This window comes from Paenibacillus radicis (ex Xue et al. 2023) (assembly GCF_024722015.1).
Classification (GTDB): domain Bacteria; phylum Bacillota; class Bacilli; order Paenibacillales; family NBRC-103111; genus Paenibacillus_S.
In genome coordinates this window covers 173,014-230,684 of the sequence record NZ_JANQBD010000013.1, presented here as the reverse complement: position 1 = coordinate 230,684, position 57,671 = coordinate 173,014, and the positions used below count along the sequence as shown (strand labels likewise).

53 protein-coding genes, 1 pseudogene and 1 riboswitch (2 of these 55 only partly in view) are annotated in these 57,671 nt (G+C 43.9%); of the genes and pseudogenes, 43 read left to right on the top strand and 11 right to left on the bottom strand.

Going from position 1 to position 57,671, the window contains the following annotated elements; all coding sequences use genetic code 11:
• The 6 genes from NV381_RS18830 to glp all read left to right on the top strand — a co-directional run.
• On the top strand, window positions 1-625 hold the 3' portion of the coding sequence (locus NV381_RS18830; protein ID WP_258214827.1) for a pyruvate, water dikinase regulatory protein. It extends 176 nt beyond the left edge of the window; only the last 625 of its 801 coding nucleotides appear in the window; its start codon lies off the left edge, out of view; its stop codon occupies window positions 623-625.
• 345 nt (window positions 626-970) lie between these two features.
• Window positions 971-2,296 (top strand): molybdopterin-dependent oxidoreductase, encoded by a 1,326-nt coding sequence (locus NV381_RS18825; protein ID WP_258214826.1) that lies wholly within the window; start codon window positions 971-973, stop codon window positions 2,294-2,296.
• A gap of 56 nt (window positions 2,297-2,352) precedes the next feature.
• Window positions 2,353-2,991, top strand: a complete 639-nt coding sequence (locus NV381_RS18820) for an MOSC domain-containing protein (protein ID WP_258214825.1) — start codon at window positions 2,353-2,355, stop codon at window positions 2,989-2,991.
• Window positions 2,992-3,062: 71 nt separating this feature from the next.
• The gene (gene mobA, locus NV381_RS18815) at window positions 3,063-3,695 is read left to right on the top strand and encodes a molybdenum cofactor guanylyltransferase (protein WP_258214824.1); all 633 of its coding nucleotides are present in this window, start codon (window positions 3,063-3,065) and stop codon (window positions 3,693-3,695) included.
• A 165-nt stretch (window positions 3,696-3,860) separates the two neighbouring features.
• On the top strand, window positions 3,861-4,865 hold the full coding sequence (moaA, locus tag NV381_RS18810; RefSeq protein WP_258214823.1) for a GTP 3',8-cyclase MoaA: 1,005 nt from the start codon (window positions 3,861-3,863) through the stop codon (window positions 4,863-4,865).
• A 6-nt stretch (window positions 4,866-4,871) separates the two neighbouring features.
• Window positions 4,872-6,119 (top strand): gephyrin-like molybdotransferase Glp, encoded by a 1,248-nt coding sequence (gene glp, locus NV381_RS18805; protein ID WP_258214822.1) that lies wholly within the window; start codon window positions 4,872-4,874, stop codon window positions 6,117-6,119.
• Window positions 6,120-6,260: 141 nt separating this feature from the next.
• Here the strand turns inward: glp and NV381_RS18800 are convergent, their stop codons facing one another.
• From NV381_RS18800 to NV381_RS18785, 4 genes are all read right to left on the bottom strand, one after another.
• Window positions 6,261-6,350, bottom strand: a complete 90-nt coding sequence (locus tag NV381_RS18800) for a YjcZ family sporulation protein (RefSeq protein ID WP_258214821.1) — start codon at window positions 6,348-6,350, stop codon at window positions 6,261-6,263.
• Between the two features lie 421 nt (window positions 6,351-6,771).
• Window positions 6,772-7,986, bottom strand: coding sequence for a C40 family peptidase (locus NV381_RS18795; protein WP_258214820.1), 1,215 nt, complete (start codon window positions 7,984-7,986; stop codon window positions 6,772-6,774).
• Between the two features lie 586 nt (window positions 7,987-8,572).
• Window positions 8,573-8,827: a hypothetical protein gene (locus NV381_RS18790; protein ID WP_258214819.1), complete on the bottom strand. Its 255-nt coding sequence runs from the start codon at window positions 8,825-8,827 to the stop codon at window positions 8,573-8,575.
• Window positions 8,828-8,863: 36 nt separating this feature from the next.
• Complete coding sequence (locus tag NV381_RS18785; protein WP_258214818.1) at window positions 8,864-9,136, bottom strand: hypothetical protein; 273 nt, start codon at window positions 9,134-9,136, stop codon at window positions 8,864-8,866.
• Window positions 9,137-9,210: 74 nt separating this feature from the next.
• Between NV381_RS18785 and NV381_RS18780 the strand changes: the two genes are divergently transcribed.
• The 10 genes from NV381_RS18780 to NV381_RS18735 all read left to right on the top strand — a co-directional run bounded on the left by NV381_RS18780 (window position 9,211) and on the right by NV381_RS18735 (window position 17,632).
• Window positions 9,211-9,792 (top strand): RNA polymerase sigma factor, encoded by a 582-nt coding sequence (locus NV381_RS18780; RefSeq protein ID WP_258214817.1) that lies wholly within the window; start codon window positions 9,211-9,213, stop codon window positions 9,790-9,792.
• The gene (locus NV381_RS18775; protein ID WP_258214816.1) at window positions 9,785-10,726 is read left to right on the top strand and encodes an anti-sigma factor; all 942 of its coding nucleotides are present in this window, start codon (window positions 9,785-9,787) and stop codon (window positions 10,724-10,726) included. Before NV381_RS18780 ends, NV381_RS18775 begins: the two co-directional genes overlap by 8 nt.
• Window positions 10,727-10,977: 251 nt before the next feature.
• Window positions 10,978-12,183 (top strand): GNAT family N-acetyltransferase, encoded by a 1,206-nt coding sequence (locus NV381_RS18770; protein ID WP_258214815.1) that lies wholly within the window; start codon window positions 10,978-10,980, stop codon window positions 12,181-12,183.
• A 330-nt stretch (window positions 12,184-12,513) separates the two neighbouring features.
• Window positions 12,514-12,813 (top strand): LiaF transmembrane domain-containing protein, encoded by a 300-nt coding sequence (locus NV381_RS18765; RefSeq protein ID WP_258214814.1) that lies wholly within the window; start codon window positions 12,514-12,516, stop codon window positions 12,811-12,813.
• Window positions 12,814-12,885: 72 nt separating this feature from the next.
• Window positions 12,886-13,572, top strand: coding sequence for a PspA/IM30 family protein (locus NV381_RS18760; RefSeq protein ID WP_258214813.1), 687 nt, complete (start codon window positions 12,886-12,888; stop codon window positions 13,570-13,572).
• A complete protein-coding gene (locus NV381_RS18755; protein WP_258214812.1) occupies window positions 13,572-14,090 on the top strand; it encodes a PspC domain-containing protein in 519 nt (172 codons plus the stop codon). The genes NV381_RS18760 and NV381_RS18755 overlap by 1 nt, the downstream gene beginning before the upstream one ends.
• A 3-nt stretch (window positions 14,091-14,093) precedes the next feature.
• Window positions 14,094-14,798, top strand: coding sequence for a PspA/IM30 family protein (locus NV381_RS18750; RefSeq protein ID WP_258214811.1), 705 nt, complete (start codon window positions 14,094-14,096; stop codon window positions 14,796-14,798).
• A 401-nt stretch (window positions 14,799-15,199) separates the two neighbouring features.
• A complete protein-coding gene (gene liaF, locus NV381_RS18745; protein WP_258214810.1) occupies window positions 15,200-15,874 on the top strand; it encodes a cell wall-active antibiotics response protein LiaF in 675 nt (224 codons plus the stop codon).
• A 50-nt stretch (window positions 15,875-15,924) separates the two neighbouring features.
• Window positions 15,925-17,004: a sensor histidine kinase gene (locus NV381_RS18740; protein WP_258214809.1), complete on the top strand. Its 1,080-nt coding sequence runs from the start codon at window positions 15,925-15,927 to the stop codon at window positions 17,002-17,004.
• A complete protein-coding gene (locus tag NV381_RS18735; RefSeq protein WP_419182282.1) occupies window positions 16,982-17,632 on the top strand; it encodes a response regulator in 651 nt (216 codons plus the stop codon). The genes NV381_RS18740 and NV381_RS18735 overlap by 23 nt, the downstream gene beginning before the upstream one ends.
• Here NV381_RS18735 and NV381_RS38245 read toward each other — a convergent pair.
• Window positions 17,610-18,218 carry a TetR/AcrR family transcriptional regulator gene (locus NV381_RS38245; protein WP_308862026.1) on the bottom strand — a complete coding sequence of 203 codons (609 nt, stop codon included), beginning with the start codon at window positions 18,216-18,218 and terminating at the stop codon, window positions 17,610-17,612. The genes NV381_RS18735 and NV381_RS38245 overlap by 23 nt on opposite strands.
• Before the next feature lie 177 nt (window positions 18,219-18,395).
• Window positions 18,396-18,497, top strand: a riboswitch (guanidine-I (ykkC/yxkD leader).
• Window positions 18,498-18,553: 56 nt separating this feature from the next.
• On the opposite strand from NV381_RS38245, the gene NV381_RS18725 reads away from it, so the two are divergent.
• From NV381_RS18725 to NV381_RS18710, 4 genes are all read left to right on the top strand, one after another.
• The gene (locus NV381_RS18725; RefSeq protein WP_258214807.1) at window positions 18,554-19,579 is read left to right on the top strand and encodes an ABC transporter substrate-binding protein; all 1,026 of its coding nucleotides are present in this window, start codon (window positions 18,554-18,556) and stop codon (window positions 19,577-19,579) included.
• Window positions 19,580-19,646: 67 nt separating this feature from the next.
• On the top strand, window positions 19,647-20,450 hold the full coding sequence (locus NV381_RS18720) for an ABC transporter permease (protein WP_258214806.1): 804 nt from the start codon (window positions 19,647-19,649) through the stop codon (window positions 20,448-20,450).
• A 3-nt stretch (window positions 20,451-20,453) separates the two neighbouring features.
• Window positions 20,454-21,287, top strand: a complete 834-nt coding sequence (locus NV381_RS18715) for an ABC transporter ATP-binding protein (RefSeq protein WP_258214805.1) — start codon at window positions 20,454-20,456, stop codon at window positions 21,285-21,287.
• A 977-nt stretch (window positions 21,288-22,264) separates the two neighbouring features.
• Window positions 22,265-22,552, top strand: a complete 288-nt coding sequence (locus NV381_RS18710; RefSeq protein ID WP_258214804.1) for a hypothetical protein — start codon at window positions 22,265-22,267, stop codon at window positions 22,550-22,552.
• 76 nt (window positions 22,553-22,628) lie between these two features.
• Here NV381_RS18710 and NV381_RS18705 read toward each other — a convergent pair whose 3' ends face one another.
• Complete coding sequence (locus NV381_RS18705; protein WP_258214803.1) at window positions 22,629-23,447, bottom strand: hypothetical protein; 819 nt, start codon at window positions 23,445-23,447, stop codon at window positions 22,629-22,631.
• Between the two features lie 293 nt (window positions 23,448-23,740).
• Here NV381_RS18705 and NV381_RS18700 point away from each other — a divergent pair, with 293 nt between their 5' ends.
• Complete coding sequence (locus NV381_RS18700; protein WP_258214802.1) at window positions 23,741-24,205, top strand: GNAT family N-acetyltransferase; 465 nt, start codon at window positions 23,741-23,743, stop codon at window positions 24,203-24,205.
• A gap of 133 nt (window positions 24,206-24,338) precedes the next feature.
• Here NV381_RS18700 and NV381_RS18695 read toward each other — a convergent pair whose 3' ends face one another.
• Entirely contained in the window at window positions 24,339-24,653 is a 315-nt protein-coding gene (locus tag NV381_RS18695) for a hypothetical protein (protein WP_258214801.1), read from the bottom strand.
• Between the two features lie 206 nt (window positions 24,654-24,859).
• Here NV381_RS18695 and zwf point away from each other — a divergent pair, with 206 nt between their 5' ends.
• A complete protein-coding gene (gene zwf / locus NV381_RS18690; RefSeq protein ID WP_258214800.1) occupies window positions 24,860-26,380 on the top strand; it encodes a glucose-6-phosphate dehydrogenase in 1,521 nt (506 codons plus the stop codon).
• A 235-nt stretch (window positions 26,381-26,615) separates the two neighbouring features.
• Here the strand turns inward: zwf and NV381_RS38240 are convergent, their stop codons facing one another.
• Complete coding sequence (locus tag NV381_RS38240; protein WP_308862025.1) at window positions 26,616-28,451, bottom strand: glycosyltransferase; 1,836 nt, start codon at window positions 28,449-28,451, stop codon at window positions 26,616-26,618.
• Between the two features lie 327 nt (window positions 28,452-28,778).
• Between NV381_RS38240 and NV381_RS38235 the strand changes: the two genes are divergently transcribed.
• The 10 genes from NV381_RS38235 (at window position 28,779) to NV381_RS18615 (ending at window position 41,921) form a co-directional block, all read left to right on the top strand.
• Window positions 28,779-31,076, top strand: a complete 2,298-nt coding sequence (locus NV381_RS38235) for a BclA C-terminal domain-containing protein (protein WP_308862023.1) — start codon at window positions 28,779-28,781, stop codon at window positions 31,074-31,076.
• A 59-nt stretch (window positions 31,077-31,135) separates the two neighbouring features.
• The gene (locus tag NV381_RS18655; protein WP_258214799.1) at window positions 31,136-32,950 is read left to right on the top strand and encodes a fibronectin type III domain-containing protein; all 1,815 of its coding nucleotides are present in this window, start codon (window positions 31,136-31,138) and stop codon (window positions 32,948-32,950) included.
• A gap of 225 nt (window positions 32,951-33,175) precedes the next feature.
• On the top strand, window positions 33,176-34,243 hold the full coding sequence (locus NV381_RS18650) for a metallophosphoesterase family protein (protein ID WP_258214798.1): 1,068 nt from the start codon (window positions 33,176-33,178) through the stop codon (window positions 34,241-34,243).
• Window positions 34,244-34,270: 27 nt separating this feature from the next.
• Complete coding sequence (locus NV381_RS18645; RefSeq protein ID WP_258214841.1) at window positions 34,271-35,854, top strand: peptide chain release factor 3; 1,584 nt, start codon at window positions 34,271-34,273, stop codon at window positions 35,852-35,854.
• A gap of 108 nt (window positions 35,855-35,962) precedes the next feature.
• Entirely contained in the window at window positions 35,963-36,493 is a 531-nt protein-coding gene (locus tag NV381_RS18640) for a hypothetical protein (protein WP_258214797.1), read from the top strand.
• 176 nt (window positions 36,494-36,669) lie between these two features.
• Entirely contained in the window at window positions 36,670-37,524 is an 855-nt protein-coding gene (locus tag NV381_RS18635) for a YheC/YheD family protein (protein WP_258214796.1), read from the top strand.
• A 183-nt stretch (window positions 37,525-37,707) separates the two neighbouring features.
• On the top strand, window positions 37,708-38,736 hold the full coding sequence (locus NV381_RS18630) for a LacI family DNA-binding transcriptional regulator (protein ID WP_258214840.1): 1,029 nt from the start codon (window positions 37,708-37,710) through the stop codon (window positions 38,734-38,736).
• Window positions 38,737-38,848: 112 nt separating this feature from the next.
• Window positions 38,849-40,009 (top strand): Gfo/Idh/MocA family protein, encoded by a 1,161-nt coding sequence (locus NV381_RS18625; protein WP_258214795.1) that lies wholly within the window; start codon window positions 38,849-38,851, stop codon window positions 40,007-40,009.
• Window positions 40,010-40,022: 13 nt separating this feature from the next.
• The gene (locus tag NV381_RS18620; RefSeq protein ID WP_258214794.1) at window positions 40,023-40,739 is read left to right on the top strand and encodes a ThuA domain-containing protein; all 717 of its coding nucleotides are present in this window, start codon (window positions 40,023-40,025) and stop codon (window positions 40,737-40,739) included.
• A 75-nt stretch (window positions 40,740-40,814) separates the two neighbouring features.
• Entirely contained in the window at window positions 40,815-41,921 is a 1,107-nt protein-coding gene (locus NV381_RS18615) for a Gfo/Idh/MocA family protein (RefSeq protein WP_258214793.1), read from the top strand.
• Between the two features lie 147 nt (window positions 41,922-42,068).
• On the opposite strand, the gene sspI is transcribed toward NV381_RS18615, so the two are convergent.
• On the bottom strand, window positions 42,069-42,290 hold the full coding sequence (sspI, locus tag NV381_RS18610; protein WP_258214792.1) for a small acid-soluble spore protein SspI: 222 nt from the start codon (window positions 42,288-42,290) through the stop codon (window positions 42,069-42,071).
• 193 nt (window positions 42,291-42,483) lie between these two features.
• Between sspI and NV381_RS18605 the strand changes: the two genes are divergently transcribed.
• The 3 genes from NV381_RS18605 (at window position 42,484) to NV381_RS18595 (ending at window position 44,592) form a co-directional block, all read left to right on the top strand.
• Entirely contained in the window at window positions 42,484-43,143 is a 660-nt protein-coding gene (locus NV381_RS18605) for a potassium channel family protein (protein ID WP_258214791.1), read from the top strand.
• Window positions 43,144-43,152: 9 nt separating this feature from the next.
• Window positions 43,153-43,968, top strand: a complete 816-nt coding sequence (locus NV381_RS18600) for a TrmH family RNA methyltransferase (protein WP_258214790.1) — start codon at window positions 43,153-43,155, stop codon at window positions 43,966-43,968.
• 270 nt (window positions 43,969-44,238) lie between these two features.
• Window positions 44,239-44,592 carry a helix-turn-helix domain-containing protein gene (locus NV381_RS18595; protein ID WP_258214789.1) on the top strand — a complete coding sequence of 118 codons (354 nt, stop codon included), beginning with the start codon at window positions 44,239-44,241 and terminating at the stop codon, window positions 44,590-44,592.
• A gap of 92 nt (window positions 44,593-44,684) precedes the next feature.
• On the opposite strand, the pseudogene NV381_RS18590 reads toward NV381_RS18595, so the two are convergent.
• Window positions 44,685-45,233, bottom strand: a pseudogene (locus tag NV381_RS18590) (recombinase family protein); the annotation flags it as partial.
• 542 nt (window positions 45,234-45,775) lie between these two features.
• On the opposite strand from NV381_RS18590, the gene NV381_RS18585 reads away from it, so the two are divergent.
• The 6 genes from NV381_RS18585 (at window position 45,776) to NV381_RS18560 (ending at window position 54,592) form a co-directional block, all read left to right on the top strand.
• A complete protein-coding gene (locus tag NV381_RS18585) occupies window positions 45,776-48,217 on the top strand; it encodes an SEC-C metal-binding domain-containing protein (protein ID WP_258214788.1) in 2,442 nt (813 codons plus the stop codon).
• A 139-nt stretch (window positions 48,218-48,356) separates the two neighbouring features.
• Entirely contained in the window at window positions 48,357-49,706 is a 1,350-nt protein-coding gene (locus NV381_RS18580) for a hypothetical protein (protein WP_258214787.1), read from the top strand.
• On the top strand, window positions 49,703-50,956 hold the full coding sequence (locus tag NV381_RS18575; protein ID WP_258214786.1) for a TOPRIM nucleotidyl transferase/hydrolase domain-containing protein: 1,254 nt from the start codon (window positions 49,703-49,705) through the stop codon (window positions 50,954-50,956). Before NV381_RS18580 ends, NV381_RS18575 begins: the two co-directional genes overlap by 4 nt.
• 406 nt (window positions 50,957-51,362) lie before the next feature.
• A complete protein-coding gene (locus tag NV381_RS18570; protein WP_258214785.1) occupies window positions 51,363-52,064 on the top strand; it encodes a hypothetical protein in 702 nt (233 codons plus the stop codon).
• 298 nt (window positions 52,065-52,362) lie between these two features.
• Window positions 52,363-54,147, top strand: coding sequence for a TniQ family protein (locus NV381_RS18565; RefSeq protein WP_258214784.1), 1,785 nt, complete (start codon window positions 52,363-52,365; stop codon window positions 54,145-54,147).
• A 121-nt stretch (window positions 54,148-54,268) separates the two neighbouring features.
• Window positions 54,269-54,592, top strand: coding sequence for a Mu transposase C-terminal domain-containing protein (locus NV381_RS18560; RefSeq protein WP_258214783.1), 324 nt, complete (start codon window positions 54,269-54,271; stop codon window positions 54,590-54,592).
• A gap of 8 nt (window positions 54,593-54,600) precedes the next feature.
• On the opposite strand, the gene NV381_RS18555 is transcribed toward NV381_RS18560, so the two are convergent.
• Window positions 54,601-55,023, bottom strand: coding sequence for a helix-turn-helix domain-containing protein (locus NV381_RS18555; RefSeq protein ID WP_258214782.1), 423 nt, complete (start codon window positions 55,021-55,023; stop codon window positions 54,601-54,603).
• A gap of 136 nt (window positions 55,024-55,159) precedes the next feature.
• Here NV381_RS18555 and NV381_RS18550 point away from each other — a divergent pair, with 136 nt between their 5' ends.
• Together NV381_RS18550 and NV381_RS18545 are read left to right on the top strand one after the other, a co-directional pair.
• On the top strand, window positions 55,160-55,921 hold the full coding sequence (locus NV381_RS18550) for a TnsA endonuclease C-terminal domain-containing protein (RefSeq protein ID WP_258214781.1): 762 nt from the start codon (window positions 55,160-55,162) through the stop codon (window positions 55,919-55,921).
• Window positions 55,908-57,671, top strand: partial view of a DDE-type integrase/transposase/recombinase gene (locus NV381_RS18545; RefSeq protein WP_258214780.1) — the 5' portion only. It continues 303 nt past the right edge of the window; the window shows 1,764 of its 2,067 coding nt (coding positions 1-1,764); its start codon is at window positions 55,908-55,910; its stop codon lies off the right edge, out of view. The genes NV381_RS18550 and NV381_RS18545 overlap by 14 nt, the downstream gene beginning before the upstream one ends.

Here is a 57,671-nt window from a genome sequence, read left to right as displayed (position 1 = left end):
AGGCGGTTTTGTCGCTTACACACTTGTCCAGCCTGAGCTTCGGGAAATGATGCGCGAGGAAGCGATCCGTTTGGGAGTTCGTGCTGTGGACATCATGGGACCGATGATGCAGGCATTCATCGACACCTTCAATGATTCGCCGAAGCGTAAGCCCGGGCTGCAGCACGAGATGGATGATGACTATTTTAAGCGTGTCGAAGCGATTGAATTTGCAGTCAAATGTGATGATGGTCGTGATACGAGTGCATTGCTGAAGGCCGAAATCGTCCTGATCGGCGTGTCCAGAACATCAAAGACTCCGCTTAGTATTTTTTTGGCTCATAAAGGGTTGAAAGTAACGAATCTGCCGCTTGTTCCTGAGGTGAAACCGCCTAGAGAGCTATTTATGCTGCCGGGTTCGCGGATTGTCGGTCTTACTATGGATCCGGACAAGCTGTTAAAAATAAGAACGGAACGGTTAAAAGCGGTTGGTTTACCATTTGGCGCGAAGTATGCGGCTATGGAACGGATTATGGAGGAGCTCGACTACGCACAAAAGCTGATGAATCAGGTAGGTTGTCCTATTATTAACGTAACAGATAAGGCGATTGAAGAAACTGCCGGTATTATTATGGGTTATTTGTGACCTTAATTTATATAAGATAGAGCATGGGCTGCCGCGAGGGCGAGCCATGCTTTTTTTGCATATATAGAATTTATGTTTGGGGCTCCCCGCAAAGTATCTGAATCAACTTCGAAGCAAGACCCCACTTTGTGGGGATATTTTGTGCTCAAAGAGATAATTAAGGTTTACGTAATATTTGGCAGAATGCAGTATGGTACAATATCAGTCATATAGGCAATTTGCAAAGGTACGAAATCTTTTTGTAGTTAGAGGATTTGAATGCAACCAAACAACTTGATTTATACGTATACTTAAATATAAGAGGGTACGATAGTGAGGCGTTAAACTAGGAGAGGCGGTATGAGGATGGATTCATGGAGAGGCTGGCTGAAGGAATCGTACGGGAAGAAGCTTTCTAAGCTGCATGCATGGAATGCCTGGATTATTGTGCTCCTTGCAGTAACGGGAATCATTCTTTATATCCCTTCGATTCGGGGCGATTTGGGAGCATTTCGTGTATTTATGAAGCAAGCGCATATTGTAATCGGTTTCTTATCCATTCTGGTTATAGCCATGTATGTGCCGCTAATTCCTAAGCATTGGAAACAAATCAGAAACAAGCTGAACCAGCGGTGGAACTTGATCATAGTACTGGGGCTGCTGGTTGGCTGGAGCGTTACAGGACTCATTTTATGGCAGTTCCGCAGCCTCCCACCCATATGGAGCAACCTATCATTAGTGCTGCATGATTTATTTACATGGGTTGGCATTCCTTATGCTGCTTATCATTCGATCTCCCGCAGCCGATGGTTAAAGTCCATGCGTTCCCAGGAGATAAAGGCTGCTTTAGCCCAAGCCGAAGCGTCTATGGAATTGGAAAAAAAGGTCGCAGCAGCATCATCAGGGGCTGAAGTGGAAGGGCGGATGGCTCCTCAAGCTTTTGTAGAGTATTTGAAAAAAACGCCGATTTCTCGAGCAAACTTTTTGCGACTAGTTGCCGGACTTGTGCTAGTATTTGGTGTGGGGCCTGCGTTTTACCGATGGATGAAATCAGTCTCGGATACAGGTGGCGAGGAGCTTGATAAGCTGGTCGACAATGATGGCAATCATATGCTTCCTGCCCCGGTAGCACTTGCAGAATCTAATCCTCCTATTGGCGGTGGGGGGAAGGGTGAGTTTCGGATTTATACCGTAACGGATATTCCTTCATTTTCAAGCGATAACTGGCAGTTCGTCATTTCAGGATTGGTAGATAAGCCGATTTCTTGGAGCTGGGAAGAATTATTGAAGCTTCCCCGTAAGGTCCAGGTAAGCGACTTTCACTGTGTAACTGGTTGGTCAGTCTATAGTTTGACCTGGGAGGGCATTCCGTTATCGGATCTGCTCAAAATAGCGGGTGTAAAGAGTAAGGCCCGTTTTGCTAAAATGTATTCCGGGGATAAGGTATATACGGATTGCTTATCCTTGGAGCAGGCGCGGCTGGAAGATGTGATGGTGGCGATACTGATGGATGGCAAACCACTTCCGCAGCAATTGGGAGGGCCGGTCAGACTTGTCGTTCCAAAAATGTACGCTTATAAATCGGTCAAATGGCTGCAGGCGATCGAATTAATAGAAGAAGAGCATATGGGATATTGGGAAGTACGAGGATATGATAATGATGCATGGGTTCCAGGGAAAAGACACACTTAGGCTCATGAGAAAGTAATAGTAAGAAAAGTGATAATAAAAAAGGAAGGAAGATCGTTTTGCATTTGCTCTCGCTTAACATCAGTAAGCCGGTTACTATAGATTATAAGGGGAAGCCTCTGGAGACCGGTATTTTTAAACAACCCGTAGATAAAAGATTGATGCTGTCCTTCACTCAATTGGAAGGCGACGGGCAAGGGGATATGATCAACCACGGCGGAGAGGATAAAGCGGTCTGCGCCTATTGCGAGGAGCATTACGCATATTGGGAAGATAAGCTGGAGCGCAAACTTTCCTATGGAGCGTTCGGTGAAAATTTTACCGTTACAGGGCTGTTGGAGGCCGACATCCATATTGGAGATATATTTGCGATAGGAGAAGCGGTTGTGCAAGTCAGCCAGCCACGGCAGCCATGCTTCAAGCTGGGATGGAAGTACAAAGTGCCGGAGCTGCCAGAGCAAGTGCAGAATACGGGCTATACAGGCTACTATTTCCGTGTATTGAAGGAAGGGAGTGTCTGGGCAGGGGATGATTTTAGGTTGATTGAGCGTCATTCTTTGGGAATCTCTGCTGCGGAAGCTAACAGGCTGAAGTATCATGATAAGACGAATTTGGCAGGCATTCAGGCATTGCTTGCAGTTGACGCTCTGGCTGATAGCTGGAGGAAATCTTTTGAAAAGAGATTAATAGGCAATTAAAAGGCGACTAAGGGATTAAACTGACTTATCAGTGAAGCAATGAATTTGCTGTGACGAATGGAGGAACTGGGGTGGATTACAGAAGTGAGCCGCCCATTTCAGGCGTTATATTAGCCGGCGGAAATAATCGGCGAATGGGCGGCAGGATGAAAGCAATGCTGAGCTTAAAAGGGGAGCTGTTCATAGAACGGCAGCTAACCGAGATGAGCATCATTTGCAGTGAGGTTCTTATCATCACCAATGAACCGGCTATGTTTGAACAGCAGCTGTCATGGCCAGGGCAGCATGTGAGGCTCGTCTGCGACCAGCAGCCAGGGAAGGGGCCGCTGGCAGGGTTGCAAGCTGCAATGGCAGTGGCGCAATACAACGAGCTATGGGTCGTTGCATGCGATATGCCATTCATCTCCTCCAGAGCCGCCGAAATGCTGCTTACACTGCGGCGAAGTCAGGGAGAGGCAGGCTACGATGCTGCGGTTCCTTTGCTTAATGGCAGATTACAGCCACTGCATGCCATATACCATAGAAGATGCCATAATGTGGTTAATGAACTGCTCGAAGCTGAGCAATACAGGATGATGGGACTTTTGGAGCGGTTGGACTATGCTGAGGCTGAATCGAGTTCTTTTATGGATAAAGGCATATCATTGAACTTTGCTGAAAATGTTAATACACCTGAGGAGCTGCGCAGCTTGGAGAGGTCGTAGGTTTTAATTTGAATAGTAAACGTTCTTGATTATATTGTATGTAAGGAATGTTGACATGCATCTATTTTTTTTGAGTGAAGTATGAAATAATAAAGAGATATCGGATTGTAGCTATCTACTGAAATAAACGGGAATTCACTGGACAGAGGATCGGAGGTGTCGGTTATGTCAGCCATATTAACGGATCGATACGGTAGGGTTCACGATTATTTGAGGATATCCGTCACCGATCGCTGCAACCTGCGTTGTGTTTACTGCATGCCGGAGGAAGGGATGGAGTTCGAGCCTGAGGAGAACATGCTTAGCTTCGATGAAATCTATGAAGTCGTAAGAGTGCTGGCTGGACTTGGTGTTCGCAAGCTGCGTATTACCGGTGGTGAGCCGCTCGTGAGAAAAAACTTGGAACAATTGATAGGTCAATTATCGGCTATTCCTGGTATTGAAGATATAGCTTTGACAACGAACGGTATTTATTTTGCCGGACGGGCTGAAAAACTGCGTGCAGCCGGATTGACTCGCATTAATATTAGCTTGGATTCCCTTCGTGCTGATCGCTTTTCACTCATCACTCGTGGCGGAGACATTAAACGTGTTCTGGATAGTATAGAAGCTGCTTATCGTGTCGGTTTAGATCCGATCAAACTTAATGTTGTGCTGATGAAGGGTGTTAACGACGATGAGATCGACGATTTTTTACAAATGACTATTGACCGTAAGGTTCAGGTGCGGTTTATCGAATATATGCCAATCGGGCATGACGATGCTGGTTGGAAAAGCAAATATGTACCGCTTAGTACTGTAAAGGACCGCTGTGTGGAGCATGGTTGGACAGCAAATCCGTCCGGAGAAGTTTATGGCAACGGCCCATCCCAAAATTTCCGTATAGAAGGAGCTCTCGGATCATTTGGGCTGATTCATCCTGTCAGTGATCATTTTTGCCAAACCTGCAATCGCCTCCGTTTGACAGCGGATGGGAACATCAAGCCGTGCCTCTATTGGTCGGATGAGTTTAACGTGAAGACTTATATCGGAAATGATCAGGCGTTGGCGGATTTGTTTCTTAAAGCGTTGGATATTAAACCGGAGAGCCATGAAATGGCCAAGGCATTGCTCAGCGAGCAGCAAAGCCATATGCCTACGCTGCGGAGAATGTCACAGATCGGAGGATAAAGCTAAGTGTCGGGGTATAGATTTCAGCGTAAGCTGATTAAGGTGGAGGATGCACAGCAAGCGGTCCTTCACCATGTGCGTCTCCAGGAGAGAGAGGAAGTTCTGCTTGAGGAGAGCTTTGGACGAAGACTGGCGGAGTCGGTATGTGCAAGTCATCCAGTCCCGCACTTTCGACGTTCTGGAGTCGATGGCTACGCTGTTCGTGCAGAGGATAGTTATCAAGCGTCACCGGAGAATGCGGTTACTTTGGAAGTAACCGAAACGATACCTTGCGGGGTAATTCCAGTCTCCGGCGTGGAGCGGGGACAAGCAGCGCGAATTATGACTGGAGCGGTTGTTCCCTCTGGCGCTGACGCAGTTATTATGCTTGAAATGACCGAGGCCTCAGCCAGGGAAGTATGTATTCGCAAGCGTATGGACAAGGGAGAGAACATTACACCCATTGGTCATGAGGTGCAGGAGGATGAACTGCTGCTGCAGTTAGGACAGACCATTGGTCCAGGGGAAGCTGCTCTGCTTGCTGCTTTCGGATATGAGAGGGTGTGGGTGTTTCGTAAGCCTCGGGTTGCGATATTTTCTACCGGGTCGGAGCTGTTGGAGGTAGGGCGGCCACTGGAGCATGGAAAAATTCGGAATAGCAACAGCTATATGCTGGCCTGTCAGGTTCAAGAGGCTGGCGGCGTTCCACTCATAATGCCGATACTGCCGGATGATCCTGAGTGTGTAGAGGCAGCACTGCTGAAAATAATGGAGCAGGTTGATTTCATCATAACGACTGGCGGTGTTTCTGTCGGTGACAAGGATGTATTAGTCGATCTGTTTGAGCGGTGGGATGGCAGACTGCTGTTTAACAAAGTGGCTATGCGGCCAGGCAGTCCTACCTCTGTCGGTTTATGGAGAGATAGGCTGCTGTTCGCTTTGTCAGGCAATCCGGGGGCCAGCTATGTTGGATTTGAACTGTTTGTCCGCCCTTATATGCGGGGGCTGCTCGGTTATTCAGCAATGATCCATAATGAAATTACAGGAAGTCTGCAGACGGATTATTCTAAAGGCTCTGCTTATCCCAGATATGTAAGAGGAACTGTATCCGTTAACAATAGTTCGGTTTTCGTTAAGCCAGCCGGAAAAGATAAATCGAGTAATATGGTATCCATAAAGGATGCTGACTGCCTTATCTGTATCCCAGCTGGCGGCAGAGGTGCCGCTAAGGGAGAAACGGTTCGCGTGATTTTACTGAAGGAGCCGGATCTTTAGAGTGAACAATGGAAAAACCCCCCGTTAAGCGATAACGCTTGACCGGGGGTTTTTGTTAGTTGAATCCAAGTATAAGTTTTGTATACTTTGTTTCGCTTAGCCTTGAAACCGTGCTCGTCCATCAAGGAAGGCCCAGATAAATTAAATAAATGCACGAGATACAATAACTAACAAGATAAACAACACAAGGATTACACCTGTAGATGTATGGAATCCGCCGATATCGCCCATTTGTAAATCCCCCTTTCAGAAGACATATTGTACTATATGCTGAGGGGGTTAAAGGTGATTGGACGTTACTTTAAATGGGCGTTAGTTGGGGGGGGAGAGTGGTGATTGATAATAGCCGGGCTGCGGGCTTCAGTAAGTTTCTCCGATCGCTGTTGTCCATTTGTTGTTTTCATTAGTATGAAATCAAGGTAACAACAAATGGACAAAGGCGACCACTCCGTTTCTCCGAAACTTACTGATCCCTCCGCCCGGCTGATCAATCAGCGGGCTAAGATCACTGGCCACTCCCCTTTAAGTTTGGGAGTAGAGGGATGCGAGGCTGTAAAGTATGCCTCGACATCTAGGACCAAGAACCAAGAGCCAAGGACCAAGAGCCAAGGACCAAGAGCCAAGAGCCAAGAGCCAAAAGAGAAAAAATTAATTAATAAGTGGAGCCGCCATGAAGGTAGCGAAGCTCCCACTGAGAATCGGCTATGGAGTCAACTCGGACACCACCGGAATCTTTCGAGTAAGTGTGAAGCATTTTGCCATCCCCCAAATAGATGCCTACGTGGGTAACGGTTTCGGTTGCTTTATTGATCCCATTGTAGCTGGCCACGGAATTTCCTTTATAAGACATAAAGAAAAGCAGGTCCCCCTTCTTTAATTTCTTCCAATCGGAGCTAGTTTTGCCTACGGCTTTTACATAGGCTGACTGGCTGCGGGAGTCTCCAGGCAGCAGCTGCCCTATGCCATCCAGATAGGATTGCCGAACAAAGTCGGAGCAATCGAAGGTCGAGGTGTTGTCGCGGCTGGAGCCGAATTCATAAGGTGTGCCCAAATATTTCATTCCTGCATCAATGACCTTTTGAGCGGCAACAGCAGGAGCCAACAGCTTATAGGGTTCAACATAAGTAGATTTTATATATTTATTGCTTGTGCTGACAAATCCGGACACACCGTTTTTGTCTTGAATGTTGTACCAGTTTTCATTTGGCTTATCCAGTACGAGCACCTCTTCGTCTTTCTGCAGATAACGGATTCGGCTTGCATCCGTATTAGGTCCTGTCCGGAAGGAGACGGAGCTGACGATTGTTGCATTAGGAGGTGACGGAAACAATTCTTCTAGAGGCTCTTCTATAGGTTCTTCTACCTCCTTGAAGGTGGTAGTAATATATTGGGAGCCAGTGCTGACATAGCCGACTACATTATTTTTGTCCCCTACTTTGTACCAATAGCTGTTTACCTTTTCCAATACCCAGACTTGCTCGCCCTTTGGTATATAACGGATACGAGAGGCATCGGTTGAAGGTCCTGTCCGAAAGGAGACTGAGCTTAAAATTTCTCCGTTCGGCTCTGGGGTTACACTTACGGTTGTCAATTGAATGTAGGTGGAAGAAGATGAGACATAACCGACGGTTCCTTTGGAATCTTTCACTTGCAGCCAATTGCTGCTCGGAGTGCTGACAATATCCAGCAGCTCCCCTGGCTGTAAGTAACGTATGCGTTCTCCTGATGTAGAAGGCTCAGTACGGAAGTTGACGGATTGGACAATCTTAACCTTTTGAATATCGACTGTGTAGGCCAAAGCGTGATATGGAACGGCAGATAAAGTGATAGCAGAGCAGATAAGCAGGGTAAGCAGCTTCTTTTTCACTGGGGTAAGACCTCCAAAGCTAGGATGTATGTAAGCTGTCTGACAGAGGTTCAGATCTTTCCTTTTAGTTCACAATCTACCTCTTGATTTGATCATAGCATAGCTATTTTTATAATTTTATAAGAAAAATTTTACAAATCCCAAACATGCCGATTGTTATTCTAGGTATTTTGGATTATAACGTAGAAACTAAACGTCGTTCTTTTATGAAAAATAGAGAAAAAACTACTATATTATCGGTACATCTTAGGTTGGAGACTGAATGAAACTGGTGAAAAAATATTTCGAAAAACAAAAATAATTATAAAGTCACAGACTTAAATATGGAAAAACGAAGCCTACCGCTATAAAACATAAATTTAAAGGAATACGACTTCAACAGCGGCCAGAATCCCACATCCATCCCTCCAAAATGCACAAACGTAAAGGGCAAGCCAAGGACGCCGCAAGGCGCCTTTTTTGTAGCGGGTAATCTGTATTGGGTATGCTTAGTGCCTCATATTGTGATCCATTTGCATGGGCATTGCTTTAGTAAGCAGGATAGAACCGTCTTGTTCATTTCATTTTACATCCCACCCGAGCAGATCTACGGTAAAGTGAAGCGGAACTTGAGTGGAACGTCCTTCAGTATTACTTTTACTTTACTGCCAAGCTGCATCCATACTTTTGGCGATGTTACCATTGCTTCCGAATCATGGAATTTTTCGTTAAACTGGGTTACAATGGCACGAGAGAGGACAGCTCCAGTCATGAACATATGGGAGTAAGCCATATGAAGGCTGGAATAAGCGGAATCGTAATTATTATTTGTATAACTGTCAAAAGCTTTGGTCAAATGCAAAATGATGTCCAAGCTCTGTGACAAGCGCAGCTTTGTTCAAGTTAGGGTTAGCGTTTGACATGAATTCGGCAAATCCAAGGGCATAATCAGAAGCTCCAAGGGTGCTTTGAGTCTTGCTTCATCTTTGGCGGCTGTTGCGTTTACATAATCAACGAAGAATGCAATGTGAGTTTGCCAGCCATTTCGGAAAGCTTCTCCGGCATCTTTACCATATACGGAACCAATGGAGTCAGTCGGCTCATCGCTGTTAGTATTAAGCGCCGCTGCGGCGTCATTGAAGTCTGGAGCTCCATCCATGGCTTTTTGCATAGTATTAATCCAATCCATCATCCATTTTTTTACGAAGATAGAACTGAAGGGAATATAAAGAAAGGAGATCCTTCATGAACGGAACTTTATCTGATCAGAAACTAATGGCACTAATAACGGAACGAGATGAGGAAGCTTTAAAAAAGCTGTACGACCGGTATGAAAGGCCTGTATATGTTTTTGCTTACAGAATGGTAGCAGATGCTATGATGGCTGAGGAAATTATGCAGGAATTATTTCTAATAATATGGACCGCGCCTGAACGGTTTGATGGAAATCAAGGTAAGCTGACCAGCTGGATATTCACGCTGACACGTAATATTTCGATTGATTTACTGAGGAAGAAACGAAGCCGAACTCCAGAGAAAATAGCGGAGTCTGAGGTACTTCAATATGTTGCCGATGAGAGGGTTAACACCGAAGTGGAAGTAGAAAGCAAGTGGGTCGGTGAGCAGGTAAAAACAGCGGTAGATGGATTAAATAAGGATCAAAAGCAGGTTGTGGAATGGATATATTACCAAGGCTATACTCAGCATGAGGTCGTGGAGCGGCATTCCATACCGCTCGGAACGGTGAAAAGCAGGGTGCGATTAGCGATGAAGCAGCTCCAGCAGAGGTTGCGTGATGTGGGAAGGAGGGAGTTTGGAAATGAGTAGCAGTGCTGATGAGGCGATGTGTGAGTGGCTGGAGATGTATGCGCTGGATGGATTGGAAGAGCATGAGAAAGTAGCGTTTGAGTATCATTTGACCCATTGTGCATTATGCCGCAATCAACTGATTGAGCTCAAGCAGGTTGTTAACCTGCTGCCTATGGCTTCCGACCCGGCAACGATCCCTGCGGGAATGCGTGACAGAGTGCTCGGCTCTATATTGGGCAAGGCTGCAGTTGATAAGTCGGGAACTAATGCTAAGGCTGGCGTGGAGAATGAAACACCGGGAAGGCTCGCCTCACAGGGCCGAAGGGCTGCTCCAAGCGCAAGGGAAGCTGTAAAAGAGGTAGCGAACTCGTCAGAGCTTAGCAGGCGCGCCGTACAAACGGAGCGAACCGTCCGCAGATCCGTTTACTGGCGTTGGGTGAGCGTAGGGCTTACCGCTGCGGTAATAGGAATGGGATTATATACCTATCAGCTTAATAATAGGTTGGGCGCATTGCGGATTGAGCTGCTGGCTGCGAATCAAGAGGTCGTCAAAGCAGGAACAGAGCTGGCCCAAGCAAACTCGAATTTAATCTCAATGAACAAACCAACGGAAGCGTTGAAGGTGAACCGGATCGTGAGCCTAAGTCCAGCAGCGGAAAGCTTTGTTTCTAAAGGCTTGGCGACTATTGTTATTGATGGCAAAGGAACGCATTTGATCGTGCAAGCGGAGGATCTTCCACAAATCAAGCAGGATGAAGCTTTCCAGGTATGGTTAATTAAAGACAATCAGCCTGTAAATGCGGGTACATTCTACCCTCGGGATGGAAAAGGTGCTCTCTACTATACATTCGAACCCAAGGAATACGATACAGTAGCCATTACACTTGAACCTGATGCTCATGGTGAGAAGCCTAGAGGTGCAATAGTATTGGCAGCTGGCTTGAAGAGTTAATAAGGGTTCTAAATTGGTAAAGTGATATTAGCAAAGTGATATTTTATTAATCTTAGATAATGGCTTAGGAGCAGCAGAAGCAAACGCTCAAATTAACAAGCGTGCAGCTCTTGATTTTGATATAGAATAGTAGGAGCGGCCTGTGGCAAATATTCAAGTGTACAGCATGAAGTGAATCGAATATAAATGACACTTTGTTTGCTGCTATCCGATCATGATCACATCAAATTATGATTCCGGAGGGAAAAACTATGAAAGAGCTCGATATTCAACGTATTTCAATTGAACACCTGTCTGATAGTCTTGCATTGTCGCAATTTGCATTTCAGTATGAGCTTTCAGCAGAGAAGCTGGAGGAAAGACGGTCGCAATATAATGAAACGGAAAATTGGGGGGCTTATGTGGATGGCAAGCTGGCCGCTCGTATGACGATTCTTGACCTGCACACCTGGTTGTTCGGCAAACGCTGGGCAATGGGGGGGATAGCAGGTGTTGCCACTTGGCCTGAATACCGCCGTGGCGGATTAGTCGCCGGATTGTTACATAACGCACTTCACGTGATGAAAGAGCAAGGGCAGACGTTATCCTTCCTGCATCCTTTTCAATTTGCATTTTACCGTAAGTTTGGTTGGGAGACTTATACGGAAACAAAGAAATATGAGATTCCTACAGCGCTGCTTCCCAAGCTGCCTCCACAACCGGGACATGTAGTTCGGGTTGGTGAGGATATTGAACTGTTGAACCGTATTTATAGCGAATATGCGTCGAGATATAATGGATCATTGGACCGAGATGAGGCTTGGTGGAAACGGCGTATTTTTGCCAACAGGAAAGGTTCTGCCGCTGCATATTATGATGCCGATGGAAGGGCGAGCGGTTACATTCATTACCAAGTGAAAGAGTCGGTGCTTCAAATTCATGAACTCGTTTCATTAAATTGGGGAGCAGCAAAAGGATTATGGCGCTTCATCGCTGATCACGATTCTATGATTGATAAGGTGACTTTAAACGCACCACTTGATGACCAGCTGCCATTTGTGCTTGATAACCCTCGGATCAAACAGGAGATCATTCCTTATTTTATGGCGCGTATTGTGGATGTGAAGCCATTTTTGGAGCAGTTTCCTTTTGCCAAGGGTACGTCAAGGAATGATGGCCGTTTGACAATGTTTGTGACCGATGCGCATGCAAGCTGGAACAATGGTCTGTTTGTCATTGAGGTTGATTCTGATGGGAATGCCCGAATTGAGGCTAAAGAGCTGCCGGCAAAAGAGGGGAACGATGAACCAATCTGTGACTTATCTTGTGATATTTCTACATTGACCGCCATGTTCATGGGCTACCGGCGCCCTTCCTTTATGAATCAGATTGAACGTTTGAAGGGTGAAGAGGCCGCTATAAGTCATCTGGAGGCTCTTATTCCTTATCGTACGACGTATCTACCTGATTTTTTCTAAGCAATAAATTGACCCCAGACTTCTTTGTTCTAAAAAATCCATAGTTATGGGAACCCCTCACTGCTGAGGAATAGCGGATGAGGGCTTTTCTATTTTTCGGCTGCTTTCCGTTTAGTATTGCAATATTAAACCACGTTCATGCATGACTACTGTTGTGAAGGGACATGGTTTTCTTGCAAGGAATGGACAGCAGTCGCCTTAGGTCGGACCTGGGCCCCGACTTTGGTCTAGGTGCAAAAACCGCCGCAGGTCCGTTTTGAAAAAGACTCAAAAACCCTAGAATAAGAACATAAGCAAACGACATTACAACGAAAGGCGGTGAATACATAAATGAAAATGAATCGGCATATTGGCTTGGCGCTGCTGCTCATTTTGCTAGGCGCATTGATACTGTTAAATAAATTTGGCGTTCATACCGGACACTTGATGGGTTATTTATTCCCGGTTGCTATGATCGGCCTTGGTTGGTTGGGATTGAAAAACGGTAAATCCTTTATCGGATTCATCTTAATAGCAATTGGTGGTTTGACCCTGATGGCTAAATTATCTGGCTTAATCGCGATTGCCCTGGCAATTGGGTTGATCATCTACGGATTTTCGCTTCTCAAGAAGAAATCAAACGTTTATTAAGATGAATGTTGAATAGAGCGAAAGAGTGTGGACGAAAGGGTTAGAGGAATTTGGAGAAAAGGTGGTTAGAGCATGAGTTTAGGTAAGAGGTTTAGAGACATTACAGTAGCAAGCTTCAATGAGATGCTGGAGCAATCGGAAGATCCGGTTCGTTTGATAGATAAGTACTTAGGAGCCCAAGCGGATCAAATCCGCGAATCAGAGCGGCTGTTGCAGCAATGCCTGTCACATGCGGCAACGCTGAGACAGACCTACATCTCCGCAACACAGCTCAAGGAGCGCCGCGAGCAGCAAGCGTTGGTTGCGTTGAAGGCTGGCGAGGAGGAGATGGCTCGCATAGCACTTCAAGAGAAGCTGCAGCAAGAAGAGCGCAGCGCTCAGTATAAGACGCTGTACGAGCAGAGCAAGCTCGGCATTGTCGAGCTTGAGCAGCAGCTGCAGCAGTTGAAGGCCGACTTCGATGAAGTCGCATCGAAGCGCAGCTACTACATCGCGCGCCTCGAAAGCTTGCGGCTGCAGCAGCGCATGAATGAGCGGATGCGCGGAATGGGCGTCGGCCCAGGCGGTACTCCGCCGCGGATGTTCGACCGGCTCGAGGAGCGGGTCGCTGATATGGAGCTATCGGCACGCACTCTGCGTGAAGTCCGCTCGTATGGTAAAGAAGCTGTAATGTCTGCGGGTAATGCCGCAGCTCAGATTCTGGATCATGAGATGGCAAAGCTTAAATCGAAACTAGAAAAGGAAGGCTGGATGCGATAATGAAGAAGTTATACCGTTCACGCAGTGACCGTATGATAACCGGCCTAAGTGGCGGCTTGGCCGAGGTGTTTGGCATCGATTCTACTTGGATTCGTTTGCTGCTGGTAATTACGGCATTCTTCTCCGGAGGCGTTGTTATTCCTTTGTACTTCTTGGCAGTAATTGTTATTCCAAAAGAACCTTTTGCAGGAGGTCCCTTTGGTCCGGGCTACGGCTTCGAAGGAGGTCATGGGCAAGGCGGATGGAATGGTGATGCAGCATGGCAGCAATGGGGAAAACAGTGGGGCGGCGGTAAAAAGCGTCACTGTGGCTCTAACAAATACCAATATGGAGATCGCCGCGAATATGAGGCGCAATATAATCCATTTGAAGGACAGCAAGGACAAGGACAAGCCGGAACTGATTTTGACGATAAAATGAAAGACATTGAGAAGAAAGCCATGTGGAGAGAAATAGAAGAGCTGCGCGCAAAAGTGGCTAGTTATGAAAAAAACCAACAAACAAAAGGAGAAGTGTAAACCATGGGCGTATTTTCCAGAATTAAAGATATGACGAAAGCATCTATTCACGAGGTATTGGATAAAGTTGAGGATCCTATCGTAATGCTGAATCAATATTTGCGTGACATGGAGGAAGAAATTGCGCAAGCGGAAGTTACAGTTGCCCGTCAAATTGCTAATGAGCGCAAGGTGAAGGAGCGTCTTGAAGAAGCGATTCGTCTGACTGGACAACGTGAGGAGCAAGCGAAGGAAGCGTTGAAGAATGGACAAGAGGCTACCGCACGTCAAGCATTAGAGCAGAAGCTTTATTACGAAGCCAAAATCTCTGAGTATGCGGAATCGCATGAGCAATCCAAACTGCAAGCTGAAGGATTGGTTCAACAGCTGCATGAGATGAAGGATGCATTCTATCAAATGCGCAATAAGCGCAGCGAGCTTATCTCTCGTGCACAATTGGCAAGAGCAAAGCGCCAAATGGCTGAGGTGACAGCAAGCAATGTTATCGAAGGCGGCAACGCGGCTAAAGGCTTCCGTCGTATGGAGGAAAAAATTGTGACGCTTGAGGTTGAAGCTGAAATTGCCGGTAAACCTTATGTAAGTGGCTATCCGACAGGCGGTTATGCAGGCACAACTACTTACCAAGCAGCTGACGCAGCGAAGCAGCAAAAGGTCGATGATCAATTGCAATTGCTGAAGGAGAAAATGAGTGCTGAGAAATCGCAATAATAAGCAGCTCGCCTAGAATACAGTCTCATTTGGGAGAGGGAAAATCCTCTTTGAGGAAGATTCAAATTGTGATATGCTAGTTAGGGCTTAAAGCCATAGGGCCGATTCTTCGCCGCTATGGCTTTTCTCTCTAATTACTATTTATATAAATTTCCTGGAAAATGTTGTGAAGTTTAATTATTCATCCGGTGGTTATGGAGGGATAAGGGAATGATACGGAAAGTTTACGGCCGCCTTTGAAATCAAGTTGCTACCGCAAGGTCAATTAATAGGCAACTTGGATTTCAACAGCGGTGGAGTGTCATCCCTTTCCCGGAGTAACTTATTGGATGAATAAATGTCCCTTCAAACAATCTTCCAGCATACCAACAAGAATTCGCACAAGAAAGGAGGCAGCACGGATGAAAAATTTTTATGGAAACCGTAACCGTAATCGAAACCACAACCGCAATGTGGCGCTCATTTTGATAGGAGTAGGCGTATTCTTGCTTGCGAACAATCATTGGGGCTTTTTTACCGTGCTGGCTCTTGTGCTCATTTTTGTTGGTATTAATAAACTTCGTTCAGCCTCGCCGCGTAAAGGTTATGTTTTAATTGGCATAGGGGCTGTTATTTTAATGGGCGGTAACATTTCGCTGCTAATTGCTGTCATACTTATATCCCTCGGATTTTTCTATATACGCTCCAAGCAGCTGCATCGCAATGAAAGCTACGTCAAGAAAAGTCTTATTGAAAGCATTAAGTGGGGCAAGGAACCCTGGGTTCTGAGAAACAGCTCAATATGGAATGTCATTGGGGAGCTGCAGATTGATCTGACCTATGCAATTCCGGAACAAAGGGAAACTACCATCGTGCTGCAGGGCGTAATTGCTGATGTAGATATTATTGTACCTGAGGATATGGGAGTATCCGTTGTTTCCTCAGTAGTGTTCGGTGAATCGGATGTCGGTCCGAATAAAGAATCAGGCATTTTAAATAAAACGGTATGGCAATCAGCCAATTATGAAACGGCAGACAATCAAGTTAAATTGATGATTTCTTACATCATCGCAGATATTGATATAAAAATTGTGTAGCTAGTTTAGCCTATAAGCCGCAAGCGGGTTAACCGGGAGGTACTTAGTCAATGGAAAGGCATGATAAACGTCTGACCAATATGATATGGCAAAGCATGGGTGAGTCGATGGGGCTCAGCCTTGTTTTGTTTGGCGTTATTGTGTACTTTCTTCACTCCAATGGCTATATTAAGCAGTTCGACTCTTGGCAAGAGGGCGTAAAGCTAAGTCTGACCCTTATTGTCATCGTGGTGATAATGGGGGGTACATATGGTCTGTGGTACAGCAGCAAAATAAGGCGGAGACTGGAGCTGCTCCGAGAGGCTATGCTTTCTCTGGAAAAAGGGAATTTGAGCCGTACAGTGCCCAATCTGGGCGAGGACGAGATAGGTCGGCTTGGTGAACAGCTTAATGGCATTACGAAGAAGTGGGAAGAGCAGGTAACATCGCTGCAGCGATTATCCAGTAATAACGCCCAATTAGCGCAAAAAGCCAAATATTCAGCGATTGTGGAGGAGCGGCAGCGTTTGGCAAGAGAGCTGCATGATGCTGTGAGTCAGCAGCTGTTCGCAATTTCAATGACGGCAACGGCCGTCGGCCGGACGCTCGATAAGGATTTTGACAAGGCGCAGCGGCAGATTCATCTTATTGAGGAAATGGCATCTGTAGCGCAGTCGGAAATGCGTGCGTTGCTGCTGCATTTAAGGCCTGTTCATCTTGAAGGCAAGCGGTTATCGGAAGGTTTGGTTGAACTGCTGCAGGAATTGACGGCAAAGGTACCAATGGAAATTACATGGGAGCTCGCAGAAGATATTCAGCTGCCCAAGGGGATTGAGGATCATTTATTCCGAATTGTGCAAGAGGCCATGTCCAATGCGCTTCGCCATTCCAAGGCGACTAAGCTGGAGGTTAAGCTGCTGCAGCCGTCTGTGGATTCCATACGGTTGCTTATCCGCGATGATGGTGTAGGCTTCGAGCTGGATGTTAAAAAACACTCATCCTACGGCATTGTCACCATGAAAGAACGAGTCAATGAGATTGGTGGATCATTAAACCTGATTACGGCTCCGGGTAAAGGCACACGGATTGATATACGGGTACCTATTATGACTAAAGGGGGAGATGAAGTTGGAGAACGAGACGGCGATTAAAGTGCTGCTGGTGGATGACCATGAAATGGTACGGATCGGTTTGGCTGCTGTACTGAGCACTGAAGATGATATTGAGGTAGTAGGGGAGGCAAGTAACGGAGCAGATGGCATACGCCTCGCGCAGGAATACAAGCCGCATGTTGTATTAATGGACTTGGTTATGGAAGGGATGGACGGGATTGAAACGACTCGTCGTCTGCTTCAGCTGTACCCCGATTGTAAGGTTATTGTGTTAACCAGCTTTTTGGATGATGAAAAAATGTACCCGGTTATTGAAGCGGGGGCTTTCAGTTATTTGCTTAAAACGTCACGCGCGGCAGAAATTGCATCGGCTATCCGCGCTGCAGTTAAAGGACAGTCGATCCTGGAGTCACAGGTTGCTTCTAAAATTATGAACCGCTTCCGTCAGCCCAAGCTTGTAGCTCCGGCGCATGATGATTTAACGGACCGTGAGATGGAGGTTCTGAGACTGATCGCTTCCGGTAAATCGAATCAGGATGTTGCGGACGAGTTGTTTATTGGTATTAAAACAGTCAAATTTCATGTGACCAATATCTTGGCCAAGCTGGGTGTTGAAGATCGCACACAGGCGGCAATATACGCTTTTAAGAATGGTTTGGTCGAGTAGCAGCACAAGCGGCGGTGATACCATCCCAGTAGATCCGCCAAATGCTCTGCAAACGGCTCTCAAAATACTCTTTACCATAATAAAACAACTGTAGAAAGCTTCCGTCCATCAAGCATAAATAGGACGCAATCAAATCCTCGACAGGCTCTTCTTTGACAGTTCCTTCAAGAATCCCTTTTTTGAAAATCATTTGCAGTGAATCGGTTAGAGCTCGCTCGGTTTCAAGAAATTTCTGGTGAATTTTCTCTTGTAAGAAAGCGGGCGGAAACAGCATGACCCTCTTTATAAACGTAATTTTCTCCTCGCTAAGCAAGTAATTGTCGCAGGAATCCTGCAAAATTCGAAATAATGTTTGTTCCACCGAGCACGCCTTTAACGAATCAATCAGCTGCTGAGTCCGGCACGACTGCTCTAAGAGGACATCCTCGAACAGCTTCATGAACAGCTCCTCTTTGCTTTTAAAGTGAGCGTATAGAGAAGGTGTCTTGATGCCCACTTCTTTGGCAATGTCGGATAAAGGAGTGCCTTCGTAACCGTTTCGTGCAAAATGATGCAATGCTGCTGTCTTAATAGCTGCTGCGGTCATGGTAGAATGCCTCCTCCTATTCTTTCGCATATAACAAATGTTAGTTAATGTTATATATGATAACATTTATAACGGGTTTTACAATACTTTTATGAGATTAAACGTATTTATTTAAGTTTTATGTAATGTTACTTGACATGTCAAAAGCCCGCGTGTATGATACAGGTAACAGCATAACCACATGTTTTCTAGGGTTCCGCAACTATTATCGGTTGGACTGGTCCGAGAGAGGACACACGAATGGTTTCGTGCACACGGAGGGAGAAAAGCCCGGGAGAGATATCTTTGATATCTTCCCGGGCTTTTTTCTACTCGAATTTCGGGAGGGTATAAAGATGAGAAAAATCACACTGTGGATCACTTGTTTGTTGTTAGTCGGAACGGTTCTTCTAAGCGGATGTAACGCAAATCAACCCGCAGCGGGAGCTTCTACAGATGGGAAAAGCGGGGCTCCGGTTAAACTGGCTTTAAGCCCGTGGCCGGGCTGGTTTGTTTGGTACTTGGTCAAGGAAAAAGGCTTCTTTGAGAAAAATGGAGTCAATGTAGAATTGGTATGGTTTCCGGTCTACAGTGATTCACTAGCCGCATTAGCTACAGGTAAAGTCGATGCAAACAGTCAAACGTTAAGCGATACATTAGCTCCTGCGAGCAAAAATATTCCTCTGAAGGCTGTATTGGTGAACGATAATTCATTCGGAGGAGACGGTATTGTAGTCAAACCGGGAATTCAGTCTTTGCAGGATTTAAAAGGAAAGAAAGTGGCAACTGAGCTCGGTACCGTCGATCATTTGTTGATGCTGACAGCTTTGGGCAAGTCGGGCTTGAAGGAAAAGGATGTTAACTATGTGAACATGACAGTGAATGATGCAGGCCCTGCTTTTATTGCCGGCAATTTGGATGCTGCTATACTATGGGAGCCATTTTTGAGTAAAGCAATTGAAGAAGGTAAAGGAAAGCTGCTGTTTTCCTCTAAGGATACGCCTGGACTCATACCTGATTTATTAGTTTTTAAAGAAGAATTTACAAAGGGTCGTCCCGAGGATGTAAAAAAGATTATTAATGCATGGTTCGATGCGTTGGACTATTGGAAAAAGAATCCGGAGGAATCTTTAAAAATTATGGCTAAGGCGGCAGAAACTCCGCTGGATGAGTACAAAAAAGGCGTTGATAGCGTGAAAATATTTACACCTGAGGACAATCTGAAAGCTTTTCAAAAAGGTGAGGATTATACATCGTTGTTTTATACAGGCCAAAAGACAGGAGAGTTCCTGAAAGGGCTGGAAATGCTATCGTCCATTCCTAAGCTGGAATCGGTTATAGACAGCAGCTTCATAGAAGCTGTGGTTAAACAGCGGAAGTAGGAAGCGAAACGGGGCTGACACTTACGAAGTCGGTTCCGCTAAAGCGAAACCCTTAGGAGGGACACACATGAAAAAAAGAAGGCTTCGCTTATTTCAAATTCGCGGGGAGCTGAACCGTTCAGCGTATACGTTCGGTGTAGCGGGCATATTCGTCCTGCTGCTATTGATCTGGAGTATATTCAGCTATGGGAATGTGGTGGGACGCACCTTTTTGCCGACACCGGACCAAGTTCTGATTCAATTGCTTACACAGCTGTTTAATCCTGCTTTCTGGGAGCATATAGGGATTAGTATATATCGTGTAGGTATGGGCTTTCTGCTAGCTTGTGCGCTTGGTATCCCACTCGGCATATTGGCAGGTACATTTCGGATTGCGGAATCCATTGTCGTACCTCCGACCGAGTTTATCCGTTATATGCCGGCAACAGCGTTCGTGCCGCTGATCATGGTGTGGGCGGGTATAGGTGAAGGCGCGAAGATTATGGTTATTTTTGTAGGCTGTTTTTTTCAGTTGATTCTGATGGTTGCGGATAATACAAGGGCGGTTTCGAACGATCTGCTGCAGGTTTCCTACACGATGGGGGCGAAGCGCTGGCAGGTGATTGAGAAGGTGCTGATTCCTGCATTGCTCCCTGATTTAATGAATACATTGAGATTGATTATTGGCTGGGCCTGGACGTACCTGGTTGTAGCAGAGCTGGTTGCGGCGAACAGCGGACTTGGATTTTCGATCATGAAGGCGCAGCGGTTTTTGAACACAGATATGATATTTGTCGGCATTATAATAATCGGGCTGCTTGGATTGGTGACGGACCGGGTATTTGCCTTTTGTCACAAACGCTTTTTTCCTTGGCAGGAAGGGAGGGCTTAAAAGATGATAGTAAGCGCAAATGCAGCTATGCAAGTAAGTGAAAAAGCCGATCTCATAGGTCTCTCGGGTCCAATCAAGATTGAAGCTAAAGGAATTACGAAGGTGTATGGAGGGAAAAAGGGAGCCTTTACCGCACTCGATCCGGTATCCTTCGATATTCGCGAGAACGAGTTCGTCAGTTTTGTAGGACCGTCCGGCTGTGGAAAATCGTCGCTATTGCGGATTCTTGCCGGATTGGAGGAAGCGAGCTCAGGTGAGTTGTATATCTCAGGTAAGGAAATCGATGGACCAGGCGTTGACAGAGGAATGGTGTTTCAATCGTACACGTTATTCCCATGGCTGACTGTGCGGCAAAACATTGAATTTGGTCTGACGCTGAAGGGCATACCCTTGTTCGAAAAGCGGCAAATCGCGGACCATTTCATGGAGCTGGTGCAGCTGACGAAGTTCGCCAAATCATTTCCGAAGGAGCTTTCAGGCGGGATGAAGCAGCGTGTGGCGATTGCGAGAGCGTTGGCTAACAATCCTGAGGTGCTGCTCATGGATGAGCCGTTTGGGGCATTGGACCCACAGACGAAAAATTCCATGCAGGAGATGCTGCTGAACCTGTGGGAGAAGGAAAAAACGACGGTTGTGTTTATTACACATGATATCGAGGAAGCGATATTCCTATCGCAGCGGGTGTATGTCATGCAGGCGCATCCAGGGCGTATCAAACAAACCGTGCAAATCCCTGCTGGCTTAAGAAGCAGTCCGGATGGCAGGGATTCAGAGGCATTTCTCAAGCTAAAAAGGCAGATCGTCGCACATATAGGGGAATCGCATGACCATGATTGATCATTAATTCGAATGATGTTGTATTATCCTGCAAGTTGCTGAAAAGTAATGAAAAGAGACGTTGTTCCTGATGAAAAGGAACGGCGTTTTTTTGCGTAAAAATTCAGTGCTTTTTAGCGATAAAGAGTGGGTACCCATTCTAATATTGCTTAAGTCATGGAGCGAGAACAGATGTTTAAAGGTTGCTTTCATTGTAAAGGAACCAGGATACTCTTACGGCTGCCGAAAGAAAGACGATAGATGGAAATCCTCCCGTTAATCCGGCCTGGATATCGTTTGAAAGCAAGCTAACTGGAAAAACCCCTGCTAATAGAGGTGATATGGATGAGATTAGCCAAAATCCTTAGAATTAGCATGAGAAATTCCAGTTATAGGGCTTAGAACGGTATTTTTCGGAAAAATAACGTGACATTTTCCTGATAATTGCGTGGGGTTCGCTAAGTTGCCATGTCATATGGAAGAATCAGCAGAAAGTACAGAGTAGAACCGTAAGAGGGAACGGGTGTGGGATGGAAGAGCGATAGCGTCCGCCCTGGTCGTCACCTCCGGTGACTGCTCGGGTATGCAACCCGCCTTTGAAACTCGTGTTCATCCCGCTCCAAGCCTTTCATTCAAAGGAACACGACTTTAACAGCGGCCGGAAGCCCACATCCATCCCTCCAAACGCACAAACGTAAATCGTACACCAGGACGCCGCAAGGCGTTTTCTTATAATATTAGAAAGTATAAGTTCGAACCGGAGGTTCACCTTTCTAATATTGCAAGAAAAGCCACCGCTAAGGCACGAATGTATCTTCCTCGAAAGGGCTTCGATCAGAAGCTTTTCTTAATTTTTTATTTTTTTTTGAAAAAAGTGAAAGAAAATGGAGGTTTGTATCGTCTATATAATATGAGGGAAAAATGTGCAGAAATTGTACCGTAAAACCTTATACTTACGATGCAGGCTTTCCACAGGGAAGTACTTAGGAGGTGGCGTGATGGCCGCAAGTGCCGAAGCAATTAAATGCACGGACTCTGTTCCGTTAACGCCTAATGAGAAGGTGGATTTACTCCGCCAGTATGAAAGCTATTGCTATCAAGTTGCTTTTTATATGTTGAATGATGGCGATCAGGCCAAGAGGGCCGTTGAACAGGCGCTATTGGTTTTATATAAGCAGAATGAATGGTTTCACACCCCGGAGATTGCAAGGAAAGCTAAGGTTAAACACGCTGCGCTGCAGCAAGCGCTTGAATTACGTAAGAATGAGTTGAGAGAATTGGCTTGATGGAGATTTGTTAACCTCAAAAAAAGGCGCCCGGAGTTTGTTTAAACGAACCGGAGCGTCTTTTTAAATTTAACCGTTAAAAGTAGCTGTTCAGCAGCATTCCCTTTAAGGGAACTGGCAGGTAGGTTCGGATTGGGCTGTTGTCCCAGGCTTGAAGCCTGTAGTTGGTAAAAGCTTGGAACAATCCTTGATGCTTGTCAAGCAGCTGCTCGGAAGGCTGAGTGAGAAGCTGCTGTGCAGCATCTGTTAATGCACGGGCAAAGCCGTTCGGTCCACGAAGTTTAACCTGATACCGATTGAAGTCATAGGTCGCCTGTTCTTCTAAAGCATCGGTGTTGAGAGTTAGTGTGCCATCGCTATTTGGCTGAATACCAAGCTCCTTTAATGAAATACCGGCTAGCTTGCTCATCAGTGGATCGGCTGTACCATTTTTCAATGGCGGTATTCTATCGTGAATGGCAGTATGAAGTCCGTTATAACGGTCGACCAGCTCCTGCACCTCATGTTTGAGGGACACTATCCCTGATCCATTGGAAGGTTCAACAGGCTCGAATGGGCTTTCATTTATGTCTGCGAATGGGATGTCATGCTGCAGGACGCTTTCCTCTTGAGTCATGGCACGGCTGTCCATAGAAGCTGAGTGGGAGTCGGACATCAGCTTGTCACCCGTCTGCCTCAGTTGATGGGCTGCTGTTAGTACGCTTGATACGCTGCGTGCTGTAGAGAGCGCAAATCGAATATAACCGTTCCCTTCCTCGTAAGGAGTGGTGGTGCTTGGAGCCCTGGATGATAAAGATCCAGGTTGTTTGACGGCACGCTTCCAAGCATCTTCGGAAGCATACCAAAGCGCCTGGGTCCGATATGTACGTGATACTTGCGTCACATTAGTAAGCATATCCTCCACCTCACGTTCTTAAAAAAGAATACATTTTCCTTAATTATACAACAGTTAGTTAAATTCCGTAAATTGCTTCTTGACATAAAATATTAGTTTCCTGTATGATGACTAATTAACTCATTCAAAGGAGCTTTAAACATGGATTGGGTACAAATGTTGGTTATCATCCTTATAGTAGTTGTGTGCGTATTGTTTTTGGCTTTTGTAGGGAAAAAATATTTGAAGTAATAGCATAGCCTTCCCCGGCTTCATAGGATAGAGTACATCTTTATCCATGGAGGCGATTTCAATTGATTCGCAAGCGCATCCCTAAGCAAGATGATAAAGCAATTTGGAATTTGATTGTTTTGCTGCTCGTTCCCTTTGCACGCAAAACACAGCCGAATTTGCGTGTGGATATGGCAACAGTCCGGGCGAGGCTTCGTCGTTGCACTACGTTTATAGCCTTGAATGGGGGACGTTCACCATCCGGATTCATTTCTCTAAAGTTTGAGAAACATGCAATGTTCGTGGATATGCTGGCGGTCCATCCCCGTTCTCAAGGCAGAGGGCTTGGTTCCAGATTGCTGGAGCATGCGGAGCGTGTGGCTCTTCAGGCGGGATACAATGAAGTGTGTCTTTGGGTGGATGAAGCAAACCGGTCGGCTCAACAATTTTATTCCTCCAGGCATTATGAGGCGGCCCATTATGATTCCACAATAAAATGCTATTTAATGGTTAAGCGGCTGCATCAGCATCGTTTCCAATCTATGTAACCATTAGAGGGCTTATTGATCATCTATTCATCCAGGAGACAAGGCACTGATGCCATGTCTCCTTTTTCTTGCCTCTTTACATTTAAGGTGAGCTTAACCGCTTGGTCTCTCCACCTGTTCGTTGAAAATTTCGTCAAATAAATGCGAAGAGCAGTGCAACGAATGCCAAATCAAGCACAATTGCTCTACCGAAAGGATTTGGAGTGAAGGGGAAAGGGGAGAAAGAAACCCTTGCTTTTGCTTTATTTTTGTTGCGTTTGACGGATGATTTCTTTGTTGATCTGAATCTGTTTGTTTCAGCAGTAGCCTCGCCGTTAAGAGTAATCTGACCATTGTCCAGTTTGGTTAAAATACCCACAATCTCTCCGCCATCCTTCAATACTATAAGTACGGGTTTACCGTAATGCTCCCTGCATTTTTCCTCATTAATTGGGTGTATGTGCCTCATTTTCTCACCTCCAGCTTTTATACTTCCAGAGTATGCATCAGGAAACCGGGCGATTGGACAATTGCCTAGGAGACTGGAGCCTAATTATAAGAACATTTTATACAGAATAAGATTGAATCTAAGCACTAATTTCGCTATGCTTAAATTTGTTTGGTATAGTAGATGACAAGGATTTAAAAATACATAATGAAAGAATGATGAAAATAATGACCAATACCGTATTTTTGCTTTTCGGGGCAACAGGAGATTTGGCTCGCCGCAAGCTATACCCCGCGATTTACAGCTTATATCGTGAACGTAAGCTGGGAGACCGTTTTGCTGTAGTCGGATTAGCGCGGAGGTCACGCACGAACGAGCAGTTCCGGCAGGATGTTCTTGATTCCATCAAGGAATTTGCGCGATACAATGTAACGAAGGATGAGCAATGGGAATCGTTCGCTGAGCATTTCGAGTATATGTCGCTGGATATCAATGACGTTGAAGGCTTCAAGGAGCTGGGTAAGATAACCGAACGTTTGGATGCCAAGTTTGAAGTTGGAGGCAACCGTCTGTTCTACTTGGCGCTTGCACCTGAGCTGTTCGGCAATGTATCACACAATTTAAAAGAAGGCGGCTTACTGGAAACACAGGGTTGGGCGCGTCTTGTTATTGAGAAGCCTTTTGGCTACGACTTGCCATCGGCTGAAAAGTTGAACGCGGAAATTCGTCAAGTATTCGATGAAAAGGATGTTTACCGCATTGATCATTACTTAGGTAAAGAAATGGTGCAAAACATCAATGTGCTGCGATTTGCGAATGCTATTTTCGAGCCGCTGTGGAACAATAAGTTTATTTCCAACATTCAAATTACGCTTAGTGAAACTGTAGGTGTAGAGGATCGCGGCGGTTATTACGATCATTCCGGTGCGCTGCGCGACATGGGACAGAATCATATGCTGCAAATGCTGGCAATGATGGCTATGGAACCGCCGAGTCGTCTGTCTCCAGAGGATATCCGTGATGAGAAGGTAAAAGTATTCCGTTCGTTACGCGGCTTCCAGTCCAATGAAGAGGTGCGTGCCAATACGGTTCGAGGCCAATATGCGGCTGGAAACATGAAGGGCAAGCATGTTCCCGGTTATCGCCAAGAGGATAAAGTTAATCCGGAATCGTCGACAGAGACGTATTTCTCAGCTCGTGTATTTGTAGATAATTTCCGCTGGGCTGGAGTTCCTTTCTACATTCGGACGGGCAAAAGACTGCCTGTGAAAACGACGGAAGTTGTAGTCGAGTTTAAAAATGTACCGAACAATGTGTACCTTTCCAAAAAGCATAAGCTGGAGCCCAACCTGCTTGTATTCCGCGTTAACCCTATGGAAGGCATTTATTTCAAAATGAATGCCAAGCAGCCTGGTTCAGAAGGTACTATCGTACCTGTGGCGATGGATTTCTGCCAAAGCTGCCAGGTTGGCTTGAACACGCCAGAAGCTTATGAGCGTCTGCTGCATGATGCGGCCCGCGGAGACTCAACCTATTTCACGCGGTGGGATGAGGTAGCCTTGGCTTGGCAGTATGTGGATAAAATTGCGGCTGCTTGGCGTGAAAATTCGGATAATTTGCATCAATACCCAGCAGGTACTTGGGGACCTGAACAGAGCTATCAATTGCTTGAAGAGGATGGCTTCCGCTGGTGGCCGGTTAACGGGCAAGACGAGGGCGAAGTAGCTTGGGAGTTTATTCAACGTTAGCAGTTGAAGCCTGATGTGGCATCAGGCACTATTTCTTCAAGCTGGTACCGCTTAAGCTGCCACGGATAGAGGCTGCGGCGTCAAAGGTACTTTTGCCGGGGCACGAATAGTTAGGCTAGCGCAAAAAGATGCCGGCAGCGAAAACCTCCAATTCCACTTAGGTGGGGTTGGAGGTTTTTGTGCCGGGTTCGGCGAAATGTTTTTAAGCGTTGTGAACAGGAATGCTTGAAGGGACTTACCCGGGAGTAGCCGCGATCAGATTCAAGCTTTGAAAATAGCTGCGGTTGGACAAAATACGTTGGTCATTCGGTATATAGACAGCGGCCAGTTCGTTGTGCTCGTGGGCCAGACTGTTTAGACCCAGCTTGTTGTAACAGACACAGAGCTGGAGATGGGGGAGCCAGGACCAGCAGGCGTGATTCAATATAGCTTGAGTGTTCTGTGGTCTCACTAGTGCCGCTGCTGTCTTGTACCAGTATACAGCATCTTCATAATTAGCTTCTTCCATATGGTAATAGCCAAGCCGACAGCAGTTTTCTGCTCTGGGTAAAGTATGAGCAAAGGCTTGAAGCACCTTCGCTTTGGCCTCCAGTGTTCTTCCCAGACTATGCAGACAATCCCCCGCCTTACCGTAAGCGGAAATAACATCCTCAACCCAGCCGTCCCCACGTTCCAGAAACCGTTCGTATTGATATAAGGATCTCTCCCATAGTCCATGATCTAACAGCTCATTAGCATAGTAATATAAATCGCGTGAAGAAAAAGGCAAGCCCGCAGCTTCCTTGTTCTCGTAGATGTGAAGATTGCGAGAGGACTGAGTATGCTTACGATCATGGGTGATGGAAATTTCTGCATTATGGATATTTCCATAAACCTCCAGATACTCATGTACAACACCAATCCATTTGAAGTTGTTAGTCCTCTTTACCAACCGGTTTCTTCTAAGACTGGAGGTTACGTTTCCATGCTCATCGAATGCCAGGTTATAGATCATGGAAACAGCATCCGTATCAGAGGGAAGGTGGTTTTTTAACTGACGGAATTTATCCGCATCTTCTTCAAGCAAAATGTCATCGGCATCGAGCCATAAGATATATTCTTGTGTAGCTTGTTGAAAGGCAAAATTTCTTGCCGCGGAAAAATCATTAACCCATATAAAGTCGTGAATGTGATCCGTAAATTGGCTTGCTATTTCTTTGGTCCTGTCATTCGACCCGGTATCTACTATGATGATCTCGTCAACAATCCCCATCACGCTGGACAAGCAGCGCTCCAGTACCTGCTCCTCATTTTTTACGATCATGCACAAACTGATTGTAATAGGTTGTCTCCAATTGTATAACGCGGCAGAAAGGTCAAATCCCCATTTCTCCAAAGCTTTATCCCGATTGCTGGATAAGTGATTCATATATAATAGCGATTCTTTCGAATTTGGCGTCAGCTGGCGTTCATACCTTACATAGCAATCCTTGGCAACATGCAGTTCATAGCCATTTAACAAGGCACGATAGCATAGGTCATCATCTTCATAGCCTTCTTGCTCAAAACGCTCATCGAAGCCTTTAAGCTGATCGAAAGCGCTCTTGCGCATCATCAAAAATTGGCCAAGAAGCCGAGTCACTTGAAAGCTCTGTTCATTATGCACGGAAGCCAGGCCGTTGGCAAGATAGTTGAGATTTCCCCCATGTCCGTTACTAACAGGAATATTCTGCGCTCCACTGACTCCACTGCTTAGTGGTCCGACCATAGCCGCACGATCATGACGAAGCAGACAATTGCTTAACCGAGCAAGCCAGCCGTCTGTGACGTACATGAAATCACGCATAAAAACAATCAAGGGAGAGGAGGATGAGGCAGCACCCAGGTTATATCCAGCAGCTACGCTTTGTCCTTTTTTTCCAATTAATAGCCGAACGTTTTTATTTTGTTGAAGCCAGGCTGTTAATTCAGGCGTGTTTTCATCTGCAACGACAATCAGATTGCACGGTTCTACCGTAGAAAGTCTCAAATTGGACACACATTCTCTTAACTCCTGAATGTTATGGGTTAGTAATACGATATCCGTCGTCATATAGTCACGCTCCAGGTTATTAAATGGCCAGCTTTCCTATTAAAGGGTATTATGTCGTTAAAATAGATTGGAGCATAAGCTAAAGAAGTCAGTCTATGAGATTTTTAAGTAAGAAAATGAAAATTTAGTCGAAACTTGACTCTTTTAACATACTAATATGGTACTATTTTATCGAAGATTATGTAGTTTATGGAAATACAAGAGTTAGTCTATCATGAGAGTCAAGATTTTTAAAGAGCCTAAAGAAGAAGGAGGATAATGAAGTAGCTCTATTTATTGAGAATAAATAATTTATAAGATTATTGAACTTATGGAGGGTACTGTTAGATGAAAAACAAAATGAAAAAATTGTCGGTTGGTATAGCGCTTGTATCTGCCGTTATGCCAACAGCTCAAATCGTTTCTGCTGCAACAACGACATTCAAAGATGTTGATTCTGCGCCTTGGGCACAAAAGTATATGACGAAGCTGGCATTGATGGATATTATTGTCGGCGATAATGCAGGGTTGTTTAATCCGCAAAGCAATGTAACCCATCAGGAATCAGTTCTTATGGCTATTCGTTTAATGGGATTGGAAGGGGAAGTTGCCGGAGAAGCTTCCGCTAACCCTGCTTTGGGTGCGGATAGTTGGGCTAAACCGTTCGTATCGTTGGCATTGAAAAAAGGCTTGCTGAATGCATCAGAAGAAGCAAATGCAAGCAATGGTTCATGGGGGCAAGAGGCGGCATCTCGTGAATGGGCTACAAAATTAATTGTTCGTGCTATTGGACGTCAGGCGGATGCCGAAAAGCTCTCTGGCTCGGCGGTTTCTTTCAGTGATGCGAACGAAGTGAGCTCCTCGCTTCGCGGGTTCGTCAATGCAGCTGTAAGCTTGAAAATTGTTGAAGGTGTCGGAGAGAACCGGTTTAAACCGAAAGATCTGGTAACTCGGGCTCAGATGGCAGCCTTGTTCAGCAATGCTCTTCCTTATTTGCCAACAGTGAAATCTGGTGATGCTGCGGCATCTTCCAATGGGGTTACGAGTGGAGTTGTGTCTGATCTTACTGCCAATTCCTTAACCGTTGTTATTGCAGGAAAGGCTGAGAAATTCACACTCGCTCCGGAAATTCAATACTTTGATAAAAATTCAGCTCAGCAGCTGAGCTTCAGCGCTCTGGCCGTAGGTCAACTGGTATCCGTTGTACATAAAGAAGGCAAAGCCTATTTCATAGAATTGCCAGGAAGTTCTCAAGCGTCTGCCACACCATCAACTCCAACTCCAGCACCAATACAAGGAGCAACGGGTGCCATCGGACCTCAAGGCCCGCAAGGTACTGTAGGTCCTCAGGGAGCGCAGGGAGAAAAGGGGGAAAAAGGTGATAAAGGCGATAAAGGGGAACAAGGCTCTTCGGGTGTTCGTGGTGGTGCAGGGCCTCAAGGAGCAGATGGAGCACCAGGAGCACCAGGAGCACAAGGCATCCAAGGAGTAACCGGAGCGGCTGGAGCACAAGGAGTGACTGGAGCAACTGGAACACAAGGCATCCAAGGAGTAACAGGAGCAACTGGAGCGACCGGAGCAGCAGGGATAGCTGGCCCAACTGGAGCAACCGGGGCAGCAGGGATAGCTGGCCCAACTGGAGCAACCGGAGCAGCAGGGATAGCTGGCCCAACTGGTGCAACAGGGATAGCAGGCCCAGCTGGAGCAACCGGAGCAACAGGGATAGCTGGCCCAACTGGAGCAACCGGGGCAGCAGGGATAGTTGGCCCAGCTGGGGCAACAGGGATAGCAGGCCCAACTGGAGCAACCGGAGCAACCGGGGCAGCAGGGATAGCAGGCCCAACTGGTGCAACAGGGATAGCAGGCCCAGCTGGAGCAGCCGGAGCAACAGGGATAGCTGGCCCAACTGGAGCAACCGGGGCAGCAGGGATAGTTGGCCCAGCTGGAGCAACCGGGGCAACAGGGATAGCAGGCCCAACTGGAGCGATCGGAGCAACCGGAATAGCTGGCCCAACTGGAGCGATCGGAGCAACCGGAATAGCTGGCCCAACTGGAGCGATCGGAGCAACCGGAATAGCTGGCCCAACTGGAGCAATCGGAGCAACCGGAATAACTGGCCCAACTGGAGCAACTGGAGTAACAGGAGCAACTGGCCCGACTGGAGCAACTGGAGTAACAGGAGCACAAGGAGCAACGGGAGCACAAGGAGCAACGGGAGCAGCGGGACAAGCGGCTTCCACCGGAGGTAATTATGGTTTTGCATCCAATTCTACAGGGGCGACAATTCCGGTTATACTAGGCGGTACCAATGTACCTCTTCCAAACGATCAGGCTTTAGGCAATGGCGTTTCAGTGAATGGAGCTAATGACATATTTACTGTCACAACTTCTGGCATTTACTATATTAACTATAATATCAAGACTACAGGCTCATTATTGGTGAGAACAAGGTTATTGATAAACGGAGCGCCAAATACAGCCAGCGATTTATCTCCAGCTTCATCTCAAAGCCAGTATAATTCAGGATTTATTGTTAGATTATACGGAGGTGATATAATAACACTTCAAATGTACGGCATGCTTGGAGCGGCAATCCTAAATGGTTCTGGCGGAGCGCAGCTGGCAATCATCAAGCTTGATCAGTAAATCTATACGCTGTATGAGGATTAATGGAGAGACTTTCAAGAGGGGGCGATGACCAGCCTATGATTCGCAAATTTAAGAAAACAGCTGCTATAACATTGCCGATTTTGCTCGTTATGAGCAATGCGGCAGTAGTTCAGGCGGCTCTGGATACTCAGGACACAAGCGCGCCTTCGACACCGGCAAACCTGCGTCTGCAAACCTGGACGGATACAACAGCAACATTGAATTGGAACGCTTCCACGGATAATGTGGGAGTTACAGGTTATGAAATATTCAGCAATGGAAATCTGAATGCCACAACGGTTTCCAAAGCAGCATACAGTGTGTCCTATTCGGTCTACGGGCTGCTACCGGGGAGCAGCTACAGCTTCGCAGTGAGAGCCAAGGATGCAGCAGGGAACAAGTCGGGGCAGAGTAACGCAGTTAGTCTTACAATACCTTCTCAAGCAATCGTTCCTGTTATAGAAGCGCCTGTAACAACGGCTGTAGTAGTTCCTGATACTGCTGCTCCATTGCAAATATGGGAATCAATTTCAGTAGGGCAGAACCATTCGTTGTCGGTTGGAGCTGAAGGCACAGTATGGGCATGGGGCAATAACGATTCAGGACAGCTGGGAGACGGGACAAATAAGCAGCAGTTAGTACCCGTTCAAGTGAGGGGATTGTCAGTTGTTAGCGCCGTGTATGCGGGAGGATTACATAGTGTAGCCTTGCAAGCGGATGGCTCGGTGTGGAGCTGGGGGAACAACAGCTTTGGACAATTAGGGGTTGGGACAGTCAAGTCCTCCTCTAAGCCGGTACAAGCCCTTGAAGGGGTAAAAGCGATTGCGGCTGGAATGCTTCATACTATTGCATTAAAGAAGGATGGCACGGTATGGGCATGGGGCAATAATGATTACGGGCAGCTGGGAGACGGAACAACGGGAGTTCGCACGATACCTGCCAAGGTCAACGGATTAAATGACATTCGAGCGATCGCGACATCGAGTTTGTTCAATTTTGCGTTAAAAAATGATGGCACGGTGTGGGCATGGGGAGCTAATCAAGAGGGACAACTTGGAGATGGAACGCAGACGAACCGTCTAAGCCCCATTAAGGTTGCCGGATTGCCACAGGTGAAAGCTATCTCTGCAGGAGGGGCTCACGGCTTGGCGCTAGGCCAAGATGGTGCGGTATGGTCGTGGGGAGATAACAAGAAAGGCCAGCTTGGCAACAATGGATTGACAGTCAGCAGCTCCCCTGAACAAATTTCACAATTGAATGATGTTAGAGTAATAGCCGCCGGGGGGCTACACAGTGTGGTTATCCGAAACGACGGATCGATCTGGTCGTGGGGAAATAACCACTTCGGACAGCTGGGAGACGGAACGACAGCAGATCGTCTCGCTCCTGTTCAGGTGAGTACGGTAACAGAAGCCACCTATATTGCAGCAGGAGCCTATACAAGTGCTGCGAGAAATGTCAAGGGAACCGTATATTCATGGGGAGATAATGGGGCTGGCCAGCTTGGCAACGGCTTGACGAGTGCTTCTCGCATACCGGTTCAAGTATCCCGTATTAACGCAGAAGAGCAGGATCAGGCTGCGCCTTCGACTCCGGATAAGCTGAAGGTAGCAGGATATTCTACCACAAGGGTTCAGCTTCAATGGGGCGAATCTACGGATAACCGCGGTGTAGCCGGATATGATATTTACAGTGGAAGCATGCTTATTGGCAGCAGTCCGTCTGCAGAGTATGTCATTGATGGGTTAGTTCCAACCGCTGAGTACACTTTCACTGTAAAAGCAAAGGATGCTGCAGGCAATGTGTCTCCAGCAAGCTCGCCTGTGACTGTAACGATGCTTGAGGCGCAGGAAGTCCAATCTACCAAGTAATAGCTTCGAAGTTATTAAAGATCTGATTAACAGCTAAAAAGATGTTGGTGTGGAATTCAGTTCCTCATCAACATCTTTTTGTATTTTCGCCGATTCCATGCATCTTCAAAAAATAGACCATGTAAAAAAGATGCAGTCGAGGGCGTAACAGGATATAATAAAGAGAATGTGTCACAACCCGTTTCGACCATAAACAGAGAGCTATTAGCGTGGGGGGAATTTTTTATGTCCAGACGGGCTTTTATCCGATGGATGCTTGGTTTGATCGTTATGATTAGTGCAGCAACTACAGCTTTGGTAAAATTGCTTCAAAGATCCGTTGAATCTCAAAATGTAGTTAAAGCTAAATCCGATCCAGTGGCAGCTTTACCCAAGCAGGAACCTCCTGAGTCTAAAGCAACACCTGAGGATGACAAATCCCCGTTATTTTCGTTTATGCTGCTGAGTGATCTTCATATTTCAGTCTATGATCCGAATACAATCAAGCATATGAAGGAAGCGCTGGAGGATATAAAGAAGTTCGAATCCCCTATTGATGCGATTGTGTTGACAGGCGATTTAACGGACTATGGAGGAGATGACGGCTACGCTGAGCTCCAAAAGCTCTTGTCAGCCTACAAGCTGCCTCCCCTATATGCGAACATGGGCAATCATGATTATTATGATATTTGGATCGACAAGAAGGGAGCCTTTAACAAGGATACGGTTCCTAATGGAAAGACGGATTGGCAGGCTCGCGAACGCTTCCAGAAGTTTTTCAAAATGGATAAGACCTACCAAACCGCTGTGATCAAAGGGTTTCCGCTCATCGTGATGTCTCAGGAAGCATATGTGCAGGAAAAGCCGGAGGTTGGGGAAGGCGCTTGGTATTCGGATGAGCAGATGGATTGGTTCAAGGAGCAGCTTGCTAAATATAACGGTAAACCGATGTTTGTTATGACCCATCAGCCACTGCCTCCTATTGGTTCGGATGGCGGCAGCCATCAGTTGATCCGGGCGAAGCAGTTCCGTGAGCTGTTGAAATTTTATAAAAATGTGTTTGTCTTCTGCGGTCACAGGCATCAGGATTTTCAAAATGGTACAGAGCATTATGTGAAAGAAACATTCCATTACTTCCATAATTCATCCGTTGGACGGGTGCTTGGCCGTAATTTTCAGAATGATGCTACCAAGGATAAATCGCAAGGCTTGTACGTTCAAGTATTCAAGGATCATGTATTGGTGCGGGGACGCGAATTCAGCAATCGCAGTTGGTTAAAGGAAGCGGATTGGAATATTAAGCTAACTTATTGACGAGGAAGGAAATTCAATCAAATGAGCATGGATACACCACAAAAAATGCAAGAAGAGGTACTTAAACGCCGTACCTTCGCAATTATTTCCCACCCCGATGCGGGGAAAACAACATTAACTGAGAAGCTGCTGCTGTTTGGAGGCGCTATTCGCCTTGCAGGAACGGTTAAAGGCCGGAAAGCGAGCAAGCACGCGACATCCGACTGGATGGAAATTGAGAAGCAGAGAGGGATCTCGGTAACGTCAAGCGTTATGCAGTTTGATTACGAGGGCCATCGGGTAAATATTCTGGATACCCCTGGTCACCAGGACTTCTCAGAAGATACCTATCGGACCTTAACCGCTGCGGACAGCGCGGTGATGCTGATCGATTCCGCCAAAGGGGTCGAGGCGCAGACCAAGAAGCTGTTCCAGGTATGCCGTAGAAGGGGAATTCCGATTTTTACGTTCATTAACAAGCTCGACCGTGAAGGCCAGAATCCGTTTGATTTGCTGGAGGAGTTGGAGCAAGTATTAGGCATTCGTTCCTATCCAATGAACTGGCCGATCGGCTCAGGCAAGCAATTCCGTGGTGTGTATGACCGGGCGCAGACACAAGTGGAGCTGTTCCAGGGCGATGATCATAAGGAAATTCAAGTGCAAAAGGTAACCGGCTACGAGGATGATATTGTTAAAGGAATTGCAGGCGAATTTTTCTACGATCAGCTGGTGCAGGATTTGGAGCTTCTCGATGTAGCGGGAGATGAGTTTGATTTTGAAAAGGTGCGCTCAGGTGAGCTGACACCTGTATTTTTTGGCAGTGCGATCAATAATTTCGGCGTGCAGACGTTTCTTGAGAATTTCCTGAAGCTGGCACCGACACCTACACCGCGGCGGAGCAACGAGGGCCAAATAGACCCTCTTAACGAGAAATTTTCGGGTTATATCTTTAAGATTCAAGCCAACATGAATCCTGCTCATCGTGACCGGATCGCGTTTCTGCGTATTTGCTCAGGTAAATTCGAGCGTGGAATGTCCGTTAAGCACGTGCGCGTAGGTAAGGATATTAAGCTGGCTCAGCCTCAACAATTCCTTGCACAAGACCGTGACATCGTTGAGGAGGCCTATCCGGGCGATATCATCGGATTGTTTGATCCAGGTATATTTAGGCTTGGTGATTCATTATCTCAAGGCGGCAATGTGCAGTTCGATGAGCTGCCGACCTTTTCACCGGAGCTGTTCTCGAAAGTTACTGTGAAAAATGCGCTTAGGCATAAGCAGTTTCAAAAGGGCGTCGATCAGCTGACGGAGGAAGGCACCATTCAAGTGTTCAAAACGATTGGCTTTGAGGATATGATTCTCGGTGTCGTCGGCCAGCTTCAGTTTGAAGTATTTGAATACCGGATGAAGGGTGAATACGGAGTGGATGTAATGCTGCAGCGGACTAACTTCCAGTTTGCCCGTTGGCTGGTGGACGATAAAGATAAAATTGATCCAAGTAAATTCCGTATTAATTCCCAGCTTGTGAAGGATAAGGATGACAACTATGTAGTGTTATTCGAAAGCGAGTACGCAATGCGTTCAGCGATGGAGAAAAATCCGACCGCGAAATTTCTGGAGAACGCGCCCTGAGTTATTTTGTGCTTGAGTAACTTCAAATGAAGTTAGTTGGGCTTAAGAAAAAAAAGCAAGGCTTACGAAGCAGTTTCGCTATAACGAAACTCTTAGGAGGATAAAACCATGGATGTTCGGCATATTGCAATAACAGCGGGCTTCACGGTGCTGATCGCTTTTATGCTCTACCGAAGGTTTAAGCGTTCGGTTGGTTTCCAAAAGCTGACCCGATCCCGCCTGATCTTCCGGTCTGTAATGTTTGGAGTGCTGGGCTGCGTATTCCTTTATATGGGGATGCTGCATCCTATCAATTTTGTCGCGGACGTGGTTGGGATGGCTGGCGGCTTGGTGCTGAGCTACTATGCGGTCAAGCATCTGCGTTTCGAGAAAAGGCAGGACGGCTGGTATTATTGCACCCATATCGGAATAGAGGTTGCTGTGCTCGTATTATTTATGAGCCGGATTGGATACAGATTGATCGGGATGTATCTGCAAGACCCGGCGGCGCAGGCTGCCGCGGCTAATTCTATGCAGGATTTTACGAAAGATCCGTTGACGGTAGGCATTTTCTTTGTTCTGATTGCTTACTACATGCGGTATTTTATTCACTTGCTTCGAAAGGAAAAACAGCTCGACCTGAATACAAAATCAGCTTAAGTAAAGAGTCGGTTCTAATTCGCAGAGATTTGCGATTAGGCCGATTTTTTTGTTTTTTTGCCATACGGACCTGCCCTTTAATTTGGGCATTAGCCTCTGACAAGGAGCATTTGTACCGCATACAATAAGATGTTTAGATTTTGGCGGAATCAGGTAATTAGAGAAAGGTGGACATTATGCGCACAATCAAGGGCAAAGTCTTTATCAAGAGCAAGGACAAGGTTAAAGTGAAGGTCTCAGGTAAAGCTCCAGGTAGTGGGATCGGCAAAGCTCAAGGCTATGTCATAAGCAAATGGAAGAAAACAAAAGTGTTATTAAAGAAACCCGAGATGAGAATGTATATTCCAGATACAATGAAATTATCAAGGGCATCGCTCCGTGAGCTGCTGGGAAAATATAAAATGGTTTACATTAAGCCGGATAAAGGGACCTATGGGAATGGAGTTATGAAAGTGGAAATGACTTCAATAGGTTCGGAGGGAGATGGGGAGAGCTTCCGCTATCAGAATGGTCTGGATGTCAGGAGCTTTACAAATTTTGAGGATCTGTATAATTCCATTCTTAAACGTACGAAAAATAGACTTTACTTAGTGCAAAAAGGTATCAATCTGACAAAATACCGCAATCGACGTTTTGATATCCGTGTTATGGTACAGCAAACGCCGCAAAAAAAATGGGAGACTACCGGCGTAATCGGCCGTGTGGGTGATCCCAGAAAAGTGGTCACGAACGTTCACAACGGAGGAAAGCTCAAGCCAATAGAGACATTATTGTCGCCCTATCTAACCGGAAATGAGAAGCGTAAATACATTGCTCGTCTTAATGCACTTGGCTTGAAAACAGCTCATCAGCTGCATTCCAGATTTCGTCGACTTAAAGAAATAGGCTTGGATGTTGCGCTGGATGAACGCCTGCATCCGTGGGTGCTGGAGGTCAACACATGTCCGGATCCGTATATATTTTGCAAGCTGAAGGATAAGAGGATTTTTAGAAAAATTCATCGTTACGCCAAAGCTTATGGCAGATTTTGAGTGACACGGTCAGATACGCGGATTATTGGCTGGCCCTTGACGGCTGGCCTTCCGAATTGTAAATGAAGGGATGAGAAACGAAAAAGCAGTAAGAAGAGCATTGACAACATACATACTCCATGAGAAAATGAACGCGTGTACATAAATCATAAATTTTCAAATTTTATCCTATAAAGGGGGGACATCCTTATTGTAACCAGAAAGGAAGTTGCTGAGTTAGCGGGAGTATCCGAAGCTACTGTTTCGAGGGTATTCAACGGCATAGGTCCGATGAAAGAAGAAACGAAGCAGCGGGTACTGGAAGCAGCGAAGACCCTAAACTATCATCCCAATGCGATTGCTCAGAGCTTTGCCCGCCGCAGAAGCGGTAACTTGGGCGTTGTGCTTCCTTATGTTCCAAAGGTTCATCTGTTTTCAACCTACTATTTCTCAGAGGTATTAAGCGGAATAGGTGCAAAAGTAAAGGAAATGGGCTACGATCTGCTCTTGATGTTCCGTTCGCAAGATGAAGATAGCGATTACAATGATGTTTTTCGTTCGCAAAAGGTAGACGCATGCATTATTCTGGGCGCTGCCGATACGACACGTGAGAGGCTGCAGCTAAAGAAGCTGGAGGAGGGCGGGCATCCGTTCTGTTTGGTCAACCAGCACTTCTCAGGCGAGCGGTTCAATGAGGTGGATGCGGACCATACAGCAGGCAGCTACCGTGCTGTGAGGCATTTGCTGGAAAAGGGATACAGCCGAATAGCTTTCTTAAACGGCTCTTCGCAGTTTTCCAACAGCGGGGATCGTCGGCAAGGATATATCCAAGCTATGCGGGAATCAGGGATGGAGCCGGAGAAGCTGGCGCATTTGTACTATGAAGGCAATTATAGCCGCACAAGCGGATATCGTGCGGCTGCTGCAATATATGAGCGTCGTCAGGAGATCGACGCTGTGTTCGCTGCGAACGATCGGATGGCGATCGGGCTGATGCAAGGGCTGCGCGAGCTGGGCTGGGAAGCCGGCCGCGATGTGGCTGTAATTGGCTGCGATAATTCCGACGCAGCCCGAGTAACGGATCCACCGCTGACGAGTGTAGCGGTGCCGTTCTATGAGATGGGCAGCCTGGCGGCACAGCGGCTGCTGGAGCAGGTGAACGGTGAGCCAGGGGGATTTCAGCTCAAGCTGGAAACCGAGCTCATCATCAGGCAGTCCTGCCATAAATCATAGAGAAGGAAATCTATCCAGGAGTCCTTTCGACGATATAATCTACGTGAATACAAATTCATGGGTACTTTTGTCGAACAGACTCCTGCCACAATATGATAGGAGGAGAATTGGGATGAAGCAGATCAATGTTGGAATGGTTGGTTATAAGTTTATGGGCAAGGCTCATAGTCATGCTTACCGTGATTTACATATGTTTTTCCCGAAGTCATCGCGTCCTGTGATGAAGCTGATATGCGGCCGCGATGAAGCGGGTGTGGCCCAGGCGGCCGAGCAATTCGGCTGGGAAGGGTACGTAACCGATTGGCGCGAGCTGCTGAAGCGGGATGATATCGATCTGATCGATATCAACGCTCCAAGCGATGCGCACAAGGAGATTGCCTTAGCCGCGGCCAAGGCTGGCAAGCATCTATTCTGCGAGAAGCCGCTTGCGCTGACGCTTCCCGATTCGAGGGAGATGCTGAGAGCTGCCGAGGAAGCGGGCGTCAAGCATATGGTAGGGTTCAATTACCGGTTTGCACCTGCGGTTCAACTCGCGAAGAAGCTGATTGACGAAGGTCGCCTCGGTCAAATCTATCATTTCCGTGCATGGTTTTTGCAGGATTGGATCGTAGATCCGGACTTCCCTCTTGTATGGAGGCTGCAAAAGGAGATTGCTGGCTCAGGCTCACATGGCGATCTGGGCGCACATTTGATCGACTTGTCGCATTATTTGATCGGCGGTATGACGGAGGTTATCGGAATGAGTGAGACGTTCATCAAGGAACGTCCATTGCCGACCTCGATGACAGGACTCAGCGCCAAGGGCAGTAAGGATGCGCCCAAAGGGGCTGTAACCGTCGATGATGCGACTTTGTTTATGAGCCGTTTTGAGAACGGCGCGTTGGGCAGCTTTGAAGCGACTCGTTTCGCTCCGGGGCATCGCTGCACGAACTCTTTTGAAATTAATGGCAGTAAAGGCAGTGTGAAGTTCGACTTCGAACGGATGAACGAGCTTCAGGTATATTTTACGGACGATGCAGAGGATGTACAAGGCTTCCGTCGGGTGCTGGCAACTGATCCGGCTCATGCTTATATGGATGCTTGGTGGCCGGCTGGTCATACGATAGGATACGAGCACACTTTTGTCCATGAAGTTGTTGAATTGATGCAAGCTTTGGAGGAAGACCGCCAGCCTGTCCCTAATTTTGTAGATGGTGTTAAGTGTCAGGAAGTATTGGAAGCTGTCGATCGCTCGATTGCGGAGCGCCGTTGGGTCAAAATAGACGAAGTATAAAGGAGCGTGCAGCATGAAAAAAGCATTGATCGTACAAGGTGGATGGCAGGGCCATGAGCCGAAGGAAGTATCGGAAATTTTTCATCGTATTCTGGTGAGTGAAGGCTTTGAAGTAGAGGTATCCGATACATTGGAATCGTTTGCAGATGCAGATAAGCTGTTGGGGCTTGATCTGATTGTACCTTCATGGACGATGGGTGAAATCGATAAGCAGTGGGCTAAGAATGTAACCGCTGCCGTGCAGAGCGGAGTCGGAATTGCGGGTCTCCATGGAGGCATGTGTGATTCCTTCCGCAATAATGTTGATTGGCAGTTCATGACTGGGGGCCAATGGGTGGCGCATCCTGGCAATGACGGAGTTGAATATGTGGTAAATATTAAACAGTCTTCAAGTACAATTCTGGCGGGAATTGAGGATTTTACAGTAAAAAGCGAGCAGTATTACTTACATATCGATCCGGCGGTGGAAGTGCTGGCTACAACCCGTTTTCCTGTCGTAGAAGGACCTCATTCAACAAATGGTGCCGTCGATATGCCGGTTGTATGGACGAAGCGCTGGGGTGCTGGACGCGTCTATTACTGCTCCCTTGGACATAAAGCTAACATTGTTGAAATGCCGGAGGTTACGTTAATGATGCGGCGCGGCTTTTTGTGGGCAGCGGAAGGCAAGACAGCTTCCAATGGCGTTGTTAGAGATATTAAATATTCAGGCATGGGTGACAGCAACTAACTTAAGCTTATAAGCTGGTTTGAATCTGCAGGAATAGCCAGTAACGAGTAGGATAAATGGGAGGAACCAATCATTATGGAGAAAGTAAGAATCGGTATAATCGGCTGCGGTAAAATCAGCAGTATCTATTTCAAAAATTGCAGAGCCTTCTCCACGGCTTTGGAGGTTGTGGCTTGCGCAGATTTGAATGTAGCCCGCGCACAAGCGAGCGCTGAGGAGCACGGAATCGCGAAAGCTTACACGGTAGAAGAGCTGTTGGCGGATCCGGACATTGATCTAGTTATCAATTTGACGATTCCAGCAGCGCATGCGAGCGTCTGCATTCAGGCTTTGGAAGCGGGCAAGCATGTGTATGTAGAGAAGCCGCTTGCAGTTACTCGTGAGGAAGGACAGGAAATTTTGGCTGTTTCCAAGCGCCAAGGCAAGCTTGTAGGCAGCGCGCCGGATACATTCTTGGGCGGCGGAATCCAGACCTGCATCAAGCTGATTGAAGACGGCTGGATTGGTACTCCAGTCGCAGCCTCCGCGTTCATGATCGGAAAAGGACATGAGCATTGGCATCCCGATCCTGAGTTTTATTATGCCCTTGGCGGCGGTCCGATGTTCGATATGGGGCCTTATTATTTGACTGCTTTGGTTGCTTTGCTGGGACCAATCCAACGTGTTACCGGTTCAGCTAAAATTTCTTACCCGGAACGTACCATCACAAGCGAGCCCAAATTTGGCGGAAAAATTAAAGTAGAAACACCGACGCATATCGCCGGTGTGCTTGACTTCCATAGCGGAGCAATCGGTACGATTATTACAAGCTTCGACGCCTTCGGAGGATCCCAGCTGCCGAGAATCGAAATTTACGGCAGTGAGGGCACCCTCAGCGTTCCCGACCCGAATACATTCGGAGGTCCCGTAAGCGTTAGACGCTGGGATTCGAAGGAATTCAGCGAAATTCCTTTGACACATGGTTATGCAGATAACAGCCGCGGCTTAGGCGTACTGGATATGGCATTCGCCATACGTAATGGTCGCACTAACAGAGCAAATGGTGAGCTGGCCTATCATATTTTGGAAGCGATGCATGGATTCCATGATGCCTCGAAGGAAGGCAAGCATTACATTATGCAAAGCAGCTGCGAGAAACCGAAGCCAATGCCGGGCAATCTGGTTAAGGGCATTTTGGACTAATCATTTTATACCGAATTTAGAAAAATAGAAAAGCCACAGCAAGCCAAAGCAGATTCCTAAGAAAGTGGATTCTGACTCACGGCTCTTGCGTGGCTTTTTTAGTTAAAAATTGCAGATTTTGAAGGAGTGAAGTTTCCCGGGAGGGGCTCAGCCAGGTGTCTCGATTGTTGCCAGATGTTCTTTTAAGGAGGTAATCATTTGATTGTGCAGTTCTTCTCCGCTGTGCTGCCAGATCATTTCAAACAAAACGCCCAATCCGGGCAAAACCTGCTCTTGTCCACCTATGGAATCTTCAACCACGCCAATTAATTCTTCATCATTTTTGTCTGAAATACGCTGAACGATCGCCTGTCTCAGGTTTAAATTCATGGAAGTTTCCTCGCTTTATCGTCTCTTGGTTTATGTCTTCAAAAGTGCTTCAATCAGATGCTTTTCTACTTAAATTAATATGCACCAAACGGTGGGGCTTCATGCTGAGTAATGATGGATTCATTTTGTGGTATACTAGTAATTATATTGTCAGGTGGTAACCTTAAGCTTTGGTAATGAGGGGATGATGTTCATGAAAAAGCAATTTGCAGTTATCGGGATGGGACGATTCGGGTCTAGTGTTGCTAAAACTTTGCACAGCCTTGGTTTTGAAGTACTTGCCATTGATAGCAATGAACAGCGAACACAAGAGGTTTCCAATATTGTTACACATGTGGTGCAGGCGGATTCAACGGATGAGGAGGCGCTTCGGGCCTTAGGCTTGCGTAATTTTGACGTTGTTGTAGTTGCCATTGGGGAAGACATCCAGTCGAGTATTTTAACAACTATCATTTTAAAAGAATTGGGCGTACCTAAAGTTGTGGTTAAGGCTCAAAACGAGCTGCATGGCAAAGTAGTCAAGAAAATCGGTGCGGATAAAGTGATTTATCCTGAGCGAGATATGGGTCAGCGGGTAGCGCATCATTTGATTTCCTCTAATATCATTGATTATATCGAGCTCTCAGAGGATCATAGTATAGCCGAAATTCGGGCAACACGGTCTATGGTTGGTAAAAATCTGCGTCAGCTTGACATCCGTGCCAAATACGGCTGCAACGTTATTGGAATTAAAACAGGCACTCATATCAATATTGCTCCCCAAGCAGAAGATTTGATTAAGGAAAATGATATCTTAATTATTGTAGGTAAAAACGAAAATTTACAACATTTCGAAATAACATTTACGGAGTAGCTAATAGATATGACAAAGCAGGAAGTACCGATCATTACCTCCGTCCAAAATCCCCGAGTGAAGGGATGGACACAGCTGCTTGATAAGAAGGGCAGAGAAAAGCAAGGGCAGTTTATCATTGAAGGTGTGCATCTCGTGCAGGAAGCGTTAGCATCTGGAGCTGCTATAGATACATTGGTTTACGCCGGGGAGCGACTCTGCGAGCTGCCTGCTGGAATGCTGGAACAGGCAGCGGCTGTAGGGATCGAATGCTTGGCGGTAACAGAGCCAGTACTGAGCAAATGTACGGATACGTTAACGCCGCAGGCGGTGTTTGCCGTGCTCCGCAAGCTCCATTGGGAGCCGGCAGATTTACTAGAGTCGGGTGTCTCGCCCGGACTTGTAGTAGTCATTGACGGGATGCAGGACCCGGGAAATCTGGGCACGATTATCCGCAGCGCCGATGCGGTTGGTGCAACCGGAATCCTATTGGGTAAAGGAACCGTAGACTTGTACAACCCTAAGACGGTGCGTTCCACGATGGGGTCTATGTTTCATCTGCCTATCGCTCAGGGCGATTTGCGATTGGTTCTGCCCGAAGCGGCTGCACATGGAGTCGCCGTCATTACGACCAGCCTGCAGGGAGTATCGGATTGCTACGAGTTCGACTTTCGTCAGCCTGTATGGTTCGTAATCGGCAACGAAGGGCAGGGCGTCTCACCGGAGGTAACAGCCTTAACCACCGAGCATATTCGCATCCCGATGCAGGGCAGGGCGGAATCGCTTAATGCGGCAATGGCGGCAACTGTAGTGTTGTTCGAAGCTATGCGGCAGCGGATGCTTTAACAAACAATAATTTGTAACATATGTGAGTTGTAATTCAGTTTGTCACCGTTTGTAATTTATTTTGTCATAGATTTTGAACGTTATTTTGTCACTACTTAGACTAGTCCCGATGTGGCTTAAGGCCTTGATACATCGGGATTTTTCATGTGGTGGGCGAGCGGGGCATAGGCCTGAATTTACAATTAAACCGAATAGAAGTTCGTGAATTTTTTCTTTGAAATTTCTGGAATGGCTTTTGTCATAAATCGTTTTTCTTCGGAGGAGGACTAAATGAACATTATAGGAGAAAACGTAAAGAGATTGAGGAAGATACACAATTTAAATCAAGTTGAATTTTCAAACCTAATCGGGGTTTCTCAAGGTAGCCTAAGCGATATTGAAGCAGGAAACAGTAAACCATCTATAGACACAGTTGTATCGATATACACAAATTTTGGATGTTCATTAGAGTGGTTGCTTTCTGGCAAGACAAATCAGTTGAACGTTGAAAAGCAGAAAGAAATGATTTTTAACAACTCGGAATTAACTCTATTTGAAAACGAATTTGTAAGTGCTTTAAGAAGGCTAAGTATGGAAAATCAAATGGAAATACTGGAGATCATTAATCTTAAGTTAAGAAAATAAATTAATTTGTTACCAAGGAGCTAGGCATTCTATATTTGCCTAGCTCCTTGGTATATTAGCTAAGTGTCCAAAGTAAGACTGACGGAGGCTTGAGCCTCATCCCAGTTGATTTCAATCGATTTCTGCCCTTTTTTGGAATTGTAGCCATAAGCACAGCCCGTCCCCCTGCGTAACCGCCTTGTTGAGCTTTCTTGCATCGTCCACGACTAAGTTTGAGCGCTATCTCTAGCCTCAGGTATTGGTCTAAGAGCTCCATCATACCGTTCACTAGAAATCACTAGGGTCATTAGTATTGATGCTGTAAAGGACTGCTCTACGGCTTTAACATCGATTTTGTGCCGTTTAAGCTCTCGTTGAATCAACACTTTGACTATGTCCGAACGCCAAAGGCGGGAAGTATTTAGGACAACAACATAATTTACGTCCTGCCATTTCAAGTCAGACAACATTTCCTGTAAGCCTTCACGTTAAATTGTTAGCTCATCCTCATCCACCTTTGCCCCTGAAATGCCTTCGTGTTTGTAGATTCTTAGAGTTCAAGGTTTTGTGGAGATTACAAAACCGCTGTATTTCTTCCGATAGCCATCCTTAACTTGTCCCTTTGTAGAAACACGAACATAATCGACAACACGATTTCTCATAGTCATCCCTCGTTTCGTAAATTGTAGTTATCGTAACGCCCATTCAACTGTAAACTGCCGCCGCGCATCCAATGTCAAGTCGAGGGGGGCAGGGCAGTTCACAACTTGCCTTATGAAGTTGTCAAAGACGAAATCAATTACTGTGGGAATAGGTAAACCACAAGACGGGATGGCTTGTAAAGAGGGTAACAGGCGGGTTGAATTTATTTCTATAATAAAAAATCTGCGGACAAATGTCATACCCCCCAGTGCCTAGGAAAAGAAAGGACTTTCCCCTCTAACTGGTTTCCTTTCTCTATACGACATGCAAATCTGACAGTTAAGACTATCAAAAAAGAAACCCTAGGGATAAAATCTTGAAATTGTCATATTCGAGAGAAAAAGCTTGGCTTCGCTATATCAAATTACTTCTAATTCTGGTGTGTGGTGCGCTTTTATAAGAATGATTTGTTCACACCGTAACACATCAAATGTAGTTATGATGCTTCCTATTTTTGTATAATAGAAGGTGTTAGAATGCTGAAAAGAGAGAGTGATAGATTATGGGGAAATCGATTAAGAAGAGGCTCAGTCATAAGCCTGATCAATATACTTCATTTGGCCCATTCGAAATGGCCCAATTCGGAAATACAGTTGTTATGAGAAATAACATGAGTGAAGAAGATCATGAACGAATTATGGCTAAGCTTGCAGGTGATTATCCAGACACCTACACAAAGATTGATGAACTGGTAAATAGCATTCGTAGTTTAGTTGTAAGATGCGATCCTCTTCAATTATTGGTTCAGGGTTATTATGGAATGTTATTTTCAATGCTTAATAAATCTTCTGAATTTCAGTTTGATTTCGATGATACAGTTGCCGTAAGAATGATTGATTATGTACAAAGTATTATTGTTTCAACTCCCCCTCTTGAAAACAGAGAGGAGTCGCAAGACCTTGTAATATCTGAGTTATCGAATAAGGTATCCGAGCTTTATAGTAATCTTCATCATTTTCATATGACTCACAGTGCATATTTAAAGGAAAATGATCCCGAATATGACCCTGAGTACGATATGTTGTATGTACAAGCTCAGGAATTAAGAACTACTGTCAGAGGCGATAGGTATGCTGTTCATGAAATCGAGCATTTACGTGATTTATTAACCCCACATAATGAAATATTTATTGAATTGTTTAATATAGGTATTGAGGATTTTTTGGATGGAATTAGAAAGTTGCAATTTTCTTTAATGCAAGGAATTAATCAACTGATGACAGATATGGAGGAGTTAAGAGAACGGACTTTAGAAGCTGTCGAGAAAAAATTAGCGACAGAACATTTATTTAGTGATCCCAGAGATGCAATGAATGAGGTAGTAAATGAAAAAGGCTTAGGAGAATTAAAGGAATCTGTAACCAATAGGTTGTTTGGTTATGATCTGTTTGATGTTAGAAAAATAACAGGATTACCTGATTCTTTGCTAAGGGAATTAGCGTGGAAGCCTGGAGAAGATAAGGACTTTTTCGCAACTGGAGAGTATGCTGGGTGGCCACTAAGAAAATTACCTATTGAAGTTAGGCCATTTATTAGTATTGATAAAAATTACTACTGCTTTGATCTGTATAGTTTATTTGATAATTTGTACAGAGTTATTCAAAGACTAATAATTCGCCTAAAGCCAGAATATAAGCAAGAATGGAACACAAAGCAGAAGGAAGTTTCTGAAGAACTCCCCTTCAGATTATTTTGTAATTTGTTAAGTGGGGCTGAAGTCTTCCAATCCATTTATTATCCTAGCAGTACAGGTAAGTCAGGAAAGAAGGAATGGTGCGAAAACGATGGAATTATCATTTTTGACGACCATCTTATAGTCATTGAAGTTAAAGCGGGGTCTTTTACTTATACACCACCTAGTACCGATTTTCCTGCTTACATTCAGTCTATAAAGACTCTTATTAAAAGCCCACGGGATCAAGCTAAACGATTTATTGATTATTTATTTAGTGCAGAGACAGTTACAGTTTATGATGAACAGCATAATCCAATACGAAATCTAAGGAGTTCGGATTTTAGACAAGTTACCATATGCGGTATTACAATAGATAATTTTAATTCTTTTGCCGCTAGAGCATCAAAACTTACTCCACTTGGGGTTGAACTTAACTTAACTCCAGTCTGGAGTATCTCAGTTGACGACTTAAGGGTTTGTTTAGACTACTTTGACTCTCCAAGTAAGTTTACACACTTTATGGAACAAAGATATAAAGCTGCTCAATCAGAAGAAATCGAATTATTTGATGAACTAGATCATTTGGGTATGTATATAAAGCATAATCACTATGTTACTAGAGCAATAGAAAGTGGTGGACGTCGAGTTTTATGGCAAGGGTATCGTGAAGAATTGGATAACTACTTTGTGAAATTAATATTTGATGAAGAAGCACTTGATAAACCCAAACAAAATATTCCAGCCATGATTGAAGATATTATTAAAATGTTGGATCATCAAGCTAAAAAAGGAAGATGCAAAGTTGTGAGTTCTCTCCTAGATATGGACGGTGATACAAGAGAACAGATAGAAGCACAACTTATAACTGTTTTAAGAAGGCAAAGTGAAACTGGAAGATTAATGCCGTTGAGCTTATTCGGAGAAGTGAAGATAACCATTGCTTGTAATCAAGAAGGCATTACTTCTTTTTCAAATGAGTATGTCAATGACTACATACTGGCTACATTACTTAGAACAAACGATAGTGAAAGATTAGGTCTATATCTGACTTATTCAAGAGATGGTGTACTGATTGACGTTGACTTTTCTTATCTAACTAAAGATAACATACCAGATGCAAGGAAGGAGGAGATTGAAAAAAAGTCAGTCGAATATGCTGAATCAAGAATTGCATCATTTAAAAAACAAACTGGGGCAAAAAAAATCGGACGTAATAATATATGCCCGTGTGGTAGTGGGAAGAAATATAAAAAGTGTTGTGATAACTGAATTTGGTACCCAAAGATTTTTTGCTTAAGATATTCATTTGAAAATTAGCTAGGTAGTCACTTGAGGGATAGTTGTGTTGCGATATCTGCTTGGACAATAGAAACTTAAATCCCAACATTTTTTAGGCGGTGATCAACGTATGAAATATCTAGATCAATTAAAAAGAACAAATACAATTCCGAATGTAATTCAAGAAATTACATCGATCTTTAAAGGTTTTGAAGATGATGATTATATACCAGCAATTATTGAAGAAGGTAATTTTACAGCTGATCAGGGAGAAGATTTTTATTTAAAATTAGTGTTAAAGCACCAGTCTATAGAGATAGATGGTACTTGGTTAAAAGATAACATGGAATTTCATTTGGAAGAGCCAACCAAATACGATAATACAATGGATAATAGTGCTTTCATTCATAATGTTATAACTTACAGGAAATATAAATCAAGGAATTTATATCAGTTAAATCCACTACTCGTATCAGACGAAATTAATGAGTACGAGTATAGTAATTCTAATTATGTAAATGCGTTTTGTAATGATGAATATTCAAATATGCAAGGTCTACCTGTATTAAAATCTAATAATGATCTTAAATTATTAATTCTAAAGAAGATCTTTAATAATTTTATCAATGACCCTAAGAGTAATATATACCCAAAGTTTGAGTTGGTAGCTGAATTTGAATATCGAACTCACAGTGATCATATAAAAAAGACTAAATCTGATATATATAAATCGTCCGATGCCTACATTAAAATTGATAGAGGGGAAAGTTCGGTTTTTGTATTAGGAAGTATCAAAGTTCCATTGTATAAAAGTAATAGCAAACGAAAAAATCGAAATATACAAGTGCTTGACTTGAAAGATTTGAAGCCTCGAATGCATAACTCTAGTCATTATAACGGTGATACAATTGAGGGGTTCATATGTTTTAAGTCAGAGGTTATAAATATACTTAAAGAGTATTACTATTTTTATGATTTACAAATGGTTGATCAAAGTAACATTGAGAATTCTTATTTAGTAGATGTTCTCAGAGACAAAATTGTTTTTTGGGAAGCCGAATACAATAAATTACCTACATCAATAAAAGATAAAATTGACCCTTTTAACTTTATCCCAGAGGATAAGAAGGGAATTATTAGCGAAGCTATGTCTTCGATGCAGTTAGAGGCCGATTGGAATTGGGATAAAAAATTATCTCCAGAATATTTATTAGCGAATCTGATTAGAGAGAGAGCCTTTAATAGAGCCATAGATATAAGTCTTACATTTTTAGAACCAAAACATAAAGAGGATTTGAAAGATTTCATCTTAAAAATTGAAGCCCTAACTAGTATTAGATTAGAGAGATTTAATACTGGTGCAGATGATGTTAGGCAGTTAATAAGTATTCGTCAGGGAGGTACTCTTGAGGAGCCCGTCGATTTAAAATTGCTTTACCAAAAGTACTGCTATGCAATACAAATGGAGTATAAAAAATGAACCCAATAAATGATTTTTCAAAACCAATAAGATTCTTAGTTGGAATGAATGGCTCTGGTAAAACTTATGCACTGAACGAGGCATTAAAAGAACAAGACCAAGGTGCATTTCTAATTACAGAGGATGGCATGCCCATTATTCCAAAACATATGAATAAGGTTTCTGTCAATTTTCAAAATATGTTGTATAACTACTTAGACGAGGGTTCTCGCGGCCAATCAGGCAGAGAGACAGAGCAGGAAAAAATATCTGATCGAGTCCTTAAGGTAATTTCCTTTTGTGATGATATCATGAGAAAATTAAACCTTTTCAAAAAGAAGTCCAAGGGTCAAGAAAAGCTCAATAATATGATGTCAATATTCACTAGTTACAATTTGAATAATGTAAGAATTATATATTTCGATGAACCAGAAAATTTCTTGGATGAAGAATTTTTAAAAGTGATTGCTGAATTTTTTAGTGTCTTGCTTGAATGTAATTTTGTTGTAAGAGTAGCAACGCATAATTCTCGGTTGCTTAACATTCTAAAAGTTGATCTAGAAAATATTATTTTCTTTAATAATCACTCAAAATTCAACGTTTTAGAAGAAGAAGTGATAGAGTTATATAGAATTACATCGAATAAAATTGAGAATATGAGAGTAGAAGAGCCAAATATTCAAGTCGATTCTTCAATTCAATACAAATTGAATTTACTAAATCATCACCAAGCATTTGATAGTTTTATTGAGCAAAATTTAAAAAGTGAAGAATTTTATAGGTGCTTATTTTATAAGAAAGTGATTATTGTCGAAGGTGACTCTGATATAACTGCATTGGCATCATTGAAGAACGATTTTGATAATTCACTAGAAATTTTTAACCCTAATGGTAAGGCCTTTATTCCCTTTTTTGTACAATTATTCTTAAAAATAAGGAAAGAAGTTATTGTTATTATTGATGGAGATATCCCTATTCTTGAAGAAAACACCTCATATAAACATGCAGTAGCAATAACGCACTATCTCAAAGTCTTAGAGGCTAGAAATGAGATTAAGCTTGTAGTACACGACCCAGATCTAGAAAGCTTTTATGATATCGATCTTGATCAAATAGGAAGATTCTTAGGAATGCCAAGTGCAGTAAGAAATAAAAGAGGTTGGCATAAAACAATAGCTGCGTTCATTTTTTTTAATGATGAAGGAAATAGACAGCGATTAAAAAATCACATTTTAGGGAGATCAGAAGAAAGTCAATTCGAATTCCAGTAAAAGTGAGAAGTTGAATCCCTTTAGCAGAAAACGAAAACGCAACAGCAAGAGATGAGAAGCATATAATGCGTTGTTAAAGTAATGGGCCCAAGTTTTTACTTGGGACATAGTGGTGGGAGCATCGTGTAGCTTGTTCTCACTGGATACTCCACAGATGTGGAGTGGGTGGTAAGGATATATCGGGAGGATATTTCCGAGTCAGAATTATATCAGTAAAAACTAGGCGTTGGTAGGTGATACTTTCATCGAAGGAATTTCCAACTGGATTGTGGAATAAGACTATTTGACTATTGTATAGTATTAGACAGGAATCAGAATCAACCGATCTATTTCGTGGCTAGTCATAAACGAGGAAACACTAGAATTTCCTTTTCCATTGAAGATTTCGATGAAGGAGGTCAATTAAATGTCTGAAGACAAATTAGAAAACATTATTGGTGTTGAGTATACCGACAACCCTATCGTCAATTATTTAAAGTACTGGATTAATGCTCTTGGAAAACCTGCAGGTGATGAGTGGCGAAAAAAGAATGATTTAGATGTCGTATGGTTAGGTGGAGATTTGCATGCCGATACTATATTTTCTGTATGGATGCCATTGAAGATGTGCTTACAATGCTTACCAGGGAATCCCTTTTGCCATAAAGGGATTAGAGGGACACCTGTTAAAAGAAAAGCAGACTATGACGAAATCATAAAAAACATTAATGCCTATTTACCGCGCAAAGATGAATTGGTAGAAGAGTTGTATCAATTTGCTGAATTATCTTCAACAAGAGCAAATATGATGAGGTTGCAAAACAGGAAAATGCAAAAACGTGGCATACTTTATTTCGACCAAATGCCAAAAACACTGCATGAATGCTTTGAAGTCGGAGAATTTAGTAAATATTTTAAGAGTGATGATGAAGTAATAGATTGGGTTAAAACCGAGAAATTAGAAATGTTCTTTGATGGAGATATTACAAGGGATAACATAAAACCATTAATACACCGAATGAAATCTTCCGATTTCGAATGGCTAAAAAAGAGTGATGAAATCCTAAAAATGCTTAAGCAGTATAATGAGATCCTATGTAAAAGGAACGAAGCAACACTTACCATTTAATAAGATAGTGTCTGTACCTCAGCTATAGTGAATGATGAAAACTATCATAAAGTCTATTGGGATAAAGAAAGCCATTTCTTTATTGACGGAAATACGAATAGGAGTCGGTCAACGACACCAAAGTTACAATAATGGGAAGGTTACAGCACTTTGAGGTTTATTTTCTTCCAACACTCTTTGGCACAAATAAATAATCATCTACTGAATATGAATTGATTATACTCATGAATATATTAATAACTCTATGGAAATCAATAATGATAGATATTTATAATTCCATAGAGTTAGGTGGATGAATATGAAGCCATTGACAGTAAGAATAAAAATATCCTATGATGAGTCGCTGTACAGTTTTTTACACCGATGTGCAGAGGCTAATGGGATGAGTTTTTTTGATTTATTTAATCTACTTAAGAAAAACAAATATAGGCTTCATGCTGGAGACGTACATAGGCTTGATTTCTGTCCAAGTAATGTTATTGATGTCAAACATCTAAACCAAATATTCGCTATTTCGATAACGGATCTACTGAAAGGTTCATTTACTAATGTAATTCGGATCTTCAAAGGTAGCAGTAGTGAAACTAACTGCATGTTTCTTAATGATTCAATCCGTGATCATTTGTCATATTGTCCTGAATGCTTTGCCGAGAAAAAACAAATAAAGTTAATATGGAAAATTCATGATATAACTATATGCTTGTCTCATGGAAGAAAACTTCTCGATAGTTGCCTTCACTGTAGTCATGAGATAAAATACAAAGAAATAACTGAAATGGGAAGATGCCCTCATTGTTTCTGTGATCTAAGTAAAAATATTCCCAACTCAGAGGCTCTAGAAGAAAAGCTTCTTCAAAAACAAAGATGGTTCATAAGAAACTGGTTGTCATTATTGTATGATTCTCAGGGTGTCGAACTGAGCTCAAATGAGATAGCCTTGAGGCTTCTTTTTGTTTTAAATGACAAGCATCATATCTTTGAAAAGAAGATTGTACGAGGGAAAATCAAAGAAGCATCTCTTATTCATTTCATTCAAATTGCCCGCGGAACAAGCAAGAAACGAACGATACATATTCAAACCATTCTATCTACAATTTTTTTACATGATATTGAGGTTGAAGAATTTCTATCAATGAGTCTTCCACTTTCGTTTGTTAATTCTCTGATGTCTAGTAGAAATGAACCGGTAAGACTAGCATGTATAGCCCCCTGGTGTGAGAGCTTTAGATCAGATAATTCAATAATTAAAACTCCATCAAAAAATAAGGGCAAAGGAGAGCAATTCTTTAAAGAATATTTGGTTTGTATAGATTGTGGATGCGAATATGCTATAAATACAAACAGAGAAATAGTAGAGAGGACATATTTTATTAAGGGATATTCTATTCTAACCAATCGACGAATCACAAAGCTAACTTGGCCCGAAAAGGAAAAAGTGATGGGATTGAAAAAGAGTCGAATTCGCCGGATATTATCGTATTTCTATTCAAGAGGTATTTTTTTAGAAGATGCACCATTAGTTGAAATAGAGCAGGGGATATTAGATGTGTTTTGTGATGCAATCCGCCGGGGTGGATCCATAATTGAGATTCAGCATTGGAAACACTGGAAGAATGATGATCAGTATCTATTGTATAGATACCATTCCCAAGTCATTAGAACCCTTTACGAACATTATTATGAGCAAACTGGTATGTCAGATCAAAAAAGGGATTATGAGTTTCTGCATCTCGTCCAAAATACTTGTAAACAAATGCTATTTGAAGACAAACAGATAACACTGCCCTCAGTATCTAAGATGATCGGATGCAGTGCTACAACGATACAGAATAAAGGATGTTCTTTCATTGTTGCTAAATATAAGAAACTTCAACAAGAACAACGAGTACAGGTTCTAAAGGATAGGATTATGGGGCAAGTGACCGCATATTTTGAAAATCATTTAGGCTATGTATATTCAGTACCTTTATTCGAGAGCTTGGAAGTATGCAGATCTACTTTGAAAAAGTTGGCCCCCTATATATGCAAACAAATTGAGGAAATGAGAAATGAAAGAAATTCAGTTCTTAAAAATTGTTCTTAAAGATTGTGCATAAAGAAAGATAAAGAAAGTGTTTTTTTTATATTAAAATATCCGTATAGTTATAAAATATAGATATACGGATAAACTGATTCTATAACCCTATTGAAAGGTGATGATAGTAATGAAAATATTAGGTGTGGCCACTGTTACGGAAAGAGGTATTCAATTTCAAGCTAATTATTATTCTTGCCCGGAGGCAATTTCAAGAAAATGGTTCGAACAGGCAAGAGCGGAAAGCAAGTGGGAGGTGTTTGTAGCGTATAATACGAGCGATCTTTCAAAGATTCTGATTTTCAGTGTCCCAGACAATGAGTGGATTATTGCAAATATCATCATCATCAACGACGTTTCAAACGCGAAACTACAAAGGTATTTTCGCAGTATTCAGAAGCTTAAGAGACGACGCTATAATCCCACTAATTCTATGTTAAAAAAAAACAATTGAAATTGTCTCTAATGCTCGTCTTTTATCGCTCGGAGATGAGTAAAGAAAAGATTAGTAAGAGATTCTAACATGCTTTTCTCGGCTAATGATAATGTAGATCCATTTATGGATACCCCAAAGTCGGAATTGAAAAGCTTTATTAGATCAATTGTGACAACACCTTTATCATTTTTACTTTGCTGGCTCATATATACCCTTGATATATCCAACTGTTCATGAAAAATGTTATCTACTCTCCCAAGCAAATGATCAGCAGTCGTTCCAAAGATCTGAGCCAACTGAACTATATCATTATGATCCGGAAAGCTGTAGTTTCTTTCCCAGTTCGATATCACTTGAGGTGAAACCCCCAGACGATCACCGAGTTCCCTTTGTTTCAACCCTTTTTCCTTCCGTAATGTTTTAATTCGGTCTCCTGTTACTGACATCATATTTTCCCCCACGTTCAGTCAAAGATGTAGTTTCTATTGTAGCATAATAACGGATTATTGTAAAAAATAATTGACACTAAAATAATCCGTTGATATTCTATGAGAAATAACAGAATTATTGTTTGGAGATGAGGAGATGGATTGGACAAACTGTGATTGGGTTAAAGAAGATCAGCTTTACTACCCAAAGTTAAGAGTGGATAACAAGATTAGCTGGCAGCATCCTCATATTATTGGAACATTTCGGAGTGTGAAGTTAAAACGAGATGTAGAATTTCATTCACTGGGAGAGAGATTGTTTTACTATTTTCTTGAGTTAGACACGGAAGTAATTCGTTACTATGTACAACCAGTGGAAGTCGCAATGCCTCAATTGGACCCAGAAGGCCAAAAGAAAGAGTGGAAGCATGTTCCCGATGTTCTTGTTTTCCGCCAGGGTTATATACCTCAGTTGTATCAAATTAAAGAGTTATCGAGTGACCAGACAAAAACCTTTGAACGGTGTAACAAAAGATGCATGGAGTATTCGGAAGAGAGGAGATGGCGGTATAGCGTCATTTATCCGAAGACCTTACCCGATGTGATTCAATCGAATATAAATCTGCTGCACGGTTTTCTCAAACATAGAAAGACGTACAGTCAATGGAAAGGACAAATTTTACATAGATTGAATTATTTAGAAGAAAGCACAATCATAGAATTAGCAAGAAGCTTTTCGTCAAGCGTTGATTTTAGAGTCGTATTACCAGCAATATATCATCTTATTGCGTCAGGATCTTTAACCTATAACATATCCAAACCACTTAGTGAAAACCAGCTTGTAAAGGTTGGTAATCTCATGTGCCAACTAAACACTCACTTTCAGGAAGGGGATGGTTCCGAAAATGAAGCTTCATAAGTTGAAAGAGAATTCCGATTTTCATTATGAAGGGCGGAAATATAAAGTAATATCCATAACACCGCCTAATGTTCTCGCCATCAAATCTGGTGGGGATCTAGAAGAAGAATTTAATTATTTTGAACTAATTTCTAATCATTCATTTAAATCACTAGATGCAATTGTTAAACAAGCAGCCGATAAGCAGGAAGACAAGCACAAACACAGTTCAATCCTTGATACCCTGAGTAAGAAGCAAAGAGCAGTTGTGTCTTCAAGATTTGAGATGATTCAACCGATTATCTTACTTGAAAAAGCAAAAAGTGGTAACTTAAGAGCAAATGTCGAATTTAAAGAAAGATATAATTATTACATTCAAAAAAATGAATTAATCAGTAGCATTACTCAAGAGCAGCTGATTAAGCGTATTTCTTTAGTATTTGGACTTTCAACAAGGACGATCAAAAGGAGATTAGCCGATTTTAAAAGAGAAGAGCACGCGTTGCCTAATGAAGGTATAACTGGATTAGTTCCTAAAACAATAAAGCACAATTTTACACGTAAAGATTATAAGATCCTTGAAATATGTCATCCCAAAAAACAGGATCTAGTTCTGGATAGTATAAGAGTACGACTGCCTGAAGATTGCATTCCCGTAATTAAAGGGGTTATTGAAAGAGATTACCTAACATTGAAAAAAGCTTCTGCAAAAGAAATCTTTGATACAATTGAATCCAAATGCCTCCTCGAAGATATAGCACCCCCACAATATGATACTATCTACAAAATCCTTTCTCGACTTAACCCAGAGTTAAAAATACGTATGCGAGATGGTAAGACTGGTAATGAAAAGTTTGATGAAGTTCAGCGCGGTTTCTCAAATAAAGAGGCAAAATACCCACTACATATCGTGGAAATCGACCATACACAATTAGATATTGATGTGATTGATGAAAAAACCGGTTTTGTTATTGGACGTCCCTATATTTCACTAGGAATAGATGTATTTAGTCGTAAGATTTGGTGTATGGAAGTTTCCTTTGAGCCACCTTCTGCAGATAAGGTAAGAAGAGCATTAATGCACGGCATTTTCTTTAAAAATGCTAAACAAAAATACGGAACAATTAATGAATGGGATATCTACGGTATACCAAGTATTATTTATCTGGATAATGGTCCGGAGTTTAAAAATGCTGAGGTAAAGCGAATGATTAACGAGACACTTCAGTCTCAAGTTCAATATCGCCCAGTAAAAACGCCACGTTACGGTGGAACAATTGAAAGGTTTATTGGAACTCTTAATTCTGAGCTAGTTCACCGGCTATATGGTACGCGGAAAGGTAGTGTGCAAGAAAAAGGGGACTATGACTCAGAGAAAGAAGCTGTTTTCACACTTGAAGATATACGAGAGTTACTCACAGTTTATTTTACAGATGTTTATCATCATTCTGTTCATAAAGGATTGCCAATTGAATATCCAACACCTGCAACTCGCTACTATGCAGGGCTCCAAATGGTTGGCTTTCCAGAATGGGTAGATAAAGAGGAAGAAGAACATTACAGAATGGAACTCCTTCCGGTATTGATGAAACCATATACTCGAGATGGAGTACGCTTTGAAAACATTATCTACAGAAGTGCGGACCACAATGGATTAGTGAGGCCACGGGAGTATAAGTATCGAGTAAAATACGATTCAGATGATGTATCAAAACTATTTTTGCAGCTGCCTGATACAGGAGAGTATATAGAATTAAATGCAGACAGATCA

Coding starts and splice junctions, on each gene's coding strand:
- sspI (WP_258214792.1), bottom strand. CDS start 42,290: ATGAATTTAAACCTGAGACAGGCGATCGTTCAGCGTATTTCAGACAAA.
- NV381_RS18695 (WP_258214801.1), bottom strand. CDS start 24,653: ATGAGGCACATACACCCAATTAATGAGGAAAAATGCAGGGAGCATTAC.
- NV381_RS18620 (WP_258214794.1), top strand. CDS start 40,023: ATGAAAAAAGCATTGATCGTACAAGGTGGATGGCAGGGCCATGAGCCG.
- NV381_RS18780 (WP_258214817.1), top strand. CDS start 9,211: ATGAACGGAACTTTATCTGATCAGAAACTAATGGCACTAATAACGGAA.
- NV381_RS18565 (WP_258214784.1), top strand. CDS start 52,363: ATGAAGCCATTGACAGTAAGAATAAAAATATCCTATGATGAGTCGCTG.
- NV381_RS18750 (WP_258214811.1), top strand. CDS start 14,094: ATGGGCGTATTTTCCAGAATTAAAGATATGACGAAAGCATCTATTCAC.
- NV381_RS18585 (WP_258214788.1), top strand. CDS start 45,776: ATGGGGAAATCGATTAAGAAGAGGCTCAGTCATAAGCCTGATCAATAT.
- NV381_RS18755 (WP_258214812.1), top strand. CDS start 13,572: ATGAAGAAGTTATACCGTTCACGCAGTGACCGTATGATAACCGGCCTA.
- NV381_RS18625 (WP_258214795.1), top strand. CDS start 38,849: ATGAAGCAGATCAATGTTGGAATGGTTGGTTATAAGTTTATGGGCAAG.
- NV381_RS18635 (WP_258214796.1), top strand. CDS start 36,670: ATGCGCACAATCAAGGGCAAAGTCTTTATCAAGAGCAAGGACAAGGTT.
- NV381_RS18655 (WP_258214799.1), top strand. CDS start 31,136: ATGATTCGCAAATTTAAGAAAACAGCTGCTATAACATTGCCGATTTTG.
- NV381_RS18775 (WP_258214816.1), top strand. CDS start 9,785: ATGAGTAGCAGTGCTGATGAGGCGATGTGTGAGTGGCTGGAGATGTAT.
- NV381_RS18650 (WP_258214798.1), top strand. CDS start 33,176: ATGTCCAGACGGGCTTTTATCCGATGGATGCTTGGTTTGATCGTTATG.
- NV381_RS18580 (WP_258214787.1), top strand. CDS start 48,357: ATGAAATATCTAGATCAATTAAAAAGAACAAATACAATTCCGAATGTA.
- NV381_RS18770 (WP_258214815.1), top strand. CDS start 10,978: ATGAAAGAGCTCGATATTCAACGTATTTCAATTGAACACCTGTCTGAT.
- NV381_RS18800 (WP_258214821.1), bottom strand. CDS start 6,350: ATGGGCGATATCGGCGGATTCCATACATCTACAGGTGTAATCCTTGTG.
- NV381_RS18575 (WP_258214786.1), top strand. CDS start 49,703: ATGAACCCAATAAATGATTTTTCAAAACCAATAAGATTCTTAGTTGGA.
- NV381_RS38235 (WP_308862023.1), top strand. CDS start 28,779: ATGAAAAACAAAATGAAAAAATTGTCGGTTGGTATAGCGCTTGTATCT.
- zwf (WP_258214800.1), top strand. CDS start 24,860: ATGACCAATACCGTATTTTTGCTTTTCGGGGCAACAGGAGATTTGGCT.
- NV381_RS18645 (WP_258214841.1), top strand. CDS start 34,271: ATGGATACACCACAAAAAATGCAAGAAGAGGTACTTAAACGCCGTACC.
- NV381_RS18720 (WP_258214806.1), top strand. CDS start 19,647: ATGAAAAAAAGAAGGCTTCGCTTATTTCAAATTCGCGGGGAGCTGAAC.
- NV381_RS18605 (WP_258214791.1), top strand. CDS start 42,484: ATGAAAAAGCAATTTGCAGTTATCGGGATGGGACGATTCGGGTCTAGT.
- NV381_RS18640 (WP_258214797.1), top strand. CDS start 35,963: ATGGATGTTCGGCATATTGCAATAACAGCGGGCTTCACGGTGCTGATC.
- NV381_RS18715 (WP_258214805.1), top strand. CDS start 20,454: ATGATAGTAAGCGCAAATGCAGCTATGCAAGTAAGTGAAAAAGCCGAT.
- NV381_RS38240 (WP_308862025.1), bottom strand. CDS start 28,451: ATGACGACGGATATCGTATTACTAACCCATAACATTCAGGAGTTAAGA.
- NV381_RS18600 (WP_258214790.1), top strand. CDS start 43,153: ATGACAAAGCAGGAAGTACCGATCATTACCTCCGTCCAAAATCCCCGA.
- NV381_RS18560 (WP_258214783.1), top strand. CDS start 54,269: ATGAAAATATTAGGTGTGGCCACTGTTACGGAAAGAGGTATTCAATTT.
- moaA (WP_258214823.1), top strand. CDS start 3,861: ATGTCAGCCATATTAACGGATCGATACGGTAGGGTTCACGATTATTTG.
- NV381_RS18785 (WP_258214818.1), bottom strand. CDS start 9,136: ATGCAAAAAGCCATGGATGGAGCTCCAGACTTCAATGACGCCGCAGCG.
- NV381_RS18570 (WP_258214785.1), top strand. CDS start 51,363: ATGTCTGAAGACAAATTAGAAAACATTATTGGTGTTGAGTATACCGAC.
- NV381_RS18705 (WP_258214803.1), bottom strand. CDS start 23,447: ATGCTTACTAATGTGACGCAAGTATCACGTACATATCGGACCCAGGCG.
- liaF (WP_258214810.1), top strand. CDS start 15,200: ATGAAAAATTTTTATGGAAACCGTAACCGTAATCGAAACCACAACCGC.
- NV381_RS18550 (WP_258214781.1), top strand. CDS start 55,160: ATGGATTGGACAAACTGTGATTGGGTTAAAGAAGATCAGCTTTACTAC.
- NV381_RS18765 (WP_258214814.1), top strand. CDS start 12,514: ATGAAAATGAATCGGCATATTGGCTTGGCGCTGCTGCTCATTTTGCTA.
- NV381_RS18615 (WP_258214793.1), top strand. CDS start 40,815: ATGGAGAAAGTAAGAATCGGTATAATCGGCTGCGGTAAAATCAGCAGT.
- NV381_RS18760 (WP_258214813.1), top strand. CDS start 12,886: ATGAGTTTAGGTAAGAGGTTTAGAGACATTACAGTAGCAAGCTTCAAT.
- NV381_RS18555 (WP_258214782.1), bottom strand. CDS start 55,023: ATGATGTCAGTAACAGGAGACCGAATTAAAACATTACGGAAGGAAAAA.
- NV381_RS38245 (WP_308862026.1), bottom strand. CDS start 18,218: ATGACCGCAGCAGCTATTAAGACAGCAGCATTGCATCATTTTGCACGA.
- NV381_RS18595 (WP_258214789.1), top strand. CDS start 44,239: ATGAACATTATAGGAGAAAACGTAAAGAGATTGAGGAAGATACACAAT.
- NV381_RS18740 (WP_258214809.1), top strand. CDS start 15,925: ATGGAAAGGCATGATAAACGTCTGACCAATATGATATGGCAAAGCATG.
- NV381_RS18710 (WP_258214804.1), top strand. CDS start 22,265: ATGGCCGCAAGTGCCGAAGCAATTAAATGCACGGACTCTGTTCCGTTA.
- NV381_RS18725 (WP_258214807.1), top strand. CDS start 18,554: ATGAGAAAAATCACACTGTGGATCACTTGTTTGTTGTTAGTCGGAACG.
- NV381_RS18825 (WP_258214826.1), top strand. CDS start 971: ATGGATTCATGGAGAGGCTGGCTGAAGGAATCGTACGGGAAGAAGCTT.